At 55.8% G+C, this 57671-nt stretch carries 48 protein-coding genes, 1 tRNA gene and 1 pseudogene (1 of these 50 running past the window's edge); 24 read left to right on the top strand and 26 right to left on the bottom strand.

Features of this window, described 5'->3' with window-relative positions; translation table 11 throughout:
- Together AC5S3R_RS14670 and AC5S3R_RS14665 are read right to left on the bottom strand one after the other, a co-directional pair.
- On the bottom strand, positions 1–741 hold the 5' end (the start) of the coding sequence (locus AC5S3R_RS14670) for a S10 family peptidase (protein ID WP_494267837.1). It extends 783 nt beyond the left edge of the window; only the first 741 of its 1524 coding nucleotides appear in the window; its start codon is at positions 739–741; its stop codon lies off the left edge, out of view.
- 236 nt (positions 742–977) lie between these two features.
- Entirely contained in the window at positions 978–3233 is a 2256-nt protein-coding gene (locus AC5S3R_RS14665) for a transferrin receptor-like dimerization domain-containing protein (protein WP_494267836.1), read from the bottom strand.
- Positions 3234–3485: 252 nt separating this feature from the next.
- Here AC5S3R_RS14665 and AC5S3R_RS14660 point away from each other — a divergent pair, with 252 nt between their 5' ends.
- From AC5S3R_RS14660 to AC5S3R_RS14650, 3 genes are all read left to right on the top strand, one after another.
- Entirely contained in the window at positions 3486–4982 is a 1497-nt protein-coding gene (locus AC5S3R_RS14660; protein ID WP_494267835.1) for an amidohydrolase, read from the top strand.
- Between the two features lie 410 nt (positions 4983–5392).
- The gene (locus AC5S3R_RS14655) at positions 5393–9466 is read left to right on the top strand and encodes a carboxypeptidase-like regulatory domain-containing protein (protein WP_494267834.1); all 4074 of its coding nucleotides are present in this window, start codon (positions 5393–5395) and stop codon (positions 9464–9466) included.
- A gap of 152 nt (positions 9467–9618) precedes the next feature.
- Complete coding sequence (locus AC5S3R_RS14650; RefSeq protein WP_494267833.1) at positions 9619–10479, top strand: EcsC family protein; 861 nt, start codon at positions 9619–9621, stop codon at positions 10477–10479.
- 41 nt (positions 10480–10520) lie between these two features.
- On the opposite strand, the gene AC5S3R_RS14645 is transcribed toward AC5S3R_RS14650, so the two are convergent.
- Complete coding sequence (locus tag AC5S3R_RS14645; RefSeq protein WP_494267832.1) at positions 10521–11075, bottom strand: DUF1345 domain-containing protein; 555 nt, start codon at positions 11073–11075, stop codon at positions 10521–10523.
- Between the two features lie 292 nt (positions 11076–11367).
- On the opposite strand from AC5S3R_RS14645, the gene cax reads away from it, so the two are divergent.
- Entirely contained in the window at positions 11368–12462 is a 1095-nt protein-coding gene (gene cax / locus AC5S3R_RS14640; protein WP_494267831.1) for a calcium/proton exchanger, read from the top strand.
- An 8-nt stretch (positions 12463–12470) separates the two neighbouring features.
- On the opposite strand, the gene AC5S3R_RS14635 is transcribed toward cax, so the two are convergent.
- The 3 genes from AC5S3R_RS14635 to AC5S3R_RS14625 are packed head-to-tail and all read right to left on the bottom strand — an operon-like array spanning position 12471 to position 14968.
- A complete protein-coding gene (locus AC5S3R_RS14635; RefSeq protein ID WP_494267830.1) occupies positions 12471–13124 on the bottom strand; it encodes a carbonic anhydrase in 654 nt (217 codons plus the stop codon).
- Positions 13121–13279 carry a hypothetical protein gene (locus AC5S3R_RS14630; RefSeq protein WP_494267829.1) on the bottom strand — a complete coding sequence of 53 codons (159 nt, stop codon included), beginning with the start codon at positions 13277–13279 and terminating at the stop codon, positions 13121–13123. Before AC5S3R_RS14630 ends, AC5S3R_RS14635 begins: the two co-directional genes overlap by 4 nt.
- A complete protein-coding gene (locus AC5S3R_RS14625) occupies positions 13280–14968 on the bottom strand; it encodes a heavy metal translocating P-type ATPase (protein ID WP_494267828.1) in 1689 nt (562 codons plus the stop codon).
- Here AC5S3R_RS14625 and AC5S3R_RS14620 point away from each other — a divergent pair.
- On the top strand, positions 14877–15134 hold the full coding sequence (locus AC5S3R_RS14620) for an MFS transporter (RefSeq protein WP_494267895.1): 258 nt from the start codon (positions 14877–14879) through the stop codon (positions 15132–15134). The genes AC5S3R_RS14625 and AC5S3R_RS14620 overlap by 92 nt on opposite strands.
- Positions 15135–15788: 654 nt before the next feature.
- On the opposite strand, the gene AC5S3R_RS14615 is transcribed toward AC5S3R_RS14620, so the two are convergent.
- A complete protein-coding gene (locus AC5S3R_RS14615) occupies positions 15789–16313 on the bottom strand; it encodes a hypothetical protein (RefSeq protein WP_494267827.1) in 525 nt (174 codons plus the stop codon).
- A gap of 6 nt (positions 16314–16319) precedes the next feature.
- Entirely contained in the window at positions 16320–16904 is a 585-nt protein-coding gene (locus AC5S3R_RS14610) for a TAXI family TRAP transporter solute-binding subunit (RefSeq protein ID WP_494267826.1), read from the bottom strand.
- Between the two features lie 269 nt (positions 16905–17173).
- On the opposite strand from AC5S3R_RS14610, the pseudogene ribB reads away from it, so the two are divergent.
- The 9 genes and pseudogenes from ribB to AC5S3R_RS14565 form a co-directional block, all read left to right on the top strand.
- Positions 17174–17788 (top strand): annotated as a pseudogene (gene ribB, locus AC5S3R_RS14605) (3,4-dihydroxy-2-butanone-4-phosphate synthase); the annotation flags it as partial.
- 180 nt (positions 17789–17968) lie between these two features.
- Positions 17969–18697, top strand: coding sequence for a class I SAM-dependent methyltransferase (locus tag AC5S3R_RS14600; protein WP_494267825.1), 729 nt, complete (start codon positions 17969–17971; stop codon positions 18695–18697).
- Positions 18698–18825: 128 nt separating this feature from the next.
- On the top strand, positions 18826–20175 hold the full coding sequence (locus AC5S3R_RS14595; RefSeq protein ID WP_494267824.1) for a nucleotidyltransferase family protein: 1350 nt from the start codon (positions 18826–18828) through the stop codon (positions 20173–20175).
- Positions 20172–20987 carry a class I SAM-dependent methyltransferase gene (locus tag AC5S3R_RS14590; protein WP_494267823.1) on the top strand — a complete coding sequence of 272 codons (816 nt, stop codon included), beginning with the start codon at positions 20172–20174 and terminating at the stop codon, positions 20985–20987. The genes AC5S3R_RS14595 and AC5S3R_RS14590 overlap by 4 nt, the downstream gene beginning before the upstream one ends.
- A 163-nt stretch (positions 20988–21150) precedes the next feature.
- Entirely contained in the window at positions 21151–21840 is a 690-nt protein-coding gene (ribA, locus tag AC5S3R_RS14585) for a GTP cyclohydrolase II (protein WP_494267822.1), read from the top strand.
- The gene (locus tag AC5S3R_RS14580; protein ID WP_494267821.1) at positions 21833–23323 is read left to right on the top strand and encodes a B12-binding domain-containing radical SAM protein; all 1491 of its coding nucleotides are present in this window, start codon (positions 21833–21835) and stop codon (positions 23321–23323) included. Before ribA ends, AC5S3R_RS14580 begins: the two co-directional genes overlap by 8 nt.
- Positions 23324–24295 (top strand): class I SAM-dependent methyltransferase, encoded by a 972-nt coding sequence (locus tag AC5S3R_RS14575; protein WP_494267820.1) that lies wholly within the window; start codon positions 23324–23326, stop codon positions 24293–24295.
- Positions 24296–24320: 25 nt separating this feature from the next.
- Positions 24321–25592, top strand: coding sequence for an amidohydrolase family protein (locus AC5S3R_RS14570; protein ID WP_494267819.1), 1272 nt, complete (start codon positions 24321–24323; stop codon positions 25590–25592).
- Positions 25593–26840, top strand: a complete 1248-nt coding sequence (locus tag AC5S3R_RS14565; protein ID WP_494267818.1) for a glycosyltransferase — start codon at positions 25593–25595, stop codon at positions 26838–26840.
- 62 nt (positions 26841–26902) lie between these two features.
- Here AC5S3R_RS14565 and AC5S3R_RS14560 read toward each other — a convergent pair whose 3' ends face one another.
- On the bottom strand, positions 26903–27919 hold the full coding sequence (locus tag AC5S3R_RS14560; protein WP_494267817.1) for an aldolase: 1017 nt from the start codon (positions 27917–27919) through the stop codon (positions 26903–26905).
- A gap of 285 nt (positions 27920–28204) precedes the next feature.
- On the opposite strand from AC5S3R_RS14560, the gene AC5S3R_RS14555 reads away from it, so the two are divergent.
- Positions 28205–29167 (top strand): phytanoyl-CoA dioxygenase family protein, encoded by a 963-nt coding sequence (locus AC5S3R_RS14555; protein WP_494267816.1) that lies wholly within the window; start codon positions 28205–28207, stop codon positions 29165–29167.
- A gap of 262 nt (positions 29168–29429) precedes the next feature.
- Here the strand turns inward: AC5S3R_RS14555 and AC5S3R_RS14550 are convergent.
- From AC5S3R_RS14550 to AC5S3R_RS14535, 4 genes are all read right to left on the bottom strand, one after another.
- A tRNA-Glu gene (locus AC5S3R_RS14550) sits at positions 29430–29504 on the bottom strand.
- A gap of 92 nt (positions 29505–29596) precedes the next feature.
- Positions 29597–29872 (bottom strand): DUF507 family protein, encoded by a 276-nt coding sequence (locus AC5S3R_RS14545; RefSeq protein WP_494267815.1) that lies wholly within the window; start codon positions 29870–29872, stop codon positions 29597–29599.
- A gap of 2 nt (positions 29873–29874) precedes the next feature.
- Positions 29875–30153, bottom strand: a complete 279-nt coding sequence (locus AC5S3R_RS14540; protein WP_494267814.1) for a DUF507 family protein — start codon at positions 30151–30153, stop codon at positions 29875–29877.
- A gap of 158 nt (positions 30154–30311) precedes the next feature.
- On the bottom strand, positions 30312–30662 hold the full coding sequence (locus AC5S3R_RS14535; RefSeq protein WP_494267813.1) for a (2Fe-2S) ferredoxin domain-containing protein: 351 nt from the start codon (positions 30660–30662) through the stop codon (positions 30312–30314).
- Between the two features lie 170 nt (positions 30663–30832).
- Between AC5S3R_RS14535 and AC5S3R_RS14530 the strand changes: the two genes are divergently transcribed.
- Positions 30833–31309, top strand: coding sequence for a hypothetical protein (locus AC5S3R_RS14530; protein ID WP_494267812.1), 477 nt, complete (start codon positions 30833–30835; stop codon positions 31307–31309).
- Positions 31310–31489: 180 nt separating this feature from the next.
- Complete coding sequence (recJ, locus tag AC5S3R_RS14525) at positions 31490–33205, top strand: single-stranded-DNA-specific exonuclease RecJ (protein WP_494267811.1); 1716 nt, start codon at positions 31490–31492, stop codon at positions 33203–33205.
- Between the two features lie 71 nt (positions 33206–33276).
- Here the strand turns inward: recJ and AC5S3R_RS14520 are convergent, their stop codons facing one another.
- Both AC5S3R_RS14520 and AC5S3R_RS14515 read right to left on the bottom strand, forming a co-directional pair.
- A complete protein-coding gene (locus AC5S3R_RS14520; RefSeq protein ID WP_494267810.1) occupies positions 33277–34323 on the bottom strand; it encodes a YXWGXW repeat-containing protein in 1047 nt (348 codons plus the stop codon).
- A 161-nt stretch (positions 34324–34484) separates the two neighbouring features.
- Positions 34485–35450: a DUF3034 family protein gene (locus AC5S3R_RS14515; RefSeq protein ID WP_494267809.1), complete on the bottom strand. Its 966-nt coding sequence runs from the start codon at positions 35448–35450 to the stop codon at positions 34485–34487.
- Positions 35451–35619: 169 nt separating this feature from the next.
- On the opposite strand from AC5S3R_RS14515, the gene tmk reads away from it, so the two are divergent.
- On the top strand, positions 35620–36285 hold the full coding sequence (gene tmk, locus AC5S3R_RS14510) for a dTMP kinase (RefSeq protein ID WP_494267808.1): 666 nt from the start codon (positions 35620–35622) through the stop codon (positions 36283–36285).
- Positions 36286–36291: 6 nt separating this feature from the next.
- Here tmk and AC5S3R_RS14505 read toward each other — a convergent pair whose 3' ends face one another.
- From AC5S3R_RS14505 to AC5S3R_RS14495, 3 genes are all read right to left on the bottom strand, one after another.
- Positions 36292–36771 carry a DinB family protein gene (locus tag AC5S3R_RS14505; protein WP_494267807.1) on the bottom strand — a complete coding sequence of 160 codons (480 nt, stop codon included), beginning with the start codon at positions 36769–36771 and terminating at the stop codon, positions 36292–36294.
- Between the two features lie 86 nt (positions 36772–36857).
- The gene (locus AC5S3R_RS14500; RefSeq protein WP_494267806.1) at positions 36858–40208 is read right to left on the bottom strand and encodes a S41 family peptidase; all 3351 of its coding nucleotides are present in this window, start codon (positions 40206–40208) and stop codon (positions 36858–36860) included.
- An 88-nt stretch (positions 40209–40296) separates the two neighbouring features.
- Complete coding sequence (locus tag AC5S3R_RS14495) at positions 40297–40923, bottom strand: TetR/AcrR family transcriptional regulator (protein ID WP_494267805.1); 627 nt, start codon at positions 40921–40923, stop codon at positions 40297–40299.
- Between the two features lie 156 nt (positions 40924–41079).
- Here AC5S3R_RS14495 and AC5S3R_RS14490 point away from each other — a divergent pair, with 156 nt between their 5' ends.
- The 3 genes from AC5S3R_RS14490 (at position 41080) to secA (ending at position 46288) form a co-directional block, all read left to right on the top strand.
- Entirely contained in the window at positions 41080–42708 is a 1629-nt protein-coding gene (locus tag AC5S3R_RS14490) for a DHA2 family efflux MFS transporter permease subunit (protein WP_494267804.1), read from the top strand.
- Positions 42709–42762: 54 nt separating this feature from the next.
- Positions 42763–43152 carry a hypothetical protein gene (locus AC5S3R_RS14485; RefSeq protein WP_494267803.1) on the top strand — a complete coding sequence of 130 codons (390 nt, stop codon included), beginning with the start codon at positions 42763–42765 and terminating at the stop codon, positions 43150–43152.
- An 82-nt stretch (positions 43153–43234) separates the two neighbouring features.
- Positions 43235–46288 (top strand): preprotein translocase subunit SecA, encoded by a 3054-nt coding sequence (secA, locus tag AC5S3R_RS14480; protein ID WP_494267802.1) that lies wholly within the window; start codon positions 43235–43237, stop codon positions 46286–46288.
- Between the two features lie 62 nt (positions 46289–46350).
- Here secA and AC5S3R_RS14475 read toward each other — a convergent pair whose 3' ends face one another.
- Together AC5S3R_RS14475 and AC5S3R_RS14470 are read right to left on the bottom strand one after the other, a co-directional pair.
- Positions 46351–46944, bottom strand: coding sequence for a class IV adenylate cyclase (locus tag AC5S3R_RS14475; RefSeq protein WP_494267801.1), 594 nt, complete (start codon positions 46942–46944; stop codon positions 46351–46353).
- 67 nt (positions 46945–47011) lie between these two features.
- The gene (locus tag AC5S3R_RS14470; RefSeq protein ID WP_494267800.1) at positions 47012–47305 is read right to left on the bottom strand and encodes a flagellar biosynthesis anti-sigma factor FlgM; all 294 of its coding nucleotides are present in this window, start codon (positions 47303–47305) and stop codon (positions 47012–47014) included.
- Positions 47306–47486: 181 nt separating this feature from the next.
- On the opposite strand from AC5S3R_RS14470, the gene AC5S3R_RS14465 reads away from it, so the two are divergent.
- Positions 47487–48524, top strand: a complete 1038-nt coding sequence (locus tag AC5S3R_RS14465) for an L-threonylcarbamoyladenylate synthase (protein ID WP_494267799.1) — start codon at positions 47487–47489, stop codon at positions 48522–48524.
- 15 nt (positions 48525–48539) lie between these two features.
- Here the strand turns inward: AC5S3R_RS14465 and AC5S3R_RS14460 are convergent, their stop codons facing one another.
- The 3 genes from AC5S3R_RS14460 to AC5S3R_RS14450 form a co-directional block, all read right to left on the bottom strand.
- On the bottom strand, positions 48540–48881 hold the full coding sequence (locus AC5S3R_RS14460; protein ID WP_494267798.1) for an Hfq-like protein: 342 nt from the start codon (positions 48879–48881) through the stop codon (positions 48540–48542).
- Between the two features lie 273 nt (positions 48882–49154).
- The gene (locus AC5S3R_RS14455; protein ID WP_494267797.1) at positions 49155–50267 is read right to left on the bottom strand and encodes a DNA polymerase III subunit; all 1113 of its coding nucleotides are present in this window, start codon (positions 50265–50267) and stop codon (positions 49155–49157) included.
- A gap of 45 nt (positions 50268–50312) precedes the next feature.
- The gene (locus AC5S3R_RS14450; RefSeq protein ID WP_494267795.1) at positions 50313–50771 is read right to left on the bottom strand and encodes a nuclear transport factor 2 family protein; all 459 of its coding nucleotides are present in this window, start codon (positions 50769–50771) and stop codon (positions 50313–50315) included.
- Between the two features lie 175 nt (positions 50772–50946).
- On the opposite strand from AC5S3R_RS14450, the gene AC5S3R_RS14445 reads away from it, so the two are divergent.
- Positions 50947–52446 carry an aldehyde dehydrogenase family protein gene (locus AC5S3R_RS14445; RefSeq protein ID WP_494267794.1) on the top strand — a complete coding sequence of 500 codons (1500 nt, stop codon included), beginning with the start codon at positions 50947–50949 and terminating at the stop codon, positions 52444–52446.
- A gap of 581 nt (positions 52447–53027) precedes the next feature.
- On the opposite strand, the gene AC5S3R_RS14440 is transcribed toward AC5S3R_RS14445, so the two are convergent.
- From AC5S3R_RS14440 to AC5S3R_RS14430, 3 genes are all read right to left on the bottom strand, one after another.
- Entirely contained in the window at positions 53028–53540 is a 513-nt protein-coding gene (locus tag AC5S3R_RS14440) for a hypothetical protein (protein WP_494267793.1), read from the bottom strand.
- Between the two features lie 178 nt (positions 53541–53718).
- Positions 53719–55182, bottom strand: a complete 1464-nt coding sequence (locus AC5S3R_RS14435; RefSeq protein ID WP_494267792.1) for a sigma-54-dependent transcriptional regulator — start codon at positions 55180–55182, stop codon at positions 53719–53721.
- 88 nt (positions 55183–55270) lie between these two features.
- Positions 55271–56122, bottom strand: a complete 852-nt coding sequence (locus AC5S3R_RS14430; RefSeq protein WP_494267791.1) for a sensor histidine kinase — start codon at positions 56120–56122, stop codon at positions 55271–55273.
- Positions 56123–56507: 385 nt separating this feature from the next.
- Here AC5S3R_RS14430 and rph point away from each other — a divergent pair, with 385 nt between their 5' ends.
- Positions 56508–57242, top strand: coding sequence for a ribonuclease PH (rph, locus tag AC5S3R_RS14425; RefSeq protein ID WP_494267790.1), 735 nt, complete (start codon positions 56508–56510; stop codon positions 57240–57242).
- The last annotated feature ends 429 nt before the right edge of the window (positions 57243–57671 follow it).

The following is a 57671-nucleotide window of genomic DNA, read 5'->3' as shown; positions in this document are numbered from 1 at the left end:
GCTCGGCAAATACGTCTTGGTCTCAATGTCGTAGCCGGGGCTGCGCATGTAGTAGTTGAGAATGGAAGAAAGCAGAATCACGCCATTGAACTCAATGCTGTCATTGTTCAACGACGCGACCAAAGCAGCCGATCGCGGCGTGCCATAGCTCTCGCCAAAAAGAAACTTGGGAGAGGACCAGCGCTGATTGACCGTGATGTAGCGCGTGATGAATTTATTGAAAGCGCGCACATCTTCATCGACACCGGTAAAGTCCTTCGCCGTGCCCGTACCCACCAGCCGGGAAAAGCCCGTCAATGGCGCATCCACAAAGACCAGGTCAGTCTTGTCAATCAAGCTGTATTCATTGGTAACAAGGCTGAATGGCGCAGGCCCAGTTGCCTTCGGGCTGGAAGTCACAACACGCACCGGACCAACCGACCCCATATGGAGCCAGATAGTAGCCGAGCCGGGGCCACCGTTATAGAGGAAAGTCACCGGCCTGTTCTTGGCAGGAACACCATCTTCTGTATAAGCCACATAAAACATGTTGCCAATCGGCTTGTGCTGCTCGTCGTTGATTAACAAGTGTCCTGCAGTCGCCGTATAGTGCACAGTACGCCCGCCTGCCGCCCAATCATGCTTGCTCTCAACCTTATCTTCCGGCGGAATAGGCGCAGCTTCCCTCCGTGCTTCCCTTCCTTCTGGAGCGGCAGGTGCATCTTCTCCGCGGTTGGGGCGCGCCGCAGCCTGCGAGCGCAAGTTGAAACTTCCTGAAATCAAAAGGAGCAGAAGAGCAACTCCCGCAGCACGCGATAAACCCTGATACCTCTTGTTCATCCTCTTCACAAATCCTCCGGTAAAGTTACCGCACAAGAACATCCGGTAAAAAAGCCGACACTTATCCACTGAGCGGCTTGCATACGCTCGCAGGCGGATATACGGAAAGACAGGCGCCGCAGTCATGCCGTGCAAGCAAGACCCCAGCGCCCAGCCACTTACTTACTGGTGAGAACTTTTGTTGCGGACTTCAGCACGTCCACCTCGCGCTCCAGCGCTGCTGCTGTACGCGCAATCTCTGCATCCACAATCTTCCAATCCTTCTGCTCAATCGCTTCGCGCACCGCAGGCAGAGTCTTCACGCCATACCCGGTGTAGAACCCCGGCGCATAAACCATGTTTTCAAACCATGGACGATTCGGCAGGCCACTCGGATCAAGCAGCACACGCTGCGTCTTCATGAGCTCTGCATTGACTTCCGGCCCCGCACTTGCGGCATGTGCTGTAAATGCCTTGTCGTAATCAGCAGCAGCAGCCGTCAAATCGTCAGAAGCCTGATCCAGCGGAGCAAAGTTGAAATACGGCGGAACAATATCAACAGCCGGAGGCACACTTACTTTCTTGGGATTCTCCGCTGCCTTGTATGCGCCTTCGGCAATATTCGTATTGCGCTGCTTAATCTCGCCGCGCATCGTATCCGCCAGCTTCTTCACCTCGGTGACATAGTTATGCACCGTGTCTGCTTCATCGCCAAACTGGTACGGAATCGTATCAGCATCGGCCATTCGCATCATCATCGTACCCGCAGTCTGCGCCAGCGCTTTTCCATAGGCAAAGTCCGTGTCTTGGAAGTGCGTATACCAGTAAAAATCGTCATAGATCGAGTGGTACTGCCCGCCGCCTTCGTCTTCGCCGCCAAAACCAAGATTGGCGCTGGCAATTCCAAGGTGATCGACAAACACCGTGTAGTCGGAGCCAGAGCCAAGCGCGCCAATACGGGTATCCGGTCGGTTGCGTGAATCAGGACGAGCCTCGCTATTCCCTTCCCCGCCTCCGCCACGGCGAACTGCACTTGCCAGGCGCGCACGCTTCCACACCGACATCTTCGTCTCAGGATCATCCACATCCTTCACGACGCTGTTAATGAAATTTTCGAGAGAATGAGAGCCCGAAGCATTGAAAAACCCGCGGCTGTTGCCATCCGTGTTGAAGTAAGCAACAGCGTGCTGCTTAAGGTCCTCCGCATGAAACTCCGCCCACTCAGTAGATCCAAGCAGAGCCGGCTCTTCTCCGTCCCAGAAGCAATAGACGATGGTGCGGCGCGGCTTCCATCCCTGCTTCAACAGTTCGCCCAGCGCACGCGCTTCTTCAAGCTCCGGACTAGCACCGCTAACAGGATCGCCCGCGCCGTTCACCCACGCATCATGGTGATTGCCGCGAATCACCCACTGATCTGGATAAGTGGAGCCGGGAATCGTCGCAACCACGTCATACAAGGGCTTACGGTCCCAGTTAAACTTCAGCGCAAAATGCGCCATCGCCTTGCTAGGCCCGGTCTTGTAAGTAATCGGCAACGCTCCGCGCCAGTTCTCAGGCACGGTCTGCCCTCCCAGCGCCTGCAACAGAGGCTTTGCATCCGCATAGGAAATCGGCATCACCGGAATTTTGGTAATCGTCTCAACCTTTTCGAGAGGGATTAGCTTTGTGCCCGCCACCGCGCCTACACCGGGCGTTTGCGGATCGCCGGGATACACCGGCATGTCCATAACGCTACCGCGCTGCACACCATCCGGCGGACGCATCGGCCCTTCCGGATAGATATCACCGCGTGCATAGCCATCATCCTTGGGGTCGGAGTAGATAAGGCATCCCACCGCGCCGTGCTGCGCAGCCAGCTTCGGCTTGATGCCACGCCACGTCTGGCCATAACGCGCAATGACAATAGCGCCTTTTACAGAAACGCCCATAGCCTCAAGAGCCAGGTAATCCGCCGGCGCGCCATAGTTGACGTAGACCAGCGGAGCCGTTACATCTCCATCTCGCGAATACGCATTGTAGGTAGGAAGCTGCTCATCCTTCTGGCCCGATGTCGGGTCAATCTGCAGCGCAGGCTCTTCCAGCTTCGCAACGAACTTCTCCGCGCCCAGCAACTCCAGCGTGCGAGATTTTGGCGTAGGAAACAGCGCCTCAAACTGCTCAATCTTGGCGTCCAATCCAAAGGACTTCAACTGCGCCACCATCCACTCGGCATTGTCTTTGTCGTAGACCGAGCCCACATGGTGCGGGCGTGCTGAAAGGCGGCGCATATTTTCGCGCAGCCGCGCAGTATCAGGAATAGCGCGGAACTTCTGTTCCCACTGCACTTCTTCCGTGGAGTGTTCGGCGGTATAACCGCGCAGCGAAGAGTCCGCTGCGGGAGCAGCCGCATAAGCGGACAGGGAAAACAACAAACAACACGCGGAGAAACGTCGCATCGGCATCGATACCTTTCGACTTCAAAGCTTGTGAGCAGACAGGGAAAGCGTATGACCTGAGAAGCGGTATGAATGTTGCAATAGTGAAACAGACTGTAATACGCTTCCGCCAAGCTGTCAACGAAACTTTCTACGCAACGTGCTTGCTGAAAACATGTTGCTATGAGCCGTATTACGTATTTTTCTGTAGACGGCTCTCACTTGAAGGCAAGCTGTGCCATACTCGCAAATCCCTGCAAAGGAAGAGCCATCATGCCTGTAATTCAAGGGTTTCCATCATCGTGCCTCGTGAAGCGCATTCACAAATCGGCACTGTCTCTCGCGATTTTTACTGTCGTTTCTGCGCTGTCTTTCGCACAGGACACAACCGCATCGCACAAGCAGGTTCTCGAACTTGTCGATAAGAACGCCGCTCCATGGAAGCAGGTTTCACGCCAGATTTGGGAGTACGCCGAGCTGGGCTATCACGAAAACAAGAGCTCCGCTCTTCTGCAGGAGAAGCTCAAGGCCGAAGGATTCACCATCCAATCCGGCGTAGCAGACGAGCCAACAGCCTTCATCGCAAGCTACGGCCAGGGAAAGCCCGTCATCGCAATTCTGGGCGAGTTTGACGCACTGCCCGGCCTCTCACAACAGTCCGTGCCAGAGCGCGCCCCCGTTGCACCCAATGCTCCCGGCCATGGTTGCGGCCATAATCTCCTCGGTGCCGGAGCAGCACTCGCCGCCATTTCCGTGCGGCAATACATGCAGGCAAATCACATCACCGGTACTCTGCGCTACTACGGCACGCCCGCGGAAGAAGGCGGTTCAGGCAAGGTCTACATGGTGCGCGATGGCCTGTTCAAAGACGTAGACGTCGTGCTCCACTGGCATCCCGCCGACCGCAATTCTGTAAGCAACGGCGGTCTGCTGGCAGTCGTCTCCGCCAAGTTCACCTTCCACGGAGTAGCCGCGCACGCCGCAATGGCCCCGGACCGCGGTCGTTCTGCGCTCGATGCCGTCATGCTGATGGGCAATGGAATCGAGTTCATGCGCGAGCATGTTCCCAGCAACACCCGCATTCACTACATCATCTCCAAAGGCGGTGTCGCACCCAACGTCGTACCTGACCTCGCGCAAATCGACCTCATGGCGCGCCACCCTTCCAATGCAGTGCTGCAAGGCATCTGGGATCGCATCGGAAAAGTAGCCCAGGGAGCCGCACTGATGACCGGAACAACCGTAGAAATCACAGACATAGGCAGCGACGCCAACATCATCGGCAACGATGCACTAGCGCCTGTTGCGCAAAGAAATCTGGAGGAAGCCGGCGGCTACACCATGAACGCCGAGCAGCGCGAGTTCGCTCTCAAGCTGCAAAAAACACTGGGAATCGACACCGTCCCAGACCTCGCCCTCACCAACACAATTGAGCCCCTTCGCCCTGTGGACCCCAACGCCCCTTCAGCCTCAACCGATGTGGGAGACGTCAGTTGGGCCGTGCCCACCATCGGGTTTTCCGCAGCTACCTTCGTCCCCGGAGTAGCCGCGCACACATGGCAGGCCGCAGCCTCCGCAGGCATGTCCATTGGACAAAGCGGCATGGTTACCGCCTCCAAAGCACTCGCACTCACCACTGTTGATCTGTTTTCCAGCAGCGAACTCGTCAGCGCTGCGCATCAGGATTTCGCGCGTCAACTCACCGGCAGGAAATACGTTACAGCGATTCCAGAAAACCAGAAGCCACTGCTTAACTATCGCGGTAACTAAACCCCATGCACGCATCGTGCGAGGGCTGCGCTGTTATGCCTCCCGCCCTCTGCATAATGCGCAGTGTCTCAATCCCGCGCAGATAAACACCTGTTCGCAGCTTTTTACGCACGCAATAAAGACGGTATAAGAAATAAATATTTATTTCTTGCTCGCTTGCAACTTGTATCGTACATTCCAAAAAAACACATCGCAGGACACGCTTATGCCGAAACCGTTGGCGTTCGTCGCATGAATCTGTCTGGTATTCATCCTGCCGTAGTGCCCTCTGTACCCACTTATTCTGCCTGTTGCACAGAACCTGCTATCACGTGCCCATCTTCGAGATGAGCGCATGTGCCCATACGCATTCGTACTCTCGATTTGCTGGAATTTGGAATTTCCTCATTCACGAGGTTAGGAGGCAGTTCATGAATCGACTCAGATTTCGTTGTGCAGTGCCCTCCCAGTGTGTCTTCCTCTTCTTGTTCTTTGCGCTGCTTACAAGCGGAATCAGGCTTGAAGCACAGGCGGCCAGCAGCGGCACCATCACTGGTACCGTAACTGACCCAAAGGGTGCGGTGATTCCTGACGCCGCCATTGAATTGACAAATCTGTCCACCAAAGCAGTACGTTCCATCGCCAGCAACAAAGTTGGTTATTACGTATTACCGAATGTAGAGCCCGGCAACTACTCAATCGTAGCCTCCAAGAGCGGGTTTTCTAAGGAATCCATCCCATACCTCACGGTCGCGGTCGGTGCCCAGACAACAGCAAACTTCTCCTTGCAGGTCGGCACTGAAACCACTGTTGTAGAGGTGCAGGCCTCCAATGCTGACCTGCAGACAATGAATGCCACAACCGGCACAACCGTCGATACTGTCATGGTCGAATCCCTTCCCGCCATCGGTCGCGACGTAGCCAGCTTCGCAACCATGCAGCCCGGCGTTACGCCCGGCGGATATGTGGCCGGCACAACCAATGACCAGGCAAGCTTCTCACTGGACGGCGGCAGCAACTCCAGCGACATGGACGGAAACTTCACCACTTACACAAGCGGCAACACCAACTCCACCGCTGGCGGCTTTCTCGGTGCAGGCCCGGCAGGTGTTGTTCCCATGCCTCAGGACAGCGTTGAAGAGTTCAAGGTTTCCACCTCAGGCCAGACCGCGGACTTCAACAACTCCTCCGGTTCGCAATCACAGATTGTTACCAAGCGCGGCCATGACAAGTGGCATGGAACAGCCTACGAGTATTATCTGGACAACAGCTTCAACGCCAACAGTTGGCAGAACAATTACCCCACCAGCGCTACTCCCAAGCCCAGCTTTCACTACAGCCGCTTTGGCGTAGCAGGCGGCGGCGCTATCCTGCCCCACATGTTTGGTGGCAAGACTTATCTCTTCGCCAACTACGAAGGCTTCCGCTATCCGCAGGCAACCACATACGAGCGTGCCGTTCCCTCGTATGAATACCTGCAGCTGGGCCAACTCACCTTTGGCAGCGACACCTTCACAAAGAGCCAGCTAATCGCCAATGACCCGCGCGGCATCGGCATGAACTCCACGATGTATAACTACTACAACACTGAGTTGCCTGTAGCTCCAGCAGGAAATTCTGGCTCCACAGGCGCAAACGGCAAAAGCTATGCCGGCATTTTCGATCAGAGCTGCGGCGCTCTCTCCGGCTCCATCTGCGATAGCGTCAACGTCATCGGCTATCGAGCCAACCTTCTCATCCCGCAGAGCAGCAACTTCTTCGTCGCTCGTCTTGACCACGACTTCGGCAGCAAATGGCATTTCATGTCCAGCTACCGCTACTACAACCTGCAGAACGTCACCAACAACCAGGTGGATATTGGCGGCGTTCTCCCCGGAAGCACCATGGGCGTACCTCACGCGTTAACTCCGCGTCCGCAGCAGCCATGGTTCCTGGTAGTGGGGCTTACCACGAACATCAGCTCTTCCCTTACAAACGACTTCCACTACAGCTACCTGCACAATTTCTGGCAGTGGAAAGGTGCAGGCGCACCTCCGCAGATAGATGGAGCCAGCGGAGCCCTTGAGCCGCTCGGCGAAAGCACAACCAACGTGCTCTCCCCCTACAACGTAAACACGCAGAACATCCGCACCCGCATATGGAACGGAAAGGACAACTCCATTCGCGATGATTTGACGAAGCTCTCCGGCGCTCACCTCATCCAGTTCGGCGGTTCGTTCCAGCACAACTTCAACTACCATCAGCGTACGGACAACGGAGCCAGCATCAACTACACTCCCACCTTCCAGCTTGGCGATGGAGGCGGCGGTGGAAACGTCACCTACTCCAAGCCCGGCCTCGGAGCCGTTGCATCGACGTCCGCATATCAACGCATCCTCGACACCTACTTCGGCATTGTGACCGACACGCAGGTTGCCAACACCTACTCCAACGTAGGCGGCACACTCACGTTGAATGCGCCCTACACGGCTATCGGCGCAAACACAACAATTCCGTACTACAACCTCTATGTCACTGATACCTGGCATATCAAGCCCAGCCTTACCATTAACTATGGCCTGAGCTACGCAATTGAAATGCCGCCGTCAGAGCGTAATGGCAATCAGGTCATGTTTACGGATGAATCAGGCAACGCAATACATACCAAGCAATGGCTCGCCGCAAAACAGGCAGCGGCCTTCTCCGGTCAGGTCTACAACCCCTACATCGGCTTTGCGCTGCTTCATAATGTTTCTGGCGGACGCTCATATCCCTACGATCCGTACTACGCGGCACTCAGCCCGCGCGTTGCCGTGGCATGGAACCCCAAGTTCACAGACGGCGCATTGGGCAAGATTTTCGGCGATGGCGCAACAGTAATTCGCGGAGGCTACGGTCGAATCTATGCACGCATCAACGGCGACCTTCAGGTGTTGAATCCTTTGCTCAGCCCCGGACTCATTCTCGCCACGCAATGCAAATACGCACAGTCATCCACCACCGGAGCCGGCGGATGCAACCAGAACAACTTCACGGATTCCACGGTCTATCGCTTCGGCTCGGATGGCACATCGCCCACTCTGGCTGCGGCGGCACTGCCGGCAACTCTCCCCCAGCCCTATCGCCCCGGTCTGGATGGCCCCGGCGTATCCATCGCATCCCCGCTCGACCCCTCGCTGCGACCCGCGGATGTCGATACCATCAACTTCTCCGTTCAGCGCCAGATCAATCGCAAGATGCTCGTCGAAGTAGGCTATATCGGACGCCTCATTCACCACGAGTACATCATGCTGAACCCCAACGCCGTTCCCTACATGCTCTCCCTCGGCGGCCAATCCTTCCAGCAAGCCTATCTTGCATTAGAAGGCATGTTTGGCTGCACCACGTCGGCGAGCGACTGCGCAACCAGCGCCGCTCCCACAACGGTTGTCGCGCAACCCTTCTTTGAAGCGGCTCTCGGCGGAGCAAACTCCAGCTACTGCCTCGGCTACTCAAGCTGCACCGAAGCCATCGTTAGAAAGCAGACTGGAAAAATCCGCGCACAGCAGGTCTTCAGCCTGTGGCAAGCGCTCGACAACAACACGAACGGCGCAAATGGTTCAGGCTTCACCTTCAACCGAAGCCTGATGGGCACGCCAACTTCCAACGCTACCTATGGCAGCGCTGGCCAGATCGTCACCGGCCTGAGCGTAGGCACCAGCGAAGGATACAGCAACTATCACGGCGGCTACGTGTCCTTCAAAGCCACTGCGTACCACGGCCTCACGCTGCAGGAAAACCTAACCTTCAGCAAGGCACTTGGTCTGGGCGCATACAACCAGTCCACCAGCTCAATCACCGCGGAGGATTCCTTCAACCTGAAGCAGCAATACGGACGTCAGGGATTCGATCAGGCATGGATATTCAACACATTCGTTGTCTATGAAACTCCCTGGTACAAAGAGCAGCACGGCATCATCGGCCGCGTCGCTGGTGGATGGACATTATCTCCAGTCATCGTTGCCGGTACTGGTCAGCCTCTGCAATGCGGAAGCAACAACAGCGGCCAGAACTTCGGCGGTGAAGACGGAAGCAACTTTACCGACGGCGAAAGCTGCGTATTCACCACCTCCTTTACCGGCGGCGCTCACGCTCACCGGGGAATCAACGGCGGTGTTGACGCCAACGGTGTGAAAGTCGGCACCAACACCAAAGGCCCCGGCCAGGCAGCCATTAACTTCTTCAAAGACCCGGTTGCCGTGTACAACACCGTCCGTCCTCCCATCCTTGGCCTCGACACACGCAACGGAGGCGCAGGCCCAATCAGTGGTCTCGGCTACTTTGACATCGACCTGAGCGTCAAAAAGAAGGTTGTCGTCTGGGAGCGAGGCAGCATCGAGCTTTCCGGCGTCATGTTCAACGTAATGAACCATCTGAACTTTGCTAACCCCAGCCTCTCTCTTCAAAGCAGCACCAACTGGGGAACCACAAAAACACAGGGCAATACCCCGCGGCAAATCCAAATGGGTATTCGCGCCAGCTTCTAAACCAAACCGGGCATCTTTCTATGACTCGCCAGGGCCATCTCTGGCGAGTTATAGAAACACAAACCCAAACACCTTCAGGATTCTCGCTCTTAACAGCTTTTTTCTATTACAGGGTTCTTTGTTCCATGCTCCGCTGTATCCTGAGCATGTTGATGATGCCAGAGCAAGAGCCTATAGACCCCGCAGACCGTGAGAGCCTCGAGCGCGCAGTTTATCTGCTCGAAACAAACAGCTTTGTCACAATGCTCGCGCGCCTGCTCGGCCACCCCGCCGACGCTATCATCTCCTCTCTCCCTCCCTTCATCGGGGAAGCGATAGCAAAAGCCTCGCAAAACGCAATCACGCTATGCCTCAAGTTCGCTATGAAACCAAGAAGCCCGCGCAGCCTTCTCGGCATTGCAGGAAACCATCCGAAGCTTGTTTCAGGACTCGCCGGGGCTCTCGGTGGCTTCGCCGGAATGGTCGCTCTTGCGGTCGAGCTTCCCCTCACAACCATCGTCATGTTCCAATCCATCATCGGCATTGCGGAAGCTGCCGGCGAGGACGTATCAAAGCCAGAAGTTCGAGTAGCATGCCTTGAGGTATTCGCGCTGAGCGCCGATGGCAGAGGCCCAGCTGCTACAGAATCTGGATATTACGCAGCCCGGAATGCCTTGGCCAAGTCCGCCAAAGATGCCGCGGATTACGTCCTCCGCCACGGCTCCTCCGTAAAGGCCGGCCCCATGGTCGTCGAGTTCGTCTCCGCCATCGCCCCGCGTTTTGGCCTGCTGGTTTCGCAGGAGATTGCAGCCTCAGCCGTTCCAATCATCGGCGCAGCCACCGGAAGCTCTCTGAACGTAGCCTTCGTCCAGCACTTCAACAACGTAGCCCGCGGCCACTTCACCGTCCGAGCCCTCGAAAGAAAATACGGCGAAGAAAGAATTCGTCAGGAATTCGAGCAAATCCGCGAGACCGCCCGCAACACACGCAAGCCAAAGCGCCTGAAAGACACCCGCGAAGAGATTCGCAAGTAGCCCACAACAAATCAATCGATTGAAGGCCCTTCATCATCGAATCAAATAATATTCGACAGAATATTGATGACCAGCCCAAGAATCGTCGCCACAAAGAAGAACGAATAAATAGCATGCAGCAGCGTAACGCGCCGCACCTTCGGATTGGTGATAGTCACATCCGAAGTCTGATAGCACATCGCAATCGTGAATGAGTAGTACATAAAATCCCAATAGTCAGGCATCTTCCGTTCAGGGTAAGTCATTCCCTCATCAAACTCCGCCTCATCTTCGGAGATCGTATCGCTGTAGTACATGTGCATGTAATGCAGGCCAAAGCTGATGTGCGCCACAAGCCACCCAAGAGCAATAGCCAGCAACGACGCGCCATAGTGAAAAAGCCGCAGCAACTCCGAGCTCTTATCCGGGTGCGCCATAACCGGAATGACCAGGAGGCCCACCAGCGTAAGCAGCATCAGAAGCAACAAGTGAAAGTTCCTCCATCGCGAGCGCATGGATAAACGGATGCAAGCCTGCTGCGTGGCCGTATTCATCAGCCAGACACACAGTGCAATATAGAGGATGGTGGCAACGTCGAAACAAAGAATAAGCCGCATGTCACTGGGCAGCTCCGGCATCACCAGAAAACAAATCCCAGCACCAAGCAGCGATAGGACAGGTCTTCCCCTGTCTTCAAGTATCCAAGACAGGAGAGGAGGAATAGGCGTGCCAGCGGATTGGGCTGAAACCTGCGCCACGATTACGTATGCTAGCATCGCGCGTTTTTCTAAATCGTGAATTCCCTGAAGAAACTTTCTTCCACACCGGAATATCCCACGCGCATCGCTTGATAATGAAGTAGCCTGCCAATTCACACCCGCAACACGCTGCCTGAAAGGAGAACCGAACATGCTGGCAACCAGCATCAAGCAGTGGAAATATGCCCTGCTGCTCTTTATCCCCCTGTCCCTGGCGCTGCACCATTTTTCTCTCGCAGCGCCAACGCTGATATTCCTGTCTGGCCTCATCGCCATCGGAGTACTGGCCAACTGGGTGCAGCGCGGCACCGAGCAGGTGGCAGCTTATGCGGGCAGTACCATCGGCAGTCTGCTCAATGTCAGCTTCGGCAACGCCGCCGAGCTGGTGCTGGCACTTTTCGTACTATCCAGCGCGCAGACCCAGGTGGTGCAGGCACAAATTACCGGCTCCATCATAGGTACAACACTGCTGTTCCTCGGCATCGCAGTAGTAATAGGCAGCTTCCGTCATGAGCGGCAAACATTCAAGCAGGACCACGTAGGACTGCTATCCACAATGCTGCTCTTGCTGGCCGTGGCCATCCTGCTGCCCGCTGTTTTCGATGTCACGGAGCGCCTGCTTTCCCCCAAAGCAAACCTCTCCATGCTCGATGAGTCTCTAAGCCTCGGCGTCTCGGTAGTCCTTCTGTTGCTTTACGGAGCCCACCTCATTTACGTCCTCATGAGCAATAAGAGCATGTTTGAAAGCGCTCGCGAAGACGAGGCCAGCGCACCCGAGTGGAGCCTGCCTGTAGGACTGGCCGTCATGCTGGCGGGCACAGTCGGAATTGCCTTTGAATCGGAACTGGTCTCATCGCGACTGGCCGAAGCCTCCGCACAGTTCGGCCTTCCGCCTGTCTTTATGGGCATCGTAGTACTGGCGCTGATTGGCACCGTCTCCGATCTATTCGTAGCCGTGTCCTTTGCCCGCGCGGGCAAAATGGACATCGTACTAAGCCTTTGCCTCGGCTCGGCCATTCAAATCGCAATGGTCGTAGCGCCGGTGCTGGTAATTGTCTCCTGGTTCATCGGCCACCCCATGAACCTTGTCTTCGGCAGCCCGCTTGATCTCTTCGCAATTGTCAGCGCAGCCTTCGTCGTGCGATTTATCGTCGCCGATGGCGAGACAACATGGTACGAAGGCTTCCTGCTAATCGGCGTCTATATTCTCTTCGCGCTCGCATACTTCTTCATGCAGCGCGTATAAGCCGCGCACTACTGAAGCTGGGCCAGCGCTGCTTCCAGGGACAGCAGTTCGCGCTCTCCTGCATCGAAGACACCAACTGTTCCACCGCCGATATCGTAAACCCATCCATGAACATGGATATCGCCTGCAGCAATTCTTGCCGCCACTGCGGGATGTTTGCGAAGAGCAACAAGCTGCGCCTTCACATTCTGCTCAACCATCGCCTGAACAGCCTGCGGCCCCGACAAATCGGGGTGCACTCTCCGCACCTCTTTCAGCACTCCAGAGGCATTCCCAAGCCAGGAGGTAACAGCAGGCATATGCTCTGTAGCTGCAGCATTCAACAATCTCTTCATAGCGCCGCAGTCGGAGTGCCCGCAAATCACCACCTGGTTCACCTTCCGTTCAGTACACGCATACTCCAACACTGCCGAAATCTCACACGAGCTATCGCTGAAAGGCGGAACAATATTGCCAACATTGCGGCAAACAAAAAGTTCGCCGGGATGGGCCTGTGTAATTAAGTCAGGAACGATGCGGCTGTCTGCGCAGGTGATGAAGAGCGTGTGCGGATGCTGTCCCGAACGGAGATGCTCAAAGAGGTCGTGGTCTCGCGGAAATTCCCTGTTATGAAAGCGCCGCACTCCTTCAAGTAAGACGCGCAGCGGTGTTTTGTTCGTCATAAGGTATCTCCTTTATCCCTGCCTATCCTCGGAAGAATGCCGTTCGCAAGCGCTCCCAGCGCGGCAACATTGTTGGTCAGCACCGACATGCCAATTCCAAAGTCCATGGTGAACGCATCAACAATGCAAAGCACGTTGGGCACCACGATAAACACTTAGCTTCTGCGCACATTGCTCTCCAGGTCACGAGCTATGTCCAGCAATTCGCAAAGCTTGCCAAGCCCAGGCTCCATGAACACCACATGCGCCGTGTCAGTAGCAATCGAAGTTGCGCCGCGCAGCGACACAGAAACATCCGCCTTCTTCAGCGCGATTGCATCGTTAATACCGTCGCCAACAAAGCAGACCTTGCGCCCTTCCTTCTGCAGATTCTCAACGTAGTCAGCCTTGTCCGTCGGCAGCACCTGCGCAAAGTAGCGGTCCATGCCAAGCTGTTCCGCCAGCCTGCGCGTAGGAGCCTCGTGATCCCCGGAGATAATGGCGATGTGCTTGATACCCCGCGCACGCAGCCCCTTGATAATCTCCGGCACCTCGAGACGAACCGAAGCGCGCAGTTCCAGTGCACCACCAATGGCATCATCCACCGCAACCATCACCATGGTGTGCCCTTCGCGATGCGCCTCCTCCAATGCCTCTTCAATCTTCGGCGTAAGCGCCACGCCTTCCGTATCCATATAACGACGGCTGCCTACACGGATTAGGTGGCCATCAACGCCAACACTGATGCCATATCCCACCTTGTACTGCATACTGTCCGCAGGCAGAAGATCAAGCCCTTCCTCTTTTGCCTTTTCCAGGATGGCAAGCGCAATCGGATGATGGAATTTATGCTCCGCCGCAGCGGCATAGCGCAGAATCTCATTCGCCGTATGTCCGTTGGCAGTAATCGTCTTTCCAATCTCAGGACGCTCGCGTGTAAGCGTGCCAGTCTTGTCGAAGCGCACTGTATCCACGCCGCAAAGCAAATCAAGCGCACGCCCATCCTTCACCAGCACGCCGCGCTGCGCACATAGCGCCAGCGTGGAGAGCATCGCAAGCGGAGCAGCCATGCGAATCCCCGTCCCCATATCGCTGTTGAGAACAGCCGCAGCGCCTTGCGGACCAATCGTTCCAAACGCCAGCACACCAGCCGCAAGCGTAGGAATCACCGCCTTATCAGCCAACTGCTCGCCCTTGTGCTGAGAAGCAAGCGTATAGCCAGCAGTACTGTTGAGAATCTGCGCAATCTTGGCCGTCACCGTCTCGCCGCCGGATCTCTCCACAGCAACCTGTACCTTGCCCGCCACCATAACGGTCGAGGCATACGGCGGGTCGCCAATGCCCTTTTCCGCAGGCGTCGATTCCCCAGTCAAAGCCTGCTGGTCAACCATCGCCATGCCTTCAACAATCACGCCAGCCACCGGCACCACTTCGCCAGTGTGAACCAACACAATGTCGCCCTTCTCCAGCTTGTCCAGCGACACCTGGATCTCCACGCCATCCTTCAGCAGCCACACATACCGCGGCTGTTTTCCAAACGCCCCCAACAACAGCTTCTTGGAGTTGTCCTCCGTACGACGCACCAGGAATCGCCCGAACGAAAGACACCACGCCAGAATCGCGCCAGCCATTACCTGCCCAGTAACAAGGCAAGCCAGCACAACAATGGAATCCAGCACATCCACGCCAAGCCGTCGCTCCTTGGTCAAAACATCCCAGGCAGCCTTGAAGCTGGGCACCGAAGTATAAGCAAACAGCAGTGCAGAAAACGGAATCAACGCCGGCATCGCAAACTGCGCAGGCGCGGGATTCGCCGCCACCTTCGCCAAAATCGGTGCCGTAGCCACTGCATTCCTCTTCCCCATCCTGCTCTCCACCATCGGCACGCGCATGCTGCTTTACGGCCTCATCGTCACCTGCATTCTGGGAGCAATCGTCACATGGTTCTTCCATATCGAAACCGCCGGCGTAAACCTCGACCAGATTGGCGAGCTTGCAAGCGAGCCTGAAAAGTCCAAAGCAGTCGCCTGACCGGACACCTCTATATAGATAGGGGGCGCACCGCCCCTACCTGTGGAAATCTCTTGTCAAGCCCCAAACTGGAAAATATTTCCTAACCCATTGATTCTATTGAACAAAAAACTTCAACCACTTTGCGTTCAATTATCTCGAACTTGCTACACTTGAATCAGTAGCAGAAAGGCCCGATTCCATACGGAATCGGGCCTTTCTGTTTTCAGGCACAATGACGCCACGGGTACACAACAAGCATGAAGAGGTAGGCCGGGGCTTTAGCCCCGGCAAAAAGCGCAATGGAATGAATGGGCCTCTAGGCCCTGAGGTATGCTTTTTGCCTTAAATTCCTACTTGCGGCGTCTGCGCCATAGTAACGTTTTCAAGCGGCAGAGGGGTACCCCCCCTCCCCCCTCTTAACACTGGGACTGTGACGAAAGGAGCAAACAATGCAGCAAAGGACACTTACAACAAACTGTATCCTGCACTCCGTACCCTGTCCCCTGCCTCCCCCACAGTTCCACAACTCAGGAATAAAGAAACTGCACAGTCCCTGTGCAACCGCCCACAACTCATACAAAATAAAAAGCCTGCAAAAGCACCCCACTGTGCGCATACACACGGACGCATCAAGGATGCACCGGATGCAATCTCTACACGCCATAACGCACCCTATCCGCCATTCAACGTACCAGGCACAAAAACCGCATCAGAACTACCGCTCTCACTTCTGCAGGAAGTCAAAATCGCACGCCGTTCCCTCGTCGCATCCAGCCCAATCTGCAAAATGGAACGGAAGGAATCAAAGGACTCCTGCGACATCCTATCCGTATCCAGATCACGTACTGCCTTGGTAAGAGTTCCCAGCAACTCGTGCCATATTTCCAGCAGCGGAGCCTCGCTCTCCGCCGCCTGCACCGCGATAATCAGCTCCGCCACCCGCTTGATATACAAATCCGCCGTATTCTTCTGCTTCCGTTGCATCCAGCGGTTAAGCTGCCATATCCACGACGCAACCATCAGCGCCACCGTTATCATCAGCCCGATGTAATCCGCATGCGCCATCAGGAAAGATGGCTTGTCCTTGTTGTAGTAACTGGCAGCCCCCGGATGCAGCGCCGGATTGAATGCCCTATACATAATCTTCATCGCCGCCGCATGCTCAATCGGCAGAAAGCGCCCCTTATTTGTCAGCACCAGTTGCTAAAGCGACGGGTTGCCCAACGCACGCACGCGAAAAACAGCATCCGCCTGCCCATTCAAAAACGCCCTGTCGGCATCCGCATCGTCCGTACCGACAAACTGAAAATCCGCCTCATGCAACCCAAAATGCTCCGCAACATGAAGAAACGACTGAAACTGTCCCCCGCTCCGCGCCAGCGCAATCCGCTTGCCGCGCAAGTCCGTCAACCGCTGGACAGGCGAGTCCTTAAGCACCATCAACTGAAACGCATCATCATAAAGAGTCGCCACAGCCCGCGCCGTAGGCCCCGGCAGAATATCCGCCTGCGCCGTTGCCAGTTGTACCCGTCCCTGGCTCAGCATCGCCAGGTTTTCAACCGTTCCGCCCGTCTCAACCAGGTTGATGCGAATCCGCGGATAGTGCCGTTCCACAACTGTCTTAAGTGCGCGGCCAAGAATATAACTCTCACCGTGCGAATCCCTAGCCGCAAGCGTCAAGTATTGCGTCTTCGACTGCTGCCATAGAAAAGTCACAAATCCGGTAATAACACACACGCTCACCGCAGCCAGCGTCAATGGCAGAATCCAATTAAGGTCCAGTCTCATCACGCCTCAGAATGCAGGCGGACTGTTAACAGATGATGAGCAATCACCCCGAACAAGAAATTTCCAGCAGCCTCCACTCGATACCCGCCGCCAGCAAAGCAAAGATACACAGGCTGTCTCCGCCTGTAGAAGTCAGAATTAAGGCAAAAGAACGACAAAGCGGTGACAACTTCACCTGCCCGTCAAATTCATGATGAGTAAAATCGAGCGACTGGCGCCACTGCTAAGACGCTGAGCGCAGTGAGCCACGTAATCGGGGTGAGTAAAGGATGCAATCGCCATTTGCAACAGTAAAAGAAGCGCTTGAAGAGATTGCCAACGGACACATGATCGTTGTCGTAGACGATGAAGACCGCGAAAACGAAGGCGACCTCACAATGGCAGCGGAGTTTGTCACGCCCGAAGCGATTAACTTCATGGCAACGCATGGCCGCGGGCTCATCTGCCTAAGCATGACAGAAGAGCACGCCGACCGAATGCGCCTTCCGCTGATGACGCAGTCGAACACCTCGCGCTTTGGAACCGCGTTCACTGAGAGCATCGAAGCTCGCGATGGCGTAACAACTGGAATTTCAGCACAAGACCGCGCACACACAATTCGAGTAGCAATCGACGCGCACTCTGGACCTCAGCACCTCGTGCGGCCCGGACACGTATTCCCCTTGCGCGCTCGCAAACGTGGTGTTCTGGAACGGCCCGGACAGACAGAAGCCTCCGTAGATCTGGCAAGAATAGCTGGCCTGACCCCGGCAGGAGTTATCTGCGAAATCATGAATGCTGACGGCACCATGGCACGCGTGCCGGACCTGGTTCAATTCTGTAATAAGCACCACATGAAGATGCTTACAATTGCAGAGCTCATCCACTACCGGCTCCATACAGAGCCCCACACTGGCATGCAGACAATGGCGCATTCTCTGCACGCCACGCTGGCGCACTAGCACGTGAATGTCACTGGATACTGCGCAATAACAGATGAGGAAGACGAGAACAACTTCCTCAACAGCGATTGCCAGGCATTTAATAAGGCACGCTCAGAAGAAAGGACAACCTGCATGGGATACTTGCAAGAACTCTTAGCAAGCGCAACTTCGCGTGCAAGAGTTTCCCTCTTCCCATCCACCATCTCGTCTGCAGTCGATACGTTAAGCGTCCAAGATGGCTACCGTTTGTGGGCTTCCACCTATGGCACTGAGACCGCGACAAGCGCGCTCGATAACGAGTTGGCTAGTGAAATGCTTCGCGGTCTTTCCTATACATATCTACTGGACGCCGGATGTGGTATCGGACGAAGAATCCGGACTCTACCGAACGCTGTCGGTATCGACCTTAGTCGGGAGATGCTTCTCGCCGGAGGAGCGTCCAATGTGATTCAGGGCGACATACGATCCATGCCTTTTCCGCGGCATCGCTTCGATATGGTGTGGTCGCGGCTGGTCCTCGGTCATATTCCTGATCCACTGCGCGCCTACCAGGAATTTTTTCGAGTATGTATGCCCGGTGCGTATATCTTTGTGACCGACTTCCATCCCGATGCCGCCGGCGCCGGTCACCGTCGAACACTTACCGATGAATCAGGCGCCGTACATGAGATCGAGCACTATGTTCACAGGAATCACATCCAGCTTGCCCATGACGCGGGCCTGCATCTTCTCCAATACCGAGACGGCGCGGTAGGCCCATCGGTACGCAACTTCTATAGCAAAGGAATCGGCCTCAAGGCATACAAGAGAGATATCGGACTGAAACTGGTAGCCGCATTCCTGTTTCGCAAGCCGCTGACAAAGCCATGACAATAGCCTGACCCCAGTATGACAACTGTATACGGCAAGCTTTCTACTTTTACTTCATAACGTCTTCCTACACGTGTTGGCGGTTATGTGCCAACTGCAAACGCCAATCGATTACAAAAGGACTCACGATGCTTCCAGTCTCCAATGTTGAACTCTCTCTCTCAAAAGAGAGACGTGATATCAATATTCAGACGCACATTGCGCCATCTTTTCTCGTCCCTTCTTCCATGAGCAGAACTGCAAATTTAACCAGAGAGCAGAAAATCCGCGAATCAGTTCTGCAAAGCTTCTCAGTCACATCCTCCAACAGTACCAGCCAACTTCTGCAACTCTCGCTCTCCGAATGGAAGCGTCTACTTCCATGGCTGGACGCCAGCGGCCTCGCATTGTATCTGCTGGACAATTTCACTCAGCTTGGCTTGCGTGACGCCCTTCCACCGGAGATTGCGGCACGACTACAACAAAACCAGCACGATAATACTCAAAGAACAAACGGCATGGTGCAGGAGTCTGTCGCAATTCAGCGCGAATTTCAGAAAGCCGGGCTAACCTATGCCGTGATGAAAGGCATCTCTCTTGCTCCATGGTCAGTGCCAAGACCGGAACTCAGGCATCAATTCGACCTGGATTATTTGATGGATGAACTATCCGCACCAGAGGCTCGCAGCATCCTTGAGCGTCGTGGCTATCGTCTCCTTGCTGTCAGTGGCAACAGCTGGGAATTCAAAATCAATGAAATGCCAAATGTATCGACTCAAGACCTCTACAAAGATCTTCCATATCGTGGCGTAGAACTACATCTGGAATCCAACGCTTCGGGTCAGGACTCCCGTTTAAGTCGTGCAATACACCGCGAGATGTTTGGTATAACCATGCCATTGTTGTCTCCTATTGACATATGTCTTGGTCAAGCTATGCACGCATTCAAAGATATATGCAGTCCTTTCTCACGGGCCGCTCATCTCCTTGAGTTCTACCGGCACGTGCTTGTCCGCCGAGACGATGACAGCTTTTGGCATGAGTTTCGCCACAAAGCAGAACATAATAACAACACCTGCCTTGCCATCGGCGTCGTTACATATCTCATCACCATCATCCTTGGTGATTTCGCCCCAGAGTTGCTTACATCATGGACTGTTGCAACCCTGCCTCCACCTGTGCGCCTCTTTGTAGATATCTACGCCCGTCACACTGTCTTCAGCCAGCCCCCGGGTACCAAAATCTACTTGATACTGCAAAAAGAGCTTGAGGTGTTAGGTGTTGCAGCCAAACGGACAATGAAGCAATCTCTCCTGCCCAATCGATTGCCGGCTATCGTCGTTCGCGGCTCACGCGACGAGACATTATCGACTCGGCTCGCACGTTATTGCATTCAGCTTCGCTTCTTCTTTTCACGGCTGAAATTCCACGTTGTGGAAGGCTTTCGCTATGGAGTTGAATCCTACCAATGGCGCCAGCGTCAGGATAGGCTTTCGTGAAAGACTCTTCTTTGCGTCCGGCTGCGCTGGCTTTCGATTCCGTAGCAAAAGCATTCGACTCGCGCTTTGGTGCATGGGCAAGCGTAGCCGCACAACGCCGAGCTGTGCGCGCCGCCTTACTCAAGCAATTTCCATCCGGAGGCCGCGTCCTGGAGATCGGAGGCGGCACTGGAGAAGATGCACTCTTTCTCGCACAGCATGGCTTCGACATGCTCCTGACTGACCCTTCGCCTATCATGGTGGAGCTTGCCGAAAAAAAGCTCGCGCCGTTTGACGGCTCTGCGGAGCTTGCCGCTGGGGAAGACTTGGAGAGCTTCGCTGAAAGCTATCTCGCCGCCCGACATCCGTTGTTCGATGGTGCATTCTCAAACTTCGCTCCACTCAACTGTGTTACCGAACTTCAGCCGGTCGCACGCGGCTTAGCACAACTGTTGCGCCCCGGCGCGGCAGCCATGTTGGTCCTGTTCGGTACCTGCTGCCCTGGAGAAATGATTGTCGAGACGCTAAACGGACGGCCCAATCAGGCGCTTCGACGCCGCAAACGCGGTCGGGTACCGGCACGTCTGGCCAAGCACAACTTTGAAATTGTCTACCACCGCCATATGGACGTGCTGCGGGCCTTCGCTCCATGGTTCACTCTCGAAAAGCGCATCGGCATAGGAATCGCTATTCCTCCGAGTGCCGCTGAACCATGGATATCTGGCCATCCCAGGCTGCTCTCCATCATGGAGCAATTCGACCGCGCATTTGCTAAACCGCTCGCGGCATTGGGCGACCACGTACTCTATCAATTTCGCCGCAAATACGATTAGCCATTCCATCTACAACCGGTATCCTCATCATCCGCAAAGCGATGACGACATTGAGACATTCTGGCGACACCTAAGGACCAGCAACTTCGTAGACTTGCCGATATACAACAGCGGTGCAGACACAGCACACCGCATGCCCAGGATACGCAGGTGAACTTACCGAATGAAGCTGAAACAAATTGCGGACATCAGCCTTCCAACGCCTTTGGCCCACTTTCGCATGATGGGCTTCGAGAGCTTCAATGACGCACCGGAAACCAAAAGCAAAGATTCCCAAACCGCTTTGGCGCTCGTGCTAGGCGACATTCGCTTCGGAGCACCCGCTGTTCGCATTCATTCCCAATGCACCACTGGGGATATCTTTCACTCTCTTAGATGCGACTGTCATGACCAGCTTCATCTGGCGCTGCACGTCATTGCAGAAGAAGGTAAAGGTGTTTTGCTTTACGAGTATCAGGAAGGCCGCGGCATCGGTCTAATGGAGAAGTTACGCGCCTACGCTCTGCAGGAGCAGGGCTTTGACACACTCGAAGCAAACCTCCATCTTGGTCATGCCGTTGATCTCAGGGATTACCGCCTTCCCGTCGAGATTTTGCGTTTTCTCAACGTCTCTTCCCTTCGCTTGATGACGAATAATCCCAGAAAAATACAAGCGGTGAGTTCTGCAGGAATTGAAATCGTAGAACGTCTGAGTGCGGAAGTGCCGAACAATCCATACTCGGAACATTACATATCAACCAAGCGTGAGAAGCTTGGCCATCTTACCGGAAAAATAAGCCCTGAAGCCACGAAGCACACAGTACACATTTCCCAGATAAACCAAAAAACAACAACCGGGGTGAATCTTGGCTGACGTCCTGCTGACACATTCCTATCACCTTCCCTACGACGCAAAGCAGTTGCGCAAGATGCAACCCTACACGCCGGTCGGAACATTGTATGCAGCAGCGGCTTTGCTCAACCACGGAATATCTGTGGCAGTATTCGATTCCATGCTGGAAGAGCCCGGCGAAAGATTTGTCGCGATGTTGCGCAACCTGCAGCCAGCAATCGTTGCCATCTACGAAGACGACTTCAACTTTCTTTCCAAGATGTGCCTCTCACGTATGCGAGAGGTTGCCTGGCAAATCGCCCGGGCCGCTTCGGAGATAGGAGCCGTGCTCATCGTGCATGGCTCCGACTCTACAGACAACCCGCACCTGTTTCTTGAACACGGCTTCGACTATGTGCTCTGTGGGGAAGCTGAAAATACGCTTGTGCATCTGTGCTCATCTCTTCTACAAGGAAGTGAGATACCAGACTTGGATGGGCTTGTCCGACTCGACAACAATCATAGGATGGTCAGAAGCCCACAACGCTTGGCGAAGAACCCGGAATGGACTCACCTTGTGCCACCCGCACGTCACCTCATAGATTTGGAGCCCTATCGCAAAGCATGGGTTAAGGCGCACGGATACTTTTCGACCAATATGGCAGCTAGTCGCGGCTGCCCCTTTCAGTGCAACTGGTGCGCCAAGCCTATCTCTGAGAATCGTTTCCATTTACGCGCAGCATCAGCCGTCGCGGAAGAGATGGCTCAGCTAAAGCAGGCAGGAGTGGACCATATCTGGTTTAGTGACGATGTGTTTGCACTAAATCACCACTGGATTGAAGAACTCGCCGAAGAAGTGACAAAGCGAAATGCAGCGATACCGTTCAAAGTACAGTCACGTGCCGACCTCATGCGCGAAGATACTGTATTGCATCTCAAGGCAGCGGGCTGTGCAGAAGTGTGGATGGGAGTCGAATCGGGCTCACAGGCGATTCTCGATGCCATGAGCAAAGGCATCACACTGGAACAAGTGAACATTGCACGGAGTCGTCTATTTGATGCCGACATTCGTTGCTGCTTCTTTCTGCAATTCGGCTATCCCGGTGAAACATGGGCAGAACTTCAGCAGACAATCATGCTTGTCCGCACACTGCGGCCTGACGACATTGGGATCTCTTTTTCCTATCCTCTGCCGGGAACTTCTTTCTATCAGCGTGTACAGGCTCAACTTGGGATAAAGCGCAACTGGGTTGATAGCGATGACCTCTGCATCATGTTCAAGGCTGCTTATACAACGGAGTTTTATCGCGCCGTGCGCGAGGCATTGCACGCGGAAGTAGATTCCTGGTCTCAGCCAAAACCACATGATGCAGGCACTCATTGCCAAGACCTATGGCAGAAAGTCTACGAGATGGAACCCTCGAATCGCGTCTCCGGTGCTTTTATCTTCTCAGAGCAGACGCATCTGCTTGCAGATTCGGTCATCGTCTCCGTGGAGCAGTTAACTTCATCCGGGAAGGCGTAGATGGAAACGCCTCTACATCCTCGTGAAGCGGACCTGCTGGATGAAGCCCGCGTCGCTGCAGCGAACCATATTGTCTTGCTGCAATGCCCATGCTGCAGAGCCGATACAGAAGGTTACGTTTGTCCAAAGTGTGACTTTCAATTCAAGAACTGCAACGGCATCATACAAGCATTGGCCCCGGAACGACGCACATATTACGAACGCTTCATACAGGAATACGAACTTATCCGCACTGCGGAAGGCCGCGGCAGTCAACTCGAAAGTTTTTATCTTTCATTGCCCTATAGAGACATTACCGGACGCAACAATGCGCAATGGAAAATACGCTCAAGGAGTTACAAATGCCTCATCAAACATGTATTGAAGCCGCTGCGTAGTCGCGGCTTGGTTCTCGACCTTGGTGCGGGCAACTGCTGGATGAGCTACCGTCTCACAAACGCTGGCTATACGCCCATAGCTATCGATTTACTTACAAACAAACAAGATGGATTAGGCGCCGCTACACACTTCAACCGCCACCTATCCGCACCTATCTTAAGGTTTCAGGCTGAGCTATCGCGTCTGCCTTTCTCTAAGGAACAGTTTGACGCAGTTATCTTCAATGCCTCGTTTCATTACGCGGAAGACTATGAGCTTACACTGCGTGAGGCCCTGCGCTGCCTGCGGCCTGGAGGCCTCGTTGTTATCAGCGATACGCCATCGTACTCACGCGAAGAGAGCGGAAGACAAATGATCGCAGAGAAGCATACAGCCTTTCTGCAGCGCTTTGGGACAGCATCCGATTCCGTAAAAAGTCTTGAATACCTGACCAAAAAACGACTGTGCAATTTGGAACAAGCTCTTTCCATTCAATGGGCCGTTCATCGGCCCTGGCATGGGTGGAAATGGGCCATGCGCCCCTGGATGGCCAGATTGCGCGGGAGGCGCGAACCGGCACGTTTCCGCATTTACTCTGCGAGGAAGAATGCGTAATCCTGCAAGATTGACGGAGACGCATATGCCTATCCAGCTTCAAGGATGCCGCTGCGTGTTCTCTGTGGATAAAAATACTCCTGCCTCCCTGAGAGTCGCAGAGGGGAGGATTACCCATATCTTCCAAGACCAAACAGCGATACCTCCTTCCGAATATATCGCTATCGATATGAGCGATTTTCTCATCATGCCCGGACTCATCAACGCACATGACCACTTACATTTCGCATTGCACCCGCGTCTAGGCAATCCTCCGTATCGAAACTATATCGAGTGGGGAGAGGACATCCACAATTGCAACGCCGACGTAATAGCGCACTACAATGCCGTACCTCGCGACGTTCGTCTCTGGTGGGGAGGGCTCCGCAATCTTTTCTGCGGCGTAACGACAGTCTGCCATCATGACACTCTCTGGCCGCAGTTACAACGGGGTGACTTTCCGATTCAGGTCCTGCAGAGATTCGGATGGGCTCACTCCGTCGCACTTGGTGGCGATATTCGTCGGAAACATGCTGCAACACCTGCAGGAAGTGCATTCATCGTTCACACGTGCGAAGGTCTTGACAGCGTGGCAGTCGAGGAGGTCTTTACACTCGACCGCCTCGGGGTTCTAGATGCAAACACGGTGCTTGTGCATGGCCTGGCAATTGATAACGACGGCATCGCGCTTGTGCAACAATGCAAAGCTTCGCTCATCGTATGTCCCTCATCCAATCACTTCCTCTTCGGACGAATGCCGCAGATGCAGCGTCGCAGCATTGCAAATGTAGCTCTGGGGAATGACTCACCTATCACTGCGACCGGCGACTTGCTGGATGAAGTTCGATTTGCCATTCAGCATTGCGATGTCATTCCATCCGATGCATACCACATGGTTACAGAAGCCGCTGCCTCCGTCCTTCGTCTACGGAGTGGCGAAGGAGCCATTCGCCTTGGCGGTGTCGCAGACCTGATTGCCATTCGAGACACAGGCCAATCTGTTGCCAAAAGATTGCAGTCGCTTTCGATGGAACATATTGAGTTCGTGATGATTCACGGGTGCATCCAACTCGCTTCCGATAATGTCTACCGGCATCTGCCTGCATATTCAACGGAGGGGCTCAATCCACTTTGGGTCAACGGACATCTGCGATGGTTACGTGCTCCCATAAAAGATTTGCTGCAAAGTGCTGAAGCCATTCTGGGAACCGGACAGGTTCAGATGAGCGGACGTTCGCTCCGCTGGATGGAGACAGATGCTTTCTGCAACAGAGAAACTTGGCTGGAACAATCCACTAGCGGCATCGGGAGAAGATAAGTGGCACACTTCGGACTGCTGGCCTACAAGGGGGCAGGACATCTCAACCCGCTCTTGGCGCTATCAAGAAGACTCGTATCACGCGGACATCGCGTTACAGTCTTTCAACAGCCAGACATGGAGCAGAAAGTTCGCCAACATGGTCTGGAATACTTCGCGATGGATGCAGCAGTCACAGCCGACGCATCCTCTACTCACATAGGCAAGTCCAACAACCATCCCATCTCCCCGCTTGCCGAGATTCGCTCCCGTCTCCAGCGCGTCAATGAGGAAATGCGGCATTTTCTTGAAGCATATCCCGCTGCCATACGAGCCTCAGGTGTAGATACGCTCTTGATAGGAGAAATATCCCTCGCTGGGCCCAGCGTGGCCGAGATGATGCGTCTTCCTTATTTCATTGTTTCGACCACCATTCCGCACAACTTCGGCTGGAAGGCGCCTCGCTTCATCGAGCCACGAACCTATTGGTGGGAGCATCTACGCAAGGAGCTGCTGGAGGTCTCTGTACTTCGTATGCGCGGTCCAGTGCGCCGGAGTCTAGACAAGTACAGAAAGCAGCTTGAACTGCAATCAATTTGCAACATCGGCAAAACATTCCCGGAGCTTGCACACATTACACAATGGCCTCAGTGCCTCGATATTCCACGTCACAAGCTACCTCCGCGCTTCTTCTATGCCGGCCCTTTCATAGATGTAGAGTCAAGGCCCATCGTGAACTTTCCCTGGGAACGTCTTGATGATCGCCCCCTCGTGTATGTTTCGCTGGGAACAACGCGGAAGGGCAACCCGGAACTCTTCTATAAAATCGCAGAAGCCTGCGAACAACTGAACTTGCAGGCAGCGATTACCTTTGGAGGAACTCGCGACTCGACGGAATTACCCCAGTTTCCGGGAAATGCAATAGTCGTCAGCAACGCTCCACAGCTTGAGTTGTTGCAACATGCAAACCTCGTCGTCACACATGCAGGCCCCAACACCGTTCTTGAAACTCTGAGGAACGGCAAGCCAATGCTCGCACTTCCCATCACGCTGGATCAGCCTGCCATCGCTGCAAACCTGTCCAGACTCGGAGTCGCTGAAGTACTTTCCGCAAAGAGCCGCTCTGCAGGTCATATTCGCGATGCGTTAGCCAAGCTGCTCAGTGAACCGCGTTACCGCCATACCGCAGAAAATTTACAACAGCAGCTCTGCACGCATGACGGACTCGATAATGCCGCACAAATCATAGAAGACCTACTACCGAAGTAACCGGAAACCAATGCCAATACGCTAAGATGCGGTATCGCATTCTCTTCTCACGTCATATATAGTCAGAGCTCGTCCATCAGATTTTCCAACTCTGCAATCGCTTCGTCCAAGGAGCAGTAGTGCAAATCATAGCTAGGCACATCAGCAAATCGTTTCAGAATAAGCGCATGCCTCGCACGAATACTTCCTGCCGAATAAAGCTCGTCGCACATCCGATCTGTCGCACTGCCTCGCGGCAGTCTCTTTAATCCCCTTTTCGCCTCCGGATAGCGCCTGAGATACACTACCGCGAAAATATCAGCTTCCGCTGACGACTTGATTGCAGGCAAATCACTAACCGGAACTTCAATCGACGGCTTCCCTTCTATGCGCGAAGTAATCGAGTGATGCGCTAGCTCTGGAAACAGCTCCTTCGCTGCCGGACGAAAGCGTACTCGATGCGCGTGCCCTACCACGCGCAATGACTCGGAAGCATTCACGAAATACACCGTATCATCAGACGTGTAGATCCATCCCGCTCGTGCACAAGCGTAAGAAAGTGTTGACTTGCCAGCGCCTGAATCGCCACACAGCAAAACACCTTTTCCATTTCGGCTGACACATCCGGCATGTAGGTCTGTTACGACAAACGAGCCCAATAGCAGGTAGACAACCTTCTCCAGAAAATTCCGTTGAAAATAGAGCCGATTCTCCACCGCACATTCATTCAGCCATGTAAAGTTTGTTCCAGTTTGCAAGTCCAGCAAAGCCTGGTTCTTCTGATCTGCAACAAGCGAATACAAATGGTCATACTCGCGACGAGTAGGCTCCTGCGGGCACAGCGTAGCTCCATCTTTTGTTACGCCAACTCGTATTTGCAACCCAGAGTTTCCGTGCCGTATGCAATTATGTCCAAAACTTTGTTCAGCCGTCTCCATAACTCTGGCATCGTTGGTAAGGATTTCCACCTCAAAGCCAAGCGGATAGAACGAGCGGCGAATACCCAGCGCCATATCACAAAGCAACGCTTCCTGCGCTCGAGCAGAAGCCTTCCGGTCCTCTTTCTGTCCGGGCAAAGATAAGCAAGAGGGAGCATCCATGATTACGTATTCACTCTCCTACTGCAGGAGCAAGCCGCTCTCGCATCAACAATTCCGTATTTACATGCAACTTGCATTTAAGCAAGGGAACGACTATTGCAAGGCTAGTCGGAGTTCGACGTATCTTTGTCATGGAGCGGTCATACAAATGTCATCGTCTCTAGCTGTTTTTTGAATGACATTCAAGTGACAAACAGCAAACGAGCCAAAGACACTTCATTGTGTCTCTCACACTACTGTAACTACAGCATCCACGGAACAGATTGCCGTGCAGGAGAGACACACATGAAGAATTTCCATGAACTGCAGATGGAATCCCTTAGCCCCGAGTCACTGCGTAATCAGCTTAACTCAAAAGGCTACGCGCTCATCCGCAATCTGCTGCCACAGGATGCCGTTCGGTCTGTTCTCGCAGACGTTACAACCTTGCTCCATGCCGCCCAATGGCTCAATCCATCCTTTGACCCTCTGGACCACATCCCCGCGGATGGCGTTGCGTTTGGTGATCCCGACCCGGTCTTCAAGCATGTGTATCAGCAGGTTTTCAACCTCGAATCATTTCACACGCTACCGCATCAGCTCGCCTTGCGAAAAACTATGCAAATGCTCGTGGGCGATGAAGTGCTGGTCCACCCCAAGCCTATCGGTCGCTTGATCTTCCCCAACTGCGAGCGTCTTGTAGTCCACCCGCATCAGGATTACGAGTTCATGGGAGGCGACCCTGAATTCTTTACCGTCTGGATTCCGCTGCATGATTGCCCAGTCGAAACCGGGCCATTACAAATTATCGAGGGCTCACATCGCCACGGTATCCACCAGCACCAGAGGGAAAACCTTCATGTCCCAGAGATACCGATAGGCGTCATCGCAGACCAGGAGTGGACTGGGGGAAGCATCAACGCAGGCGATGTGTTGATTTTTCACAGCCTGACCGTTCACGCCGCTTCACCAAATATCTCGCGACAGATGCGTCTCTCCATAGATTGCCGATTCCAGAATGCACGCCGTGCCCTAAATCCTTCCAATCTTGTCTTTGCAGGCGAATCCGGAAAATCCTGGGACAAAACCTATGCCAACTGGAAGTCAGACAACCTGAAGTTCTATTGGCAGAACCTGCCGCTATTCCTGAAACCTTCCAAGCTTGAACTGGAACAAATGGCCAAAAATGCCGAATCGTCAGCAGCGCGCGTCCGCTATGAACGTATGGCAAGCCAACTTCACAGAGGCGTGAAAGAGCACCGCTACTAGCTAACAGCAGAGCAACTGAGTGAGAACCTGGAAAGCCTGGAGTAATAGACAGGCCGTCAATTCATCATGGGCCTAATCGAGCTGGTTTCGGATACAGTAGGTTTCAAGGAACGTTCTGCCAACTGAATAGCCAGTTCTCAGAGACTGGGGGGTGCCTCTAGGAGCTATGCAAGAGGAGTTTGAGAAACCTTATGAGGTTTATCGAATTCCTGTAACTCATATATTTTTCAGGGGTTTAAGCATAGAAAATACAAAAATTAGCTGGTAGCGCTAACGGGAATCGAACCCGTGTTTTAAGATTGAGAATCTCACGTCCTAACCCCTAGACGATAGCGCCACACTTTGCGGGGATGGCTGAAACGGAATCGTTTAGCCGCTCTCACTACTTTATCAAAAAAAAGGCTCTAAGCCAATGGGCTGCGCAGGGAGCTAAATACCCAGCTTGCGTACTTCCTCGTTATAGTACTTGCGATAGAGGATCTCCCACTCCTGCGTGCCTTCCAGAATGATTTTACGCTGGGAGGTAATCTTCGCACGAGCAGCAGCGTCAATCTTGGCTTCTTCATTCAGCAGAGATTCAAGAGCCTTGCGCGCTTCTTGGCGAATCGTATTGCGGTCTTCCATGAAGCCAACTTCGTCGATTTCCGCCAGCGTATCGGCAACGGTATGTGCGAGCTTATTGAGCTTGTCGCGGCTGATTCTCATGGCTACAGCACCGCCTTGTACTTGCGCGCGAGTTCATTCTTCACCTTCTTGAACATCTCAGCGTATTGTGCGCCGGATTTGCGCATCTCTTCCGAATACGCTTCAAGAATCACGCGCACTTCTTCATTGATGCGGTCTTCTAGCGAAAGTTCGTCAATCAACGCATTGGACACACGCTCCTCCGTCGCAGGCAAGTTGCTGGTGGTGATGAACTTGGCCTCGATGAGGTGCTTGACCGTACGCTTACCCAGGTAGCCGATGTATTCGCGGGAAAAGATCATGAGTTAAGGTTCAGAATAGCGCATTGGGGCCATCTATGTACACAATGCTGCCCACGAGCCGCATTCCAGGGTAATCTCTGCTAGCCGGTGCGGCCTTACAGCGATTTTCATTGTGCTACCGAAGCTGCAGCAATCTCGAATTCTCTTGTTAGAAACCTTCAACCGCGGTGCGGACAGGATTTCGTATTGATGCACTCGTCGGCAAGGCGCAGGCGCTCGACTGGACGGCCGTTGACCAAATGCTCCTGCACAATCTCCGCTACATCGGCGGGCGTTACGTGTCCATACCAGACAGATTCGGGATACACAACAATAGTTGGGCCGTGCTCGCATTGATCCAGGCAGCCCGCTTTGTTGATGCGCACGCGAGAGCCAAGATTCGCGGCCTTCACATTCTGTTGCAACTGGGTAAGAATCTCACTGGTGCCATCCACAGTACAGGACGGACGCGGCGCACCTGCGGGGCGATTATTGAGACAGACAAAAACATGATGCTCGAAAACGGGCAAAGGGAAAAATCCTCCTGATTCGAGAGTAAAGCAAGAGCGAGGGATGAGTGACGAAGGACGAGGAGCGGATTCTTCTTACTACATTCGCTGACTTTTCGTCCCTTATCCTTCGTCACTCGCCCTTAACTTTCCACAACCGGGGCCCCATCTGCGAGAATGAAGACCAGAGTATGAGTAAAGATAATCTGCTTGCCCTTAAAGACGACATGGTGGCCTTCATTGAAGGCCATGGACTGCTCCGCGTACCCGGCTTTGTCACCGAAGAAGTTCCCACCGTTCTGTGGGATGGCAAAGACAACCCGGACTCGTGGAAGGACTTTGTGGAGATGGCCAAGCATGTTGGCGCTCCCTTTGTAACCTTCAGCGAAATAACACTGGAGCGCGAAGAACTCGACGCACTGGTGGAGGAAGCCGGGGAGATGAACTATCCTGACGAAGAAGCCACTGAACTTGTCGAAGCGGAGATGCTGCGTAAATATTCCGGAATGCTCGGTTATATTCAGCTTGGCTTTGTCTATCAGGGGCTTGTCTTTCTGCATGAAACCACCACTGAGTGGTATGAGCGCTATCAATCGCTACTTGAAGACATCGAAAGCTTCCGCGACATCGTCATCGACGACCATCACCACCACGACGACGAAGATTAGCCATCTTAGGAACTGCGCTTCACGCACCAGAGCGCCTTTGCGTTCCTCTCGATGGGAGAAGTTAGCAATGTGCCGGATTGAGCCAAAAGCCTTCCGGCATATTGGCAATTAGCCGAAGCGAACTATGGCACAGACAGCACTATGACGATTCGGCAGCGATGGATAATGGAGCCTGCACACATGCAGGAGTCAGAGACTCTGGCAAAAGCTGCACATTTGCCGCTGGTGCTGGCTGAACTTCTCATTGCTCGCGGTATTTCGGATGCACCTGCTGCACACGCCTTTTTAAACCCCTCAACAGACCAGTTGCATGCCCCTATGCTCATGCTCGGCATGAACGAGGCAGTTGCTCGTGTTGAACGCGCTATAGCACAGCACGAGCCTATTCTGCTTTACGGAGACTACGACGTAGATGGTACGACAGCCGTTGTTCTGATGAAGACCGCCATCGAAATGCTTGGCGGCGTAGTACGTTTTCACGTACCACATCGGCTGCGCGAGGGCTACGGGCTGCAGTCGAGCGTGCTTGAGTCTGCTTATGCAGATGGCGTGCGGCTTGTCATCACAGTAGACACTGGCATGCGCGCCGTTGCAGAGGCGGAAACAGCAAAGCGAATTGGCCTCGACCTCATCATCACCGACCATCACCTGCCTAGCGCAAGCGATCCCCTGCCCTGTGCAACCGCAATTCTGAATCCGAATCAACCAGGTTGCCAATATCCAGAGAAATCACTCTGCGGCGCTGCTATTGCCTGCAAGTTAGCACAAGCATTGCTGGAGCGGCGCGATGCCGCGAGAGCGCGAGAAAAGATTCTGCCAAGCTTTCTAAAAATGGCGGCAATCGCCACAATTGCCGATGCCGTTCCTCTACGCGGAGAAAATCGAGTCATCGCAGCGCTGGGCTTGCGTGAACTGCGTAAGCCAGTTGGCGCAGGACTGCGTGCGTTGTTCAACGTGGCAAAGCTCGACCCAACATCAAAGGCGCTCACCGGCTTTGATATAGGCTTCCGTATTGGCCCACGCATCAATGCGGCAGGGCGCATGGATATTGCCTCAGAAGTTGTGGAACTGTTTACAACTCGCGATGAAGGACGCGCCTGCGAATTGGCTGACAAGCTGGAAGTGTTGAACAAGCAGCGACGTGATACCGAAGCCACGGCTCTTGCACAGATTGAGCGTCGGCTGGCGGAAGATTCTGAACTGTGCGAAGCTCCGCTACTCGTCGTCGATGGCGAAGACTGGCACCGCGGTGTGATTGGCATCCTTGCTTCACGTGTTGTGGAACGCGCAGCCAAACCTGCAATTGTTGTAAGCGTGGAAGATGGCATAGCGCATGGATCGGGCCGTTCGGTGGATGGTTTTCCTCTGCTGGAAGCAATTGAAACATGTGCGGATATCTTCACACGCTTTGGTGGTCATGCCTTTGCGGTGGGCTTTGCACTGCCTGCGGAGAAGCTTCCAGAACTGAAGAAACGGCTTGTAAAGCATGCCAGTGAAAAGCTTGCCGGTCGCGAACCGGAACAACTTCTGCGCATTCATGCCGATCTTCCGCTTGAGCGCATCACGCCCGTTCTGGTCGGGTGGCTGCGTAAGTTGGAACCGCTGGGGCATGGCAATCCTGAGCCTGCGTTTCTTGCGCGCGGCGTGCGCGTATGTTCCGCGCCCCGCATCATGAAGGAACGGCACATACGTCTTGAACTTTCAGGCCACGCATCCAGCGCAGGAGCCATGAAGTGTATAGGCTGGGATTGGGCCGCGCGCTGTGCAGATAGGAATGTGCGCGAAGGAAGCGTGGTAGACGTTGCCTATCGTATCCGAGAGAATGAGCATCCTGAGTTCGGCGGAATTGAAATGGAGATGCTCGGAATACGCAATGCGAAAAATATTAACAAATAGTGTGCTCCGTACAAACTACAAAGGCCCACGAAATTTCGTGGGCCTTTGTAGTTTGTATTTACAGAAAGAACTTATCTTCCATGCGGCCCATGCGGAGCCGAGTGCTGCTGCGGAGCCGAATAATGCTGTTGAGGAGCCGCTGGACGGCTGAAGCTCTCCCTTGACTGCTGCGGCTGGTTAAAGCTGGGCCGCTGCTGGTTCACAGTCGGACGCTCAGCCTGCTGGTTGAAGTTCTGCCGCTGCGTCGGCTGATTCGCCGTCGGACGCTGCGTCTGATTGAACGCTGGACGGCTGGCAGCCTGATTACCAGACCGTTCATTGTTGTTATTGAACCCGGGGCGATTGGCCGGAACCGAGTTGTTCGCCGGGCGCGCTTCGTTGAAGGTCGGACGGTTCGCACCGGGGTTCGCGTGGTTTTCCGCCTGCAGCGGGCGATTAGCCACAAGGTTCTGCGGACGGCCGTTGTTGACCCTGGCATAGGACGAGCGGTCGTTGCGCGCTGTTTGCATATGCTGCTGCTGGAAGCTTGTCGGAGCCACATGGCGCTCGTTCATGTAAGAGCGCTCTGCGACAGAAGGCGGATGGTTGATACCACCGGGGCCGCCGCTGAAGGCAACGCGGCGGTCATTCATAACCATATTGCGTTGCACAATCGTACGATCCTCATACACATTGCGAACATATGTACGGTTCACGTTCATCACAGCCGTATTGTAGCGGAAGTGTCCGCCGCCCCACATGCCGCCGACAAAGCCGACACCCATGTAACCGAAGCCATAGTTAATGCCACCGTAGTAGCCAACGTGCGGCCCCCAGTAACCGGGATGGAAGATGTAGAGGCTGTTTTCATATCCCCAGTACGGCGGAGTCCAAAGGGCACCTACATAAGGAGCCGGAACCCAGGCACCCGGGACCCAGTAATAACCGTCCGGACCGTAGGCCCAGTAACCCGGCGTCCAGATGAGGTCGGGGCTGGGGCAGATAGGCTGCACGTAAACGGGCAGTACAGGAGGCCCAAAGTTCACGCTGATAAACACGCCCGCATGCGCCTTCGTTGCGGGAATCAAGGGAAGCAGTAACACCAGCAAAAGCCAGCGTGCGGAACGGAAAAGTTTCATAAATCTATGGTCCTCCTGATACATGTAAGCCCGCGTGCGTCCACAGGCTATTGGGTTAGAACCCAGGTGGCGGCGGGAAGTTGCAATTGACAGCGAAAATCTTATGAATTGTATAAGATACGTCTCTTTGGGAACGATAATACCAGCGCCTGCTAAGCATATCAGTACCGCAGTCCAAGACTCAGGCCAAAGATCTTGCGAGCCTCCAGATTGACGGGGGCCAGTGCCGGTCCTTGCGGCGTCAGCACCTCGGTTTCGCCAATCATACCGGCCACCTGTCCCACCCCCACACCAACGCTGAAGTGCGGGTTTTCGCGCTGCGTCACACGCAGAGCGTAATCCATGGTGGTGGACAGCCGCCCGCCGCCACCCGCCAGCAAATATCCAAGGTTGACCGAGCGAGAAGGCTGCTGCAAAAAGCCCGCTGCAGGAACAATAATCGTATGTAGTGGCCCCGGCACTGGAATACCAAGCCCGCCAAAAAGCCGTCCTTGGTATCGCGTGGACTGACCGCCAATACCAAGAATAGAAGCATTTGTAGCCTTGAAGCCAAGATTCGCAATAAACGGAATAGGCTTATGCGCCCATGTTTTGGTGGCTACCAGATACAAATCCTCATTGGTATAAGACTTAAGCGGGCCGCCAAGCGCCTGCCCAATCGCTCCGGAGACATACTTATCTCCCGTACGAACTACAAAGCCCGCAGCCAGTCCCGGAGTCAACGGAGTTCCCTGCCCGTCCTTGACCACCGTCACTTTGCCATTAAAAACATTCATACCCGCGTAGTGCCACAAACTGCTGAAGGCTGTCGAGTCGCCCGTCACATGCACGTTGCGCGTGTAACCAAACTCAGCACGATTAGCAATGCCTTCCTCAATGCTGAAGTTGTGAACATCGCCAATCACCTTGTCGGTATTGAGAAAGTAATATCCCATAACAGGGTGCGAGAAGATCTGCTTCTTTCCTGACGGAACGACGTAGGCCGTAGGCGTAACGAACCCTCCTGTCTGGCCTTCAATCGTCAGGCTCTGCGCCCAGAGGCTGGTGGCGGACGCCAGCACTGCGCCAACAAACACTGTGCAAAAAATATGAGGGGAACAACCAACAAACTTCACTGCTAACTCCATGGGGGAAATGTTCTCCGTTCTTTCACATGAACCTCCCTCTTTTAGCGCAATGCGGGTGCGGAAGTCGCGGTCAATTTACTTTGCCTTAAAATAGTTCCTCTCGGAAATGCCTTCGAACTGCCCGGCGCATTACTCGGTCATAGGCACCGTGAAATGTTAAACTCACGCCATGCCATGGGGCTTGTTCATCACACTGGAAGGTTTGGACGGTTCAGGAAAAACAACGCAGCTCAAGCGCCTTGCCGCATGGATGCAGAAGCGGGGCGTCGAGCCCGTGGTGACACGTCAGCCCGGAGGCACGGAAACTGGCGACCGAATCCGAGCCCTGCTACTCGATTCCCGCTCCGCAGGCCTTGCTCCGCTAACTGAGATGGCGCTTATGTTCGCCGACCGCGCACAGGCGATTGCCGATGTAATTGAACCGGCACTGGCAGCCGGCAAAACCGTTCTCTGTGACCGCTTCACCGACTCCACCGAAGCGTACCAAGGCGGCGGCCGAGAGCTTGGTTCAGAGGTTGTACTGGAGATGCACCGCATTGTCTGCGGAAACCTGCAACCCGATCTGACACTACTGCTGCTTCCCTCCCTTGAAAAAAGCCTGGAGCGCGCGCGCCGCCGCAATGACCGCGTACAGGCCAGCGAAGGCAAAGACGAAAGCCGCTTTGAGCAGGAGAAGGATGCCTTCTACAGCCGCGTGTGGCAAAAATACCGCGAAATCGCTACGCGTGACGCGAATCGCGTTGTTGTCATTGAAGGCGACTTATCCATCGAAGAAGTTCAAGAGCAGATTGTAGAAGCCGTTGCAATGCGCCTCACGCAAACATCGCAAACATAACCTAACTCACGCAGGCCACGCACCCAGCATGCGCCGCACAAGCAACAACTGCCCCAAGTGATAGGCATTATGATCAGCAGTTAACAGCGCTTCCCGCAGCAAAGTCTGCCCCGTTCCATGTGGAATCCGCGCAAACAAATCCGTAGACTCATCTGCCACAATCTCTGCCAGCGTTTTGCGATCTGCGAGAAAAGCGTGAACCGACTTGTCCCAGGCTTTCGCGTCAGGAGGCTCAGGTGAAGCCGGCCAATACCCCTCCGGCCAGTTCGGCGACTCATGCTTGGGATCGCGGCTGAACTCAAGGATGTCCCACTGTGTTAGACGCATATGCTCCAGCAGCTCCCATGGTGAGTGTGGCGAGCCATCCTGCCGCTTACCACGCAACTCTACTGGAAAATCAGCGATGGCATCTTCAAACTCCGCATGCGCTTCACCACTGCTGAGCAGTTTGACCAACTGTTTACGCAAAGCCCCAATCTCGCTCATGAACTCTCTCCCTGCAGCCAATCAAGAATAACGGCGGCCCGATTAAGAGATTCCATGGCGTAGAACAAAGATGCTTCTTCTGCCAGCTAATTTGCGTTGTGAAACGACTTGTTCGGATGCGGCGGAGCTTGCGGAACCGGTCGCGGATCAGCCTTGATCTCCTTCGCAAGCTCCTTCAGCGCCGCATCAAGCTGCGCATCTTCGCCTTTATCTGTGGCGTTCGGCAAATTGTCCACCGTTATATCCGGCTCCACACCACGGCCTTCAATCAACCACTTACCATCTGCGTAAACACCGATTTCCGCCGCCGAGGCCACTCCATTATCCGCCTGTGCGGTGTCTCCGAAACTTAGCCAGATTTCGCCGCCCCACGTGCGCATGCCAATCAGCTTACCCAACTTGAGTCGTTTGAACCCTTCGCTGAAGGCTTCGCCGTCTGACATGGTTTCGTGGTCACATAGCACCACCACATGCCCTCGGAAAGCCCCCTGCATATTCCACGTAGGATTTCCCACGCGCGTTTGGAAGTAAAACCACGCCTGCCGCAGCAACCTCTCCAACAGCCACGAATCGATATTGCCTCCATGGTTATGCCGCACATCAATGATTAGCCCCTGGCGATTGAAGACTGGATAGAAGTCCCGCGCCCACTGGTTAATATCATTCGGGCCCATGGCACGTAAATGGACGTATCCAACCGTGCCGTTTGACTGCTTCTCCACCGTGGTGCGGCGCGTGTACTCCCATTCGTTATAGCGTAGCTGCGCATCCATACCCGAGGAGACCGGCACAACAATCACATCACGCGCCACGCCCTGCGCATCCTTCACATGCAATAGCACCTGCGTTTCTGCCTTGCCGCGCAGCAATACGCGCTCATCCGGAACACTCAGCGCGTCCACACCATCAATACTGGTGATAACTTCGCCGTCCTTCACAGTGGATTCAGGCTTAGCCAGCGGTGGCGCCTGGTTAGGAAGATCAGGGTCATACGCATACACGTGCTCCACCACGTAGCCCCCGGCCTGTGCGTCGCGCCGAAGCCGTGCGCCCAGCGTAGCCACTCCGATGTGATCGCTGGCCTGCCGCTCATCGCCACCAGCAACAAAGGTGTGCAATGCGTCAAGCTCTCCCACCATTTGCGCAATCACATCATTCAGTTCATCGCGATCCGCCACACGATCCACCAATGGCAGATAACGGTCACGCATTGCCACCCAGTTCACGCCATGCATATTGCGGTCGTAAAAATAGTCGCGTTCCAGTCTCCACGCATCTTCAAATAGCCCACGATACTCCGTGCGCGGATTCGTCAGGATGCTCCAGTGAGAAAGATTTATTCCCGCCTTTTCCTTCGCACCATTGCCATCCTTCACATCCGCGTCAAAAATATAGAAGCTGTCATCCTGCGCTACCAGCATCTTCTTGCGGCCTTCGGAAATCTCGAAGCTTTTCACGTCGCTTAGCACGGTGTCAGGCTTGTCGCCCTTATTCGCAATATCCAGGCACTGCAGCGATGCATGCTCGCCTTCGGAATTCGTCCAGCACAAACGCTTCTCCGTTGCAGCCAGACTGCTGTAATTCGCCGCCGGAACCGGAACCTCCGTTACGCGTGCAGCCAGATCGTTGAAATCAATCTTGACCTCAACCTTCTTCTCGTCTTTCTTGTCGTCTTTTTTATCTTTATCATCGGGCTTTTTCTCATCCTTCTTGTCCGCAGCCGCTTTCTCATCCGGCTTCTTTTCTTCCTGTTTGGTCAAATCCTTGCCATCGCGGTACAGCTCATCATCCGCCAGAAACGGCGAGCGTAATCCTGTGGTTAGCGCAAGTTGGTAGACCTTTACCGTTCGGTCAAAGTGAGGCTCCGGCTGGCGCGCACCCCACGGCGCCATCACCGTTGTCTGTAGCGAACGGTCTGACAAAAAGTAAAGCCACTTGCCATCACTCGACCACGCCGGATTACCGCTGTTATAGCGGTCCGAAGTAATCGTCTCAATCTTTCCCGAGTCCACGGCATAAATCTTCACTTGTTGAAACTGGTTGTCTGCCGTCTCCGAATAAGCCAGCCACTTGGAATCCGGCGACCACGTCAAATCACCAAAGTCGCCATTTCTTGAGACAGCGATACGTTTGTCCTGCTTCGAATTCGTATCCAGCAGCCAAAGCTCCAAGTCTTTGTTCCAGTGCGCAATCCACTTCCCATCCGGAGAAACCACTCCACCCCAGCGCAGCACCTTCGCATTGTGTGTCCACTGCTCGCCCTTGCCTACGCCATTTGCCGGATACTTCCAGAACTCCGTCTCGCCACTTTCCGTCGAAAGCGTAACAATCGACTTCCCATCCGGCAGAAAAAATGCACCTCGATAGCGAATCGCATTATTTGATGCAACCTTTACAATGCGCCCCGGCTTGGCCGGCATTACAAACACCTCTCCGCGAGCCGTAAACACTGCACTCGAACCATCTGGCGCAAGATGCACATCCGTCAGATAGTCCATCGGCTTCTTCACCCAGTGCTCGCGCATCTGGTCAAAATCCGACTGCAGCGTAACCGGAATCACCTGCTCATGCCCGCTCGACGGATCGAGCGACCATAGATCCGCAGCCGATGTGTAAACAATCTTTCCATCAGAAATGGACGCGGACTCCACATCGAAAACCTTCTGATGGCTCTCCTGCTTGAGATTCTTGCCGTTCTCATCCATCGACCAGACATTCATAATGCCGTCGCGGTCAGAGAGAAAATACACGCGTCCCTTCCAGAACATTGGATATGCCGATGTGCCTTCATAATCCGTAGTCAGCGGCATAGCCTCATGCACGCCATCGAACTTCCAGATACTCTGCGCAAAGCCTCCTTTGTAGCGCTTGGTCTGGCTCGGCTGTTGATTCCATCGGACAAAAAATAGCGTCTTGCCATCGCTGGAATACACGCCCTGTGCCGCCTCTGCCAACGGAACAATCTCGCGCTTTCCCTGAGCATCCACCAAGGCCAACTGGTCGCCGGGCAACGTGGTATAGCGCCCAGTGGCAATTAGCAATCGCCCATCATTCGCCCATCCTACTGGCGAGGCATTACCCTCCCATGTCCTGCGTTCCGGCAGTCCGCCGGAAATCGGCATGGTGTAAACCTCATGCGGCCCTTCATAATCCGCCAGAAATGCTACCGTCTTCCCATCTGGCGAAATGGTGGCCATCTCCTCAGAGCCCGGTGCAGTTGTCAGCCGATGAGCCGCGCCACCGTGAATATTCACCGTCCATAAATCGCCTTCAGAAGAGAAGACAATCGTGTCGCCATGCAGCGCAGGCCAGCGATAGTAACCGCTATGCGTGCTCTCAGCACCGCTATCAGACCCGGCAGCAAAGATTGTTGGAATGAAAGTGAAAAACAAATACGCTAGCAAAGAAACGCGGCGGGCAACCAAGGTCAGTCGCATGAAAGCTCCGGCACAAGCAGATGGAATGCACGCGGACAGACATCTGTCGGCCTTCTGCAGATTTCCCTGACGCCGCGATGCAAGAATTCTACGTTATAGTGCGCGTCTCGCAGTTCCGTATCTTTGCCCCGTCCGTTGCAATCTGCCCAATCATCCACCGTAGCGTCCGCTGTGCATCTTCGAGGGCAGTACGCGTCCCCTCCAGACGGCTAATCATCAGAGCGCCTTCCAGGGTGGCAATAATGGAATTCGCAACCGTCCGCGGCACCGTCCCCTTGCAAATCTCTCCATTCCCGATTCCCATCTCGACAATCTCCACCAGGCGCTTCTGCCAGTCATGAATCGTTTCCAGAGCCAGCTTGCGCAGAACCGGGTTACCGTCGTCGGAGTCAATCGCTGTGTTCATTAGCGGACAGCCGCCAGGAAGATCCGCGCGTGTCTCCACGAAACGCTTCACTAAGGATAGCAGCAACTCCACCGTTCCATGCTCGCGGTCCACCATGTCCGTGCGCAGTTTGACAGCCTGTTCGAGCGCATAGCGAAAGGCCGCCGCCGCCAACTCCTCTTTGCTGGCAAAGTGGCGGTATAACCCGCCTTTTTCAAGTCCGGTAGCCTTCATCACATCCTGCATGGAACAGCCCTCATACCCGCGCTGATTAAACAGCGGAGCCGCCTTTGCAAGGATATTCAGCCGGGTTAGCTCGCCTTTTTTCATCTTCACTCACGCTTAAAGCAAACTTCGCAAACAAATCTAACTCAAAAATTCATGACTCTAAACAACCGCACAAAAAATCGAATCTGTAGCCAAACATCTGAATCTGATTCATTATGAGACCGAACGGTCTCAAATTTCTACAAGATTCGGACCCGCATGGCTGCCACTGTCGCTTCCCCCGCCCCCCTTGCATCGCCAAAAGCCATCGCGCGTCCCGCCGTCAATCCATGGGTTATCGCGCTAACCGTCACGTTGGCCACCTTCATGGAACTGCTAGACACCTCCATCGCCAACGTCTCGCTTCCTTACATTGCGGGTGGTCTGGGCCGTTCCTACGACGAGGTCACCTGGATTCTCACCAGCTATCTGGTTGCCAACGCCGTCATCCTGCCCCTCTCCGCATGGCTCTCCCGCATTTTTGGCCGCAAAAACTACTACATGCTCTGCGTGGCGCTCTTTACGGTCACATCTTTTCTATGCGGCATTGCGCCCAGTCTTGAAATCATGCTCCTGGCCCGCGTGCTACAGGGCATCGGTGGCGGCGGCCTCGCTCCCGTCGAGCAAGCCATCCTGGTAGACACCTTCCCGCCCGCCAAGCGCGCCTCAGCCTTCGCACTTTACACCATTGCTATCGTTACGGCACCGGCCATCGGCCCCGTACTCGGCGGCTGGATTACCGACAATTTCAACTGGCGCTGGGTCTTTCTCATCAACATCCCCATCGGCTTCCTTTCACTATTTCTCACCAGCCGATTCGTACATGACACGCCGGAGTTCACCGCTGAGCGCAAATTCGTTCGCGACGAAAGCGGCCGCCTGCGTGTAGATGCCGTAGGTATCGCCCTGTTAGGTATTGGCTCCGCGGCTCTCGAAGTCGTGCTCGACCGCGGCCAGATCGACGACTGGTTCGGCTCGCGCACCATCTCATGGCTCTTAGGCATCGCTGTTGTCTGCCTTGGCACAGCCGTCTTCTGGGAGTTCAATCAGAAAGACCCCGTCATCGAATTCCGCCTGCTGCGCTCACGCAACTTCGCGCTCTCCAATCTCTTCTACTTCGTCTTCGGCGTAGGCCTCTTCGCATCCACCACAATGATTCCGCAGATTCTGCAATCGCTCTACGGCTACCGCGCCATCGACGCAGGTCTCGTCCTCGGACCCGGAGCCTTCGTCATCACCATGCTTGCCCCCGTTGGCGCACAACTGGTACAGCGCGGCATCATCGCGCCACGCTACCTGCTCACCATCGCCGTGGTCGTCGTCGGAATCTCATTCCTCCATTACAGCGGTTTCACCCTGCAAACCGACTACAACCATTACGCCTGGGCCCGTGCTCTGCAGGGACTCGGTTACGCCTTTTTCTTCGTTCCGCTTTCGGTCATTGCCTACTCGCAACTCAAGCCTGGCGAAAACAACAAGGCATCCTCGCTCACTAACTTCTTCCGCAACTGGGGTGGCAGCTTCGGCATTGCCTTCATGAACACCATCACCGACCGCCGCCAGTCCTTCCACCAGTCCGTAATCGGCGGCGACCTTGCCGCGCCCACGCCATGGGTACAGCAGCAGGTCCAGGCAACTTCCAGCTTTCTGCAGGCCCACGGCTTCTCTCACGCCGATGCGCTCAACATGGCCTATGGCCGCATCTACAACGAATTACACGCACAAACGCAGATGCTCGCCTTCATGGACTGTTTCCGCATCATCGGCATCATGACGCTCTGCGCCGCGCCGCTAGTGCTGCTCACCAAGCACTTCCGCATGGGCGGAGGTCCGTCCGGTGGACACTAATCCAGCCTAAGTAGATGTGGCACAATAATAGAGGACGCATTGCGCCCAACAGGCATGAAATCCACTCGAAACAGAAGCGCATGGGTCTTACTGGCAGTTGCCGTCATGGTGATTGCAACAGCAGCGCGCGCCGAAGCCGGTAGCACACGCTCCGCCTACGCACACCCTGTCTTCGAGTTCCTGTCCAATCATTCCAATGCCGGCTCACTCACGCCGCGTGACGTACCACAGCTTCTAAAAGACTGGTCAGCACGCAAAAGCGGTGCAGCCACGCAATCACGCAACGCAGGCGTGTGGCAGACCATGCTGCCGGTCCTCTTCATTGGCCTCGTTGCCCCGCTGAGCCTCATCGCCTCGCGCCCCATCGTAGCCTCATACAACACTCCCGCATCCCCCGAGCTTGCCTCCGCATTCCAGCGTCCCCCGCCTGCTCTTCTCGCCTAGCGCATTCCGCAATAAGCGGAAATACCGCTGACTTTGCGGTCCTTTCCACGCGCAAACACCTTACTGGTTTACGGAGAATTACGTGGCTTTCGATAAAGTACTCACATCCATCTTCGGCACGGCAAACGAGCGAATCGTCAAGCGCCTGATGCCCATCGTTGCGCAGGTCAATACGCTCGAGGAAAGCGTACAGCGCCTCTCCGACGAGCAACTCCGCGACAAAACGCAGGAATTCAAATCCCGTATCGCCTCGCGCATCGCTGGACTCTCAGACGCCGAAGCCATCAAGGCCGCCGAAAAAGCCGCGCTCGACGAAGTCCTCCCCGAAGCCTTCGCCGTAGTCCGCGAAGCCGGCTGGCGCGTGCTTAAGATGCGCCACTTTGACGTGCAGCTTATCGGAGCCATGGTCCTCCACTCCGGCAAAATCGCCGAAATGAAGACCGGCGAAGGCAAAACCCTCGTCGCTACACTCGCCTGCTATCTCAACGCGCTCGCCAGTAAAGGCGTTCACGTCGTCACGGTCAACGACTACCTCGCCAAGCGCGATGCCGAATGGATGGGCAAGATTTACGAGTTCCTCGGCCTCACCGTCGGCGTCATCGTGCACGACCTCAACGACCAGGAGCGCAAGGCCGCCTACGCGGCCGACATCACCTACGGCACCAACAACGAATTCGGCTTCGACTACCTGCGCGACAACATGAAGTTCGACATCAACGATTGTGTGCAGCGCGGCCACTATTACGCCATCGTGGACGAAGTCGATTCGATCCTCATCGACGAAGCGCGTACACCGCTCATCATCAGCGGCCCCACCGACCAGACCACTGACAAGTACGCCAAGGTCCGCAAGATTATTCCCCAGCTCAAACTCGGCGAAGAAGTCGAATGGAGCGACCACAAGCGCCAGGCCGAGATCGGCATCAAGCTCAACGAAGGCGAAAAGTATTTCAGCGGCGACTACGTGGTCGATGAAAAGCACCGCACTATCGGCGTAACCGACGACGGCTGGATATCCATCGAAAAACTGCTCGGCATCGACAACATTGCCGACGCCGAAAACTGGGATCTCAAGCACTACGTAGAAACCGCCATCAAGGCCCACGCCCTCTACAAACGCGACGTGGACTACGTGGTGAAGGACGGCGAAGTCATCATCGTAGACACCTTCACAGGCCGCCTGATGCCGGGCCGTCGCTGGTCTGACGGCCTGCATCAATCCGTCGAAGCCAAGGAAGGCGTCAACATCCGCAAGGAAGACCAGACGCTCGCTACCATCACCTTCCAGAACTACTTCCGCCTCTACAACAAGCTGAGCGGCATGACCGGCACGGCTGAAACCGAAGCCGCCGAATTCGAGAAGATTTACAAGCTCGAAATCGTCGTCATTCCGACCAACAAGCCTCTGCTGCGCATTGAGAATCCTGACGTTGTCTACCGCACGGAGAAGGAAAAATACACAGCTGTCGCGGATAGCATCGCTGAGTTGCACGAGAAGAACCAGCCCGTTCTTGTTGGCACCACATCGATTGAAAAGTCCGAACGGCTCTCCGCCATCCTGCAACGCAAGGGCGTGCGTCACGTTGTACTCAATGCCAAGTTCCACGAGCGTGAAGCGGAAATAGTCGCACAGGCAGGCCGCCTTGGCATGGTCACCATCGCCACCAACATGGCAGGCCGCGGCACAGACATTCTGCTCGGTGGCAATGCCGACTTCATGACCCGCCAGGAGCTGGTCAAGCGCGGTTTTGCACGCGCCCTCTCCACAGCCGAAGGTTTCATCAATCCCATGGCTCCCGCAGGCTTCCAGCGCTTCTATTACCAGAGTCAAGAATTTGAGGTAGCCGAGTCCGACTGGCTCGAAATCAACCAGAAACACGCCGCAGAAGCCGACGCCGAACGTGAGCGCGTCAAGCAAGCCGGCGGTCTCTTCATCCTCGGCACCGAGCGCCACGAATCACGCCGTATCGACAACCAACTCCGTGGTCGCGCAGGCCGCCAGGGCGACCCCGGTGCTTCCCGCTTCTTCCTCTCGCTGGAAGACGACCTGATGCGCATCTTTGCGAAGCAGTGGGTGAGCGTGCTGCTCGAACGCCTCGGCATGGAAGAAGGCGTGCCCATTGAGTCGGGCATGATTACCAAGCGAATCGAAGGCGCACAGAAAGCTGTCGAAGCGCAGAACTTCGAGTCACGCAAACACCTTCTCGAATACGACGACGTAATGAACAAGCAGCGCGAAGCTGTTTATGCCCTGCGCCGCCAGCTTCTCGAAGGCGTGGACCAGCGCGAACTGATTCTCGAAGATTACGTCAGCACCATTCTGAGCAATGCACTCGACGAGTTCTGCCCGGAGAACCAACATCCTGACCAATGGAATATCAAGGGGCTCGAAGAACGCCTCTTCGGCCAGTTCGGCCTCACCCTCAGCGCAGCCGGCATCAATGCAAATGAACTGAACCGCCATGAACTAGGTGATGCGATCTACGAACGCCTCAAGGCAGAGTACGCAGCGAAGGAAGGCATTCTCGGCCCGGATACTATGCGTTATCACGAGCGCATGGTGATGCTCTCCGTCATCGACGGCCTGTGGAAGGACCACCTGCTCTCGATGGACCATCTCAAAGAAGGCATTGGTCTGCGCGGCTACGCACAGCAGGACCCGCTCGTCGCCTACAAGCGCGAGTCCTTCGACATGTTTGAAGCCATGATGCAACGCTTCCAGGAAGACACTGTACGCTTCCTTTTCCGCATGCAGATCATCGGAGAAGACGGCCAGCCTGTGCAGGCGGCTCCGCAGGAGCGCCAGGCTATTCCCGCGGCGCCTCCGGTGGCCAGCGCAGAACTATTTCCTGCAAACGCTCCGGTCATCGACGCCATCCCGCGCGAAATCACGCCTCCAACCGCGGCAGCTCCGCTGCCCGTGCCCACGCGCGCCCCGCAAACCACCATCGACGCCCTTGAAAAGGAGTTCGCCCGCCGCAAGGAGCGCGAACTCAAGGCCGCGCAGATGGCCGGTGGATCAGCCGCAAGCCAGCCCAGCCAGCATCGTACCGGCCAGAAGGTTGGCCGTAATGATCCCTGCCCCTGCGGCTCCGGCAAGAAGTACAAAAAGTGCCACGGCGTTGACGCAGCATAACCTTTCTGCAAATCAAAAAAGGCGAGCCTTTTGGCTCGCCTTTTTCATTCTCATCGAATTTCCTATTGCTTCACCGCATCAAATGTCAGGTCGCTTGCAGGAGAATTATTTTCCGCTTTCCATTGCTCAAAGAGCCGTCCATAGCTCGCCGTAATGTAATCCGATGAAGATACTCCAAGCCGTGCCGCAGCACGATCAATCCAGTCCGCCGCGCCTTCCAACTCCGCAAAAATCCCAATCGGCGTCTCATCCAACACGCAGTGCCCTTCGCCATCGCTCCACTCGCTGCGCCACTTCTCATAACGAAATGTAGCCGCCAGCCCCAGCGAGCGGAAGACCTCTGCCAGCGCCTTGCCATCCGCTACTTCCGTCTCGGTCTCGATGCGATGCTTATGTGTATCCTCGCCCGGCCCCACATCTGGCAGCCGCTTATGCGTCAGCACAGTCTTGCCCGCATAGCTGCGAATGCGCAAAATCTCCGTCCGTGCACGCATGGCGCGCTCCGGCGTGTCATACAGCACGTTGCTCTCAAAGGATCGCGGCGTATCGCAGTGAAATCCCGCTGCGCCAAGCCTGCGGCTGAACTCCTCCGCATCCGCCACGCTAAATTTCACCTCAGTCTCAACAGCAATCATGAAGGCAGTATAACGCCGCATCGTTGCATGCAGCGCAAAAGCAAAAGGCCCGCCGCAAAGGACGGGCCTGCATCCACTCCATCTAAATCTACGAACGTTTACCCAGCATGGCATCCACCATGCTTGAAGCAGCTGCCGACGCCGAAACATCATACGTCCCATTCGCCAGCGACTTCTGCACGGCCGCAACCTTCTCCCAGCGCACATCTGCGTCAGCCGACGACTGCGCAATTCCAGTTCCTGCTGCGCTCAGCGTGGTGCGGTCCACTGCATGAGCGTCTGCCTGTGCCGGCTTTCCATCAGGCGAACTGCCAAGCTGGTTCCCTGCGGACTTCACATTCACAATCGAATTCAGTGCATTGACATTGTTATTTATAACCACGATGTTTCTCCTCATTGGATATATCGGCATCGTTCTATTCCCCTACATAGCACTCAAGTAAAACCCTGGCGGTTACCACTCGTTACTCGTGCAGCCTAACAAGACATCTGCTGAAAGTCCAAGCCCTCCGTACGTTACCGAAGTCTGGCGCAAACCCGGTACGAGCAGCGAAGATAGAAGAATGAAGACCTTACGGCTCGGCACATCAAAAGAAGATTTAACCCGGGCTGCGGAAATCCTCCGCAATGGCGGGCTTGTTGCCCTGCCCACGGAAACGGTCTACGGACTCGGAGCCAACGCACTCGACTCCTCTGCCGTCGCCAGTATCTTCGCGGCCAAGCAGCGTCCCTCCTGGGACCCCGTCATCGTACACATCGCCGGGCCCACCGAAAACAACGCCACGTTGTCTCAAATCGCGACAGAAATCCCCACTGCAGCGCAACGCCTGATGACCACCTTCTGGCCCGGCCCGCTTACGCTGCTGCTTCCTCGCACCAGCGCCGTGCCGGATTCCGTTACAGCCAACCGCCCACTAGTCGGCGTGCGTATGCCCGCGCATTCTGTCGCCTTTGAACTGATTCGTCTGGCAGGCGTACCCATCGCCGCCCCCAGCGCCAATCTCTTCGGTCACACCAGCCCTACCACAGCTGCGCACGTCCTTGAAGACCTCGACGGGCGCATCGACGCCATCGTAGACGCAGGCCACACACAACACGGCGTCGAATCCACCGTGCTCGACCCCACACAGAACCCGATGATCGTCTATCGCCCCGGAGCCATCACGCTCGAACAAATCCGCTCCGTCGCAGGAGAGGCATTCTTGTACGAAGCTCCCATTCAGAAAACTGCTCCCGAAGCTCTTCCCTCACCCGGCGTAGGCATTCGCCACTACGCGCCGCGTGCGCGACTCATTCTTGTAGAAGCTCCGCCACAAGATTTAGCCGCCAGGCTCACGCGCACGGCATCGGAGTTCCCGAACGACCGCCCCGGTATTCTCCTACCGGCGGAATTCGCAAGCACAGCCCCTGCGCACACAGAAATCTATCTATGGGGAAGTTGGAAAAAACCGGAAGAACTCGCCGCAAATCTCTATGCCGGTCTTCGTGCTCTCGACGCCGCAGGCTGCACCGTTATTCTTTGCCCACTTCCGACTCGAGAAGGGATAGGCGCCGCACTCCGCGACCGGCTTTATAAAGCATCATGGAAAGATGCAAGCTAGCAGGGTGACTGAAGATTAGCCATTCTCGCCCTGCTTATACATGTATTTAATCGCCGACTTATACACCAGCATCCGCGAGCGCCCGCGAACTTTCAGCGCATTGCGGTCATACCACTCAATGCAGCCCGAGATCGCCTCGCCGTCTTCCATCACAATCACCATCGGCGTCTGCGACTGAATCTGCTTCTGTAAGTAAAATAGCTCCGCCTGGTGCACCGCTGCCTGCTCTTCATATACCGGAGCATGAAAGCTACCCGAGGAATGCCCACGCGTAGAATGCCGCCTCTGCTGGACAGGAATTTCCGGCGTTTCCACGCCTTCGAAGGCAAGATCAGGCAGAATCGCTTGTCCGCTCATATTTACAATCCTTTCTATTTACAACTCAATCGGCGTTGGCAGATAACAACGCGCTCACGCTCAAAAATCTCGGGGTTTCCTACCATCGATATCTCACCTACAGCCTGAAAACAAAGACAAAAATCCTGCACACCGCACGAAAGTTTTTCGTGTTGCTCCAACACGTCGATGAAAGCTTGTTACTGGATATAAAGATGCCCGCGCATAGAGCCGGGTTGCGCGGGCGGCACAGAATTTTGCTTTTGCAGCTTGCCCTTGGCAAAGTACAGATTTTTAACGTGCCGCCGTGCTGGATTCCAGCCCCACCGCCATCGCATCCAAGGAGAGCGAACGCAATAGATTTCGCCGCATGCCCGACTCCACCTGCCCCAGCGCATACGCTGCACCGTCAATCCAGTCCAGCGTCACCATCTGCGCCAGTTGCGCAAGCTCCGCCGCAATATCCGAGTTGCGCGCAAACTGCGGCGTGCCCGCATGAATCAGCAGCAAATCCTCAACCAGGCTACCCATGGCGCGCAACAGGTTCACCGTCTTCTCCTGTCCTTCGGCCCCTGCGCGATAAGTTTCCGTCGAACGAAACAGCGCCGAGTAATCCGTCTGCCTCAGCGCCCCTCGCAAAATCACCAGCGCATCCTGCCGGCTCGCCAACCACGCGCCTAAATCAAATGACAATGCGCGGCCTACCGCACCCTCTGCCAGCCGCGCCACCAGCGTACGCTCCGTGGCCCGCAACTCCGGCTTGCGCTTCGCCAGCAACTCCTCCAGCTCAGCCGCTGGAAGCGCACCCAGCCGATGCACAATTGCCCGTGACCGAATCGTCGGCAGCAGCTCCTGCGGATTCTCCGCCAACAAAATCAACGAGGCGTGCTCTGGAGGTTCTTCCAGAAGCTTGAGCAGACTGTTCGCCGCCTCTTTCATAAACGCCGCACTCGTGAAGATGAAAAACGCGCGCTTCGCTTCTACCGGAGGACGGTAGTAAGCCGCGTGAATCACCTGCCGCACCTGGCCTAACTTGATAAGCAACTGTGGTGGGTCCGGCGGAATCACCAGCACATCCGGATGCGTCTGGATAAGGATGCGTGTTTCCTTCTTATCCACCTCGCGCAGCTCTTCGCGAGCCTCTACCGCCTCGGCAACTTTTTCCTGCAGGTTCGCCGCTGCGCCAATCCGTACGCAGTTCTCACATTGGCCGCAATAGTCAGGCAGACCGTCTGTTTCCATCGGCTGCAGGCAGTTCACGGCTCGCGCCAGCATCAGCGCCAGCGTGTACTTACCTGACCCGCGCGCCCCGGCCAGAATCATCGACTGCGGAACATGTCCCGAACGCACTGCCTCGCGCAGTCGCGTCACCGTCGCCGTATTGCCAAGAAATTCACCGAAGCCCACGCATCCAGTGTAGAAGAGCCACCCGCAAACGGTAAAAAGCTGCTGTTACTGCGAGGGACAGTCCTTACGCCCAGTATCCGCCACATTCGCAATCAACCACTTCCCATCCTTACGAACCATGCTGAAAAGATCCGTTCCGCAATGGTCCACTTTGCCATCGGAGAAAAATTTGAACGGAGCCCACACCACGGCCAGATCGTTGTCAATGCGAACCAGCGGATCGTAGATGCGCTCCTCTGTCTGGGATTTTCCCGGACGGCTGGCTTGCTCTGCAAACTCATCAAACGTCATCTGCAGGGCCTTCCCTTCGCGCATCAGCACCAGCGCACCGCCGGGCAGCACCTGCGCCTTGATTGCGGCGACGTCATGCCGGGACATTCCATCAAACAGGCTGTGGATAGGAGCCAGCACCGCATTTTCTTCCGGCGTTGCCGGGGAAGCCTGCAAAACTGCTGGTGTTGCAGCAAGAAAGAGCGCGAGACCTGCGAAGGTAAAGGGTTTCATAGGCCCCGATTGTATCTCAGGGAAAAATCTCCAGCCATAAATTCTGCCTCCGCACTGGCCAACTCTCCGCGGCCGGTGATAGTGTTCCTGCGTACAAATTTTTCTGCCCTGTCGTTTTTCATCAACGTCCGTCCAAAACGCAAACGCGCCATTAACGGCGCACGGAGGAACTCCCATGGCAACCATCGCAATTGATCCCCGCATCAGCAGCGCGACTGCGGATTTTGTCTCTTCCGACCACAAAATGCTCATTGGCGGCAAGTTCGTCTCCGCCGCCTCCGGTAAGATCTTCGATGTTTACAACCCCGCCACAGGCGAGGTCATTGCGCACGTTCCCGAGGCTGAAGCCGAAGACGTCAACCGCGCCGTAGCGGCTGCCCGCAAAGCCTTCGATAATGGTCCGTGGCGCAAGCTCTCTGCCTCCGCGCGCGGCCAGCTTCTCTGGAAGCTCGCTGAACTGCTTGAAAAGCACAACGATGAGTTTGCCGAGCTGGAATCGCTCGACAACGGCAAGCCGTTCTCCATTGCCCGCGTCGCTGACGTGCCGCTGGCTGTCGATATGTTCCGCTACATGGGCGGCTGGACGACGAAAATCGCGGGCAAGACCTTCCCTATCTCCTTTCCCGGAGATTTTCACTCCTATACGCTCCGCGAGCCGGTGGGCGTTGTCGCTCAAATCATTCCGTGGAACTTCCCGCTGCTGATGGCGGCCTGGAAGGTTGCTCCCGCGCTTGCCGCGGGCTGCACCGTTATTCTCAAGCTGGCTGAGCAGACCCCGCTTTCCGGCCTGCGCCTTGCGCAGTTGTTTGTGGAAGCTGGATTCCCGGACGGTGTTATCAACATCCTTACCGGCTTTGGCGAAGGAGCAGGCGCGCCACTGGCCGCGCACAATGACGTGGACAAGATTGCCTTCACCGGCTCCACGGAAGTGGGCAAGCTGATTGTCAAAGCCGCTGCCGGCAACCTCAAGAAAGTCTCCCTTGAGCTGGGCGGCAAATCGCCTGCCATCGTCTTCCCGGACGCCAACATCGACACGGCTATCCAGGGCACGGCCTCGGCTATCTTCTTTAACCATGGGCAATGCTGCTGCGCTGGTTCGCGCCTCTTTGTGCATGAAAAGATTTACGACGAGGTGGTCGAAGGCGTTGGCAAGGTAGCTTCCGCCATCAAGGTTGCTCCCGGCCTTGACCCCGCAAGCCAGATGGGGCCGCTCGTGAGCGACGAGCAGTACCGCAAAGTCATCGGCTACATCGAGTCGGGCATTGGGCAGGGCGCAAAGGTTGCCGCAGGCGGCGCGGCCAAGGCCGACCGGGGCTACTTTGTGCAGCCTACCGTGCTGGCCGACACCCGCCCCGGTATGAAGGTTGTGGATGAAGAGATCTTTGGGCCTGTTGTTTGCGCCGCGTCTTTCAACGACAAAGACGTGGAGGAGATTCTCCAGAAAGCCAACGACAGCATCTTCGGACTCGCAGCGTCGGTGTGGACGCAGGACCTGAGCATCGCGCACAAGGTCTCCCGCGGCCTCCGCGCCGGAAGCGTGTGGGTCAACTGTCACAACGTCTTCGACGCGGCGCTTCCTTTCGGCGGATACAAGCAGTCCGGGTGGGGACGCGAGATGGGCGAGGAAGTTCTCAGCAACTACCTCGAAACCAAGGCTGTGACGATTGCGTTGTAGGGGCGAGTGACAAGGACGAGAGAAGCCGCGAATCCATGATGGATTCGCGGCTTTTTGCTGTCCGTGTGTTATGCGCACAGTGGAGTGCTTCCCCACGTTGTTTGTTTTGTTTGGGTTGTAGGCGATTGCACAGGGACTGTGCAGTTTCTTTATGCCGGAACTGTGGAACTGTGCGGAAGGCAGGGTATAGAGTACCGGGTGTAGGGTACAGGGGATTGTGCCTGCCACTGCGTGCATGGGTTCTCCTTTCCTTTTATTTAGCGAGTTAGCAGCGCTACGCGCTCGGCGAGTCAGCGGAAAAATAAAACAGCCCGATTCCTTGGGAATCGGGCTGTTTTTCTGTTCATTTTTAGTGTGGCACAAAAGGGGTTAAATGAGCGCAAAAGTTATCCACAGATTTGAGATTTATTTTTCGATGGTTGAAGGAAGTGCCGCCTCAGATCCGAAATACAGACCTGGAGCTACACCGGAACTATCTCGCTCACATGCCAACCCCTCCTATCCGAAAAAGAAGCCGGGGCAAATACTATCCGCCCCGGCTATTTGTGCGTGCAACACTTGCTTAACCCAAATCCATGCAACTAAGCGGTTCTGGCCTGTGCGGTGACTGGCGTGCTCAGCTTCTGCCGCAGGCTTCCGGCCAGCTCTGCCAGGGTGCGCAGGCGCTCGGCTACGGGCGAACCGGCATCGGAGCCGGAAAGCGCCAGCTCCGAGTGCAGTACCAGCCCCGCGACTGTGCTCTTCAGCTCGGCCTCGATTGCCTCTGCGGCGGCACGGCGTGCGAGCGCCTGTTCGCGTTCGCGGCGATGGAGTGCGGAGCGCAGCTCACGGATCAGCCGCGCAGCGCCGGTGAGCGCAAAGTTTACCTGCACGGGAATCGCCAGGCCGGAGCGCTCCCAGATGGCCTCCGCAGCCGCCGGGTCACACTCGGCAATGGTTTCGTCCACGACTACGGCGGTGAATTCGGCGCGCTTCAGAGCGGCGAGCGCGGCCTTGCGGCCTTCCGCGACTTCCACCTCGCGGCCAAGGTGCTTTGCGATGACATCGGCGCAGTTGCGCGCCCCTTCCATTCCGGTCACAAGAAGAATGCTCATGGGAAATCTCCTGAAAAACAGCTTCCAGCTACTAGCCTCTAGCTGCTAGCCCTGAAGCCTGGCTTGCAAAATCTGTTGGGAAGCCCGGTAAGACGGGATACTCTCAATCCACCGCATCCGTCCGTAACCGCGCAATTGAGCTACAAGCTAAGAGCGAGTAGCTGAAAGCTGCTTTTGCTCACTCCGCCAGCGGATCCGCTATGCCGTATTCCTTCAGCTTGCGGTAGAGCGTCGTCTTGCCGATGCCCAGCAGCTTGGCGGCCTGCAGCTTGTCGCCGTTCAGAGTGCGGATGGCGGAGAGAATCGCGTTCCGCTCCATCTCGGCCAGCGTGGTGACCGCCGGCATGGCCGCGTCTGCCTGCTGCGCCTGCCCGGATGCCAATGCCGCGTGCCGCGCTTCCAGCTCCTTGTTCTGCAGTTGCGTCGGCATATCGCCGAGATAGAGAACAGGGCCGGAAGAGAACGTGCATGCACGCTCCACCGCGTTCTCCAGCTCGCGCACGTTGCCCGGCCACTCATAGCGCATCATGGTGCGCAGGGCTTCGTCGCTCAGCGTGAACTTCGCCTCGCGCTCGCGGCTGATGCGGTCGAGGAAGTGCGCCGCCAGCAGGGGAATATCCTCGCGCCGGTCACGCAGCGAAGGCAGCCGCAGGTTCACCACGTTCAGGCGGTAGAAGAGGTCTTTGCGGAAGGTTCCCTTCTCTACCATCTCGGCCAGGTTGCGATTGGTCGCCGCCACGATGCGCGCCTTCATCGGCACGCGATGCGTTGCGCCTACGGGCCGCACCTCGCGCTCCTGCAAGGCGCGCAAAAGCTTTGCCTGCAGGTCGAGCGGGAGCTCGCCAATCTCATCGAGGAAGACCGTGCCGTTTTCCGCCGAGACCAGCAGACCGTCCTTCGAGCGGTTGGCCCCGGTAAAGGCGCCCTTGACGTAGCCGAAGAGCTCGCTCTCAATCAGCGTTGGCACCAGCGAGCCGCAATCGACAGGCAGGAACGGCTTGGTTGCATTCTGCCCGTAGGCGTGAATGGTGCGCGCCACCAGCTCCTTGCCTGTGCCGCTCTCGCCCAGAATCAGCACCGGGTGCGAGCTCTGCGCCACCTTGGAGAGGATGCGGTAGAGCTTCTCCATCTCGGCGGAGCGGCCAATCATTGCGCCGAGCCCCTGCGAGGCGCGAAGCTGCTCGCGCAACTGCCGCGTCGCTGTATCGGTCGAAAGCGTGGAGGCCGCCCGTTCCAGCACCGAAGAAAGCTCATCCACGGCAAAGGGCTTGGTCAGGTAATCGGTTGCGCCGCAGCGCATCGCTTCCACGGCGGTATTCACCAGCCCCGACGCGGTCATCGCGATAATCGCGATCTGCGGATAGAGCAGCCGGACTTCGGCAATCAGCTCGAGCCCCTGGTTGCCTGCCGTGGCAGGCAGGTTGACCAGCAGGATGTCCGCGGCGCGGCCCCGCAACAGGCTGCGCGCCTGCGCAAAGTCGGCCGTCGTTTCGACGGCATAGCCCAGCCCCGACCCGATCTCGGCGCAGGCCGAGCGAATCGCCTGGTCCACGTCAACGACCAACAAATGCAGTCGCGCCGCGGGGTCCGCTGCTTGAGGAAAAAACTCCATGGAACGTGTGTGGAAGACTGTTGCCAACATTGTAATCGCCTCGCGTGTCTTTTGTGTGGAATGGTGTTGAATCCTTTGGTCCTGCGTTCCGCAGCCCCGCCCGTTGCCGCAATCGCGTTCAGGAGACGCGCACCGGAAGCTCCATCTCGATGCGCGCGCCACCTTCGGCGCGGTTTCCTGCCAGTACCCTGCCGCCAGCCGCCTCGACAATCGAGCGGCAGATGAACAGCCCCAGCCCCCTGTGCGCGGCGGGCCATGTTCCGCCTTCGCCGTTGGCGCTCTTGTTGGTGGTAAAGCCCGGCTCGAAGACCGCCTCCAGTTGCGCGGGATCGATTCCCGGCCCCGAGTCTTCGACAGAGAGCAGGAGCGTCCTCGGCATATCGGCGCTGGCGGCACGCTCGCGCAGTGCAATCGCAATCTGCCCTGTGCGGCGGGTGCCGTCTTCCTCGGCCGCCAGGCCGTACATGGCTTCCGTGGCGTTCTTCACCAGGTTCACCAGCACCCGTGTCAGGTCTTCCGCCGTCAGCCAGACTGGAAGTGTTCCTTCGGCTGCCGCGACTGTGACTGCGACCGCTGGGCCTGCCAGCGCGCTCAGCAGGCTGTGTACTCCCAGCAGCTCTTCGCGCAGGTCCTCAATCGGCTGCTCGGGCACGGTCAGCGAAAGCGCGACCGGGCGCGTTACGCCGGTTGCTTCGCGCTTGCCGAGCAGTGCCAGCTTCTCCACCATCCGCTGGCAGCTTGCCGACACCAGCCGCAGCTCACTGGCGTAGTGACGGCAGGCAATGGAAAGCACTCCCGGCTCCTCCAGCAGGTCGCAGTAAAGCGCCAGCGCCTGCATCATGTTGCGCGCATCGTGCGCGAGGCCGGAGACCGTCTCTCCCCTGCCGCCCACGAAGGACAATGCCTCGGCGACGGCTTGCACCCGGCCCCGCGCTGTTCCTGGCCCCTGTATTGGTTGCGTCCTCTGCATCGCGAAATCCCTCCCCCATCTCTGGTTTCTCAGGCCCCGGCGGCGCTTCCAACCCCATTCCCGAAACGCCGCTTCTGTCCCGCTTATATACACGTGGCGTGCCAAACTCGGACAAGTCGAGTAAGGACCTCATTCCAAAGGTGATAAACCGGAATTTGCGATTCCCTGCCTGTCCGGGGCCAAAGGCCACTTCCGTCCCATAACGGGACAAATCGGTTCAATAAGTCCGTGCAAACAGTAGAAAAATATTGGGTTAGGTGTAAATTCCTGTTTCTTGTCCCAATTCAAAACCATTCCCGAATTGGTCTCGTTTCGGGAACTGCCCCTCCCAACCCGGAACATGCCCTGGAAATCCTTCCCAGAGCCAGCCCGTTACAATTCCGATATGAGCTCGACTCCCTCGTTTTTCCGCCCCGGCGGACGCACTCCCTCCCAGTTGCGCCCCCTTACTCTCGCTCCCAACTTTGTCCAGACTGCGGAAGGCTCGGTTCTCATCTCGCTTGGCAACACGCGCGTTCTGACCAACGCCACCATCGAGCAAGGCGTTCCCGGATGGCTTCGCAACTCGGGGCGAGGCTGGGTCACGGCTGAATACTCCATGCTGCCCCGCTCCACCGTTACCCGCACGGCCCGCGAGAGCGAACGCGGCAAAATTGGTGGACGCACGCACGAGATTCAGCGCCTCATTGGCCGGAGCTTGCGCTCGGTTGTGGATATGCAGGCTTTGGGAGAGCGCACCATCATCCTTGACTGCGATGTAATCCAGGCAGACGGCGGCACGCGGACGGCGGCCATTACCGGCGCTGCGGTTGCGCTGGCGCTGGCCCTCAACGCGCTGGTCAAAACGGGCGCGCTCAAGCAATCACCGCTGAAGCAGCTTGTCGCCGCCACCTCGGTCGGCATTGTCGAAGGCAACGCGCTGCTCGACCTCTGCTATGAGGAGGACTCGCAGGCGGAAGTGGACATGAATGTGGTGATGACCGCCGACGGCGGCCTGGTGGAAACGCAGGCCACGGCGGAGAAGGGCAGCTACTCCCGCGCCCAGCTCAACAACTTGATCGACCTCGCGGAGTCGGGACTTAAGGAAATCTTCGCGATTCAACAGGCGGCGCTGAGTTAGGAGCTGTTAGCTGTTAGCTCGAGTGTGGGAAAACCAGCAGAGTGCGTTTGCAAAAACTTCCAGAGTGTATTTCTCCCATTAATATGGCGCTGATGCCGAGATCTGGAATTTGAGGCAAAAGCATATCTCAGGGCCTAAAGGCCACCCCTTCCATTGAACTTAATTGCCGGGGCTGAAGCCCCGGCCTACCTCTTTGGCACCTGCTCCATAATTGCGATTCCTCCTGTCTGCGCGAGAAAGTTCCGGTCTGCACAAACGAGCTAATAGCCAGGAACTGACGGCTAAAAGCTGCTCTTAAAGGTTGCTTTGCTGCTTCTCTGGCACTGCCGCGCTCTGGCCCGGCGCGTACGGCAGAAATATCCGGAAGCGGCTGCCTGTGGCAGCCGCGCCGCTGGTTATCGAATCAAAGTTCAGCGTACCGCCGTGGCG

The organism is Occallatibacter sp. FHG110214_02 (assembly GCF_059115385.1).
The sequence above is the reverse complement of the archived record's forward strand: the minus strand, read 5'-3'. Positions and strand labels throughout refer to the sequence as shown.

Excerpts from the sequence above, each read along its gene's own strand:
- AC5S3R_RS14475 (WP_494267801.1), bottom strand. The coding sequence starts at position 46,944 with ATGCGGCGTTATACTGCCTTCATGATTGCTGTTGAGACTGAGGTGAAA.
- AC5S3R_RS14570 (WP_494267819.1), top strand. The coding sequence starts at position 24,321 with ATGCCTATCCAGCTTCAAGGATGCCGCTGCGTGTTCTCTGTGGATAAA.
- AC5S3R_RS14655 (WP_494267834.1), top strand. The coding sequence starts at position 5,393 with ATGAATCGACTCAGATTTCGTTGTGCAGTGCCCTCCCAGTGTGTCTTC.
- AC5S3R_RS14530 (WP_494267812.1), top strand. The coding sequence starts at position 30,833 with ATGAGTAAAGATAATCTGCTTGCCCTTAAAGACGACATGGTGGCCTTC.
- AC5S3R_RS14595 (WP_494267824.1), top strand. The coding sequence starts at position 18,826 with ATGCTTCCAGTCTCCAATGTTGAACTCTCTCTCTCAAAAGAGAGACGT.
- recJ (WP_494267811.1), top strand. The coding sequence starts at position 31,490 with ATGCAGGAGTCAGAGACTCTGGCAAAAGCTGCACATTTGCCGCTGGTG.
- AC5S3R_RS14485 (WP_494267803.1), top strand. The coding sequence starts at position 42,763 with ATGAAATCCACTCGAAACAGAAGCGCATGGGTCTTACTGGCAGTTGCC.
- AC5S3R_RS14505 (WP_494267807.1), bottom strand. The coding sequence starts at position 36,771 with ATGAGCGAGATTGGGGCTTTGCGTAAACAGTTGGTCAAACTGCTCAGC.
- AC5S3R_RS14625 (WP_494267828.1), bottom strand. The coding sequence starts at position 14,968 with ATGGGGAAGAGGAATGCAGTGGCTACGGCACCGATTTTGGCGAAGGTG.
- AC5S3R_RS14460 (WP_494267798.1), bottom strand. The coding sequence starts at position 48,881 with ATGAGCGGACAAGCGATTCTGCCTGATCTTGCCTTCGAAGGCGTGGAA.
- AC5S3R_RS14545 (WP_494267815.1), bottom strand. The coding sequence starts at position 29,872 with ATGAGAATCAGCCGCGACAAGCTCAATAAGCTCGCACATACCGTTGCC.
- AC5S3R_RS14445 (WP_494267794.1), top strand. The coding sequence starts at position 50,947 with ATGGCAACCATCGCAATTGATCCCCGCATCAGCAGCGCGACTGCGGAT.
- rph (WP_494267790.1), top strand. The coding sequence starts at position 56,508 with ATGAGCTCGACTCCCTCGTTTTTCCGCCCCGGCGGACGCACTCCCTCC.
- AC5S3R_RS14560 (WP_494267817.1), bottom strand. The coding sequence starts at position 27,919 with ATGGATGCTCCCTCTTGCTTATCTTTGCCCGGACAGAAAGAGGACCGG.
- tmk (WP_494267808.1), top strand. The coding sequence starts at position 35,620 with ATGCCATGGGGCTTGTTCATCACACTGGAAGGTTTGGACGGTTCAGGA.
- AC5S3R_RS14650 (WP_494267833.1), top strand. The coding sequence starts at position 9,619 with ATGATGCCAGAGCAAGAGCCTATAGACCCCGCAGACCGTGAGAGCCTC.
- AC5S3R_RS14440 (WP_494267793.1), bottom strand. The coding sequence starts at position 53,540 with ATGAGCATTCTTCTTGTGACCGGAATGGAAGGGGCGCGCAACTGCGCC.
- ribA (WP_494267822.1), top strand. The coding sequence starts at position 21,151 with ATGAAGCTGAAACAAATTGCGGACATCAGCCTTCCAACGCCTTTGGCC.
- AC5S3R_RS14520 (WP_494267810.1), bottom strand. The coding sequence starts at position 34,323 with ATGAAACTTTTCCGTTCCGCACGCTGGCTTTTGCTGGTGTTACTGCTT.
- AC5S3R_RS14515 (WP_494267809.1), bottom strand. The coding sequence starts at position 35,450 with ATGGAGTTAGCAGTGAAGTTTGTTGGTTGTTCCCCTCATATTTTTTGC.
- AC5S3R_RS14500 (WP_494267806.1), bottom strand. The coding sequence starts at position 40,208 with ATGCGACTGACCTTGGTTGCCCGCCGCGTTTCTTTGCTAGCGTATTTG.
- AC5S3R_RS14610 (WP_494267826.1), bottom strand. The coding sequence starts at position 16,904 with ATGAGACTGGACCTTAATTGGATTCTGCCATTGACGCTGGCTGCGGTG.
- AC5S3R_RS14495 (WP_494267805.1), bottom strand. The coding sequence starts at position 40,923 with ATGAAAAAAGGCGAGCTAACCCGGCTGAATATCCTTGCAAAGGCGGCT.
- AC5S3R_RS14665 (WP_494267836.1), bottom strand. The coding sequence starts at position 3,233 with ATGCGACGTTTCTCCGCGTGTTGTTTGTTGTTTTCCCTGTCCGCTTAT.
- AC5S3R_RS14635 (WP_494267830.1), bottom strand. The coding sequence starts at position 13,124 with ATGACGAACAAAACACCGCTGCGCGTCTTACTTGAAGGAGTGCGGCGC.
- cax (WP_494267831.1), top strand. The coding sequence starts at position 11,368 with ATGCTGGCAACCAGCATCAAGCAGTGGAAATATGCCCTGCTGCTCTTT.
- AC5S3R_RS14575 (WP_494267820.1), top strand. The coding sequence starts at position 23,324 with ATGGAAACGCCTCTACATCCTCGTGAAGCGGACCTGCTGGATGAAGCC.
- AC5S3R_RS14430 (WP_494267791.1), bottom strand. The coding sequence starts at position 56,122 with ATGCAGAGGACGCAACCAATACAGGGGCCAGGAACAGCGCGGGGCCGG.
- AC5S3R_RS14450 (WP_494267795.1), bottom strand. The coding sequence starts at position 50,771 with ATGAAACCCTTTACCTTCGCAGGTCTCGCGCTCTTTCTTGCTGCAACA.
- AC5S3R_RS14435 (WP_494267792.1), bottom strand. The coding sequence starts at position 55,182 with ATGTTGGCAACAGTCTTCCACACACGTTCCATGGAGTTTTTTCCTCAA.
- AC5S3R_RS14490 (WP_494267804.1), top strand. The coding sequence starts at position 41,080 with ATGGCTGCCACTGTCGCTTCCCCCGCCCCCCTTGCATCGCCAAAAGCC.
- AC5S3R_RS14660 (WP_494267835.1), top strand. The coding sequence starts at position 3,486 with ATGCCTGTAATTCAAGGGTTTCCATCATCGTGCCTCGTGAAGCGCATT.
- AC5S3R_RS14540 (WP_494267814.1), bottom strand. The coding sequence starts at position 30,153 with ATGATCTTTTCCCGCGAATACATCGGCTACCTGGGTAAGCGTACGGTC.
- AC5S3R_RS14555 (WP_494267816.1), top strand. The coding sequence starts at position 28,205 with ATGAAGAATTTCCATGAACTGCAGATGGAATCCCTTAGCCCCGAGTCA.
- AC5S3R_RS14645 (WP_494267832.1), bottom strand. The coding sequence starts at position 11,075 with ATGCGGCTTATTCTTTGTTTCGACGTTGCCACCATCCTCTATATTGCA.
- AC5S3R_RS14465 (WP_494267799.1), top strand. The coding sequence starts at position 47,487 with ATGAAGACCTTACGGCTCGGCACATCAAAAGAAGATTTAACCCGGGCT.